General features: G+C 58.5%; 59 protein-coding genes (2 of these 59 running past the window's edge). 26 read left to right on the forward strand and 33 right to left on the reverse strand.

Features of this window, described 5'->3' with window-relative positions; translation table 11 throughout:
* On the forward strand, positions 1–336 hold the 3' portion of the coding sequence (locus ACR0MV_RS05760) for a hypothetical protein (RefSeq protein WP_480701294.1). It extends 21 nt beyond the left edge of the window; only the last 336 of its 357 coding nucleotides appear in the window; the start codon falls outside the window, past its left edge; it ends in the stop codon at positions 334–336.
* Positions 337–366: 30 nt separating this feature from the next.
* On the opposite strand, the gene ACR0MV_RS05765 is transcribed toward ACR0MV_RS05760, so the two are convergent.
* From ACR0MV_RS05765 to ACR0MV_RS05805, 9 genes are read right to left on the reverse strand one after another with little or no spacing between them, the layout of a single operon-like run.
* The gene (locus ACR0MV_RS05765) at positions 367–894 is read right to left on the reverse strand and encodes a flagellar basal body-associated FliL family protein (protein ID WP_480701296.1); all 528 of its coding nucleotides are present in this window, start codon (positions 892–894) and stop codon (positions 367–369) included.
* Positions 895–906: 12 nt separating this feature from the next.
* Complete coding sequence (gene flgH / locus ACR0MV_RS05770) at positions 907–1638, reverse strand: flagellar basal body L-ring protein FlgH (RefSeq protein WP_480701298.1); 732 nt, start codon at positions 1636–1638, stop codon at positions 907–909.
* A complete protein-coding gene (flgA, locus tag ACR0MV_RS05775; protein ID WP_480701300.1) occupies positions 1638–2054 on the reverse strand; it encodes a flagellar basal body P-ring formation chaperone FlgA in 417 nt (138 codons plus the stop codon). The genes flgH and flgA overlap by 1 nt, the downstream gene beginning before the upstream one ends.
* On the reverse strand, positions 2054–2839 hold the full coding sequence (gene flgG / locus ACR0MV_RS05780) for a flagellar basal-body rod protein FlgG (RefSeq protein ID WP_480701301.1): 786 nt from the start codon (positions 2837–2839) through the stop codon (positions 2054–2056). The genes flgA and flgG overlap by 1 nt, the downstream gene beginning before the upstream one ends.
* 21 nt (positions 2840–2860) lie before the next feature.
* Positions 2861–3571, reverse strand: coding sequence for a flagellar hook-basal body complex protein (locus ACR0MV_RS05785; protein WP_480701303.1), 711 nt, complete (start codon positions 3569–3571; stop codon positions 2861–2863).
* A complete protein-coding gene (locus ACR0MV_RS05790) occupies positions 3571–3843 on the reverse strand; it encodes a flagellar biosynthetic protein FliQ (protein WP_170418319.1) in 273 nt (90 codons plus the stop codon). The genes ACR0MV_RS05785 and ACR0MV_RS05790 overlap by 1 nt, the downstream gene beginning before the upstream one ends.
* Positions 3844–3846: 3 nt before the next feature.
* Entirely contained in the window at positions 3847–4137 is a 291-nt protein-coding gene (fliE, locus tag ACR0MV_RS05795; protein ID WP_480701305.1) for a flagellar hook-basal body complex protein FliE, read from the reverse strand.
* Between the two features lie 11 nt (positions 4138–4148).
* A complete protein-coding gene (flgC, locus tag ACR0MV_RS05800; RefSeq protein WP_480701307.1) occupies positions 4149–4535 on the reverse strand; it encodes a flagellar basal body rod protein FlgC in 387 nt (128 codons plus the stop codon).
* Between the two features lie 11 nt (positions 4536–4546).
* Positions 4547–4933, reverse strand: a complete 387-nt coding sequence (locus tag ACR0MV_RS05805) for a FlgB family protein (RefSeq protein ID WP_480701309.1) — start codon at positions 4931–4933, stop codon at positions 4547–4549.
* Between the two features lie 87 nt (positions 4934–5020).
* Between ACR0MV_RS05805 and ACR0MV_RS05810 the strand changes: the two genes are divergently transcribed.
* The 6 genes from ACR0MV_RS05810 (at position 5021) to ACR0MV_RS05835 (ending at position 12258) form a co-directional block, all read left to right on the forward strand.
* The gene (locus ACR0MV_RS05810) at positions 5021–6358 is read left to right on the forward strand and encodes a FliI/YscN family ATPase (RefSeq protein WP_170428514.1); all 1338 of its coding nucleotides are present in this window, start codon (positions 5021–5023) and stop codon (positions 6356–6358) included.
* Positions 6359–6441: 83 nt separating this feature from the next.
* Positions 6442–7278 carry a flagellar motor protein MotB gene (locus ACR0MV_RS05815; RefSeq protein ID WP_480701311.1) on the forward strand — a complete coding sequence of 279 codons (837 nt, stop codon included), beginning with the start codon at positions 6442–6444 and terminating at the stop codon, positions 7276–7278.
* 98 nt (positions 7279–7376) lie between these two features.
* Positions 7377–8672, forward strand: coding sequence for a flagellar hook protein FlgE (locus ACR0MV_RS05820; RefSeq protein WP_480701313.1), 1296 nt, complete (start codon positions 7377–7379; stop codon positions 8670–8672).
* Positions 8673–8705: 33 nt separating this feature from the next.
* Positions 8706–10157 (forward strand): flagellar hook-associated protein FlgK, encoded by a 1452-nt coding sequence (gene flgK / locus ACR0MV_RS05825; RefSeq protein WP_480701315.1) that lies wholly within the window; start codon positions 8706–8708, stop codon positions 10155–10157.
* A 2-nt stretch (positions 10158–10159) separates the two neighbouring features.
* Entirely contained in the window at positions 10160–11167 is a 1008-nt protein-coding gene (locus ACR0MV_RS05830) for a flagellin (RefSeq protein ID WP_170428527.1), read from the forward strand.
* On the forward strand, positions 11164–12258 hold the full coding sequence (locus ACR0MV_RS05835) for a flagellar basal body P-ring protein FlgI (RefSeq protein WP_170428530.1): 1095 nt from the start codon (positions 11164–11166) through the stop codon (positions 12256–12258). Before ACR0MV_RS05830 ends, ACR0MV_RS05835 begins: the two co-directional genes overlap by 4 nt.
* Positions 12259–12290: 32 nt before the next feature.
* Here ACR0MV_RS05835 and ACR0MV_RS05840 read toward each other — a convergent pair whose 3' ends face one another.
* The 7 genes from ACR0MV_RS05840 to ACR0MV_RS05870 form a co-directional block, all read right to left on the reverse strand.
* The gene (locus ACR0MV_RS05840; RefSeq protein ID WP_170428533.1) at positions 12291–12935 is read right to left on the reverse strand and encodes a DUF1523 family protein; all 645 of its coding nucleotides are present in this window, start codon (positions 12933–12935) and stop codon (positions 12291–12293) included.
* Positions 12936–12946: 11 nt separating this feature from the next.
* On the reverse strand, positions 12947–13213 hold the full coding sequence (locus ACR0MV_RS05845; protein WP_170428537.1) for a hypothetical protein: 267 nt from the start codon (positions 13211–13213) through the stop codon (positions 12947–12949).
* Positions 13214–14551, reverse strand: coding sequence for a DUF6638 family protein (locus tag ACR0MV_RS05850; RefSeq protein WP_480701317.1), 1338 nt, complete (start codon positions 14549–14551; stop codon positions 13214–13216). It lies immediately after the preceding gene.
* 420 nt (positions 14552–14971) lie between these two features.
* The gene (locus ACR0MV_RS05855; protein ID WP_480701319.1) at positions 14972–16903 is read right to left on the reverse strand and encodes an AAA family ATPase; all 1932 of its coding nucleotides are present in this window, start codon (positions 16901–16903) and stop codon (positions 14972–14974) included.
* A 22-nt stretch (positions 16904–16925) separates the two neighbouring features.
* Positions 16926–18047: a hypothetical protein gene (locus tag ACR0MV_RS05860; protein ID WP_480701321.1), complete on the reverse strand. Its 1122-nt coding sequence runs from the start codon at positions 18045–18047 to the stop codon at positions 16926–16928.
* A complete protein-coding gene (locus ACR0MV_RS05865) occupies positions 18047–18352 on the reverse strand; it encodes a hypothetical protein (RefSeq protein ID WP_170428553.1) in 306 nt (101 codons plus the stop codon). Before ACR0MV_RS05865 ends, ACR0MV_RS05860 begins: the two co-directional genes overlap by 1 nt.
* Before the next feature lie 11 nt (positions 18353–18363).
* The gene (locus ACR0MV_RS05870) at positions 18364–19446 is read right to left on the reverse strand and encodes a coiled-coil domain-containing protein (protein WP_170428556.1); all 1083 of its coding nucleotides are present in this window, start codon (positions 19444–19446) and stop codon (positions 18364–18366) included.
* A 284-nt stretch (positions 19447–19730) separates the two neighbouring features.
* Here ACR0MV_RS05870 and ACR0MV_RS05875 point away from each other — a divergent pair, with 284 nt between their 5' ends.
* From ACR0MV_RS05875 to ACR0MV_RS05885, 3 genes are all read left to right on the forward strand, one after another.
* Positions 19731–21206, forward strand: coding sequence for an NAD-dependent succinate-semialdehyde dehydrogenase (locus ACR0MV_RS05875; protein ID WP_480701323.1), 1476 nt, complete (start codon positions 19731–19733; stop codon positions 21204–21206).
* A gap of 129 nt (positions 21207–21335) precedes the next feature.
* On the forward strand, positions 21336–23519 hold the full coding sequence (locus tag ACR0MV_RS05880; protein WP_480701325.1) for an esterase-like activity of phytase family protein: 2184 nt from the start codon (positions 21336–21338) through the stop codon (positions 23517–23519).
* A gap of 106 nt (positions 23520–23625) precedes the next feature.
* Positions 23626–24258 (forward strand): hypothetical protein, encoded by a 633-nt coding sequence (locus ACR0MV_RS05885; RefSeq protein WP_480701326.1) that lies wholly within the window; start codon positions 23626–23628, stop codon positions 24256–24258.
* A 92-nt stretch (positions 24259–24350) separates the two neighbouring features.
* Here the strand turns inward: ACR0MV_RS05885 and ACR0MV_RS05890 are convergent, their stop codons facing one another.
* The 6 genes from ACR0MV_RS05890 to ACR0MV_RS05915 form a co-directional block, all read right to left on the reverse strand.
* Positions 24351–24818 (reverse strand): Hsp20 family protein, encoded by a 468-nt coding sequence (locus ACR0MV_RS05890; RefSeq protein ID WP_170428569.1) that lies wholly within the window; start codon positions 24816–24818, stop codon positions 24351–24353.
* Positions 24819–24940: 122 nt separating this feature from the next.
* Positions 24941–25756: a trypsin-like serine peptidase gene (locus ACR0MV_RS05895; protein WP_480701328.1), complete on the reverse strand. Its 816-nt coding sequence runs from the start codon at positions 25754–25756 to the stop codon at positions 24941–24943.
* Positions 25753–26547, reverse strand: a complete 795-nt coding sequence (locus ACR0MV_RS05900; RefSeq protein WP_480701330.1) for a trypsin-like serine peptidase — start codon at positions 26545–26547, stop codon at positions 25753–25755. The genes ACR0MV_RS05895 and ACR0MV_RS05900 overlap by 4 nt, the downstream gene beginning before the upstream one ends.
* A gap of 113 nt (positions 26548–26660) precedes the next feature.
* Positions 26661–27980, reverse strand: coding sequence for a glycolate oxidase subunit GlcF (glcF, locus tag ACR0MV_RS05905; protein WP_480701332.1), 1320 nt, complete (start codon positions 27978–27980; stop codon positions 26661–26663).
* Positions 27981–27984: 4 nt separating this feature from the next.
* Complete coding sequence (locus ACR0MV_RS05910) at positions 27985–29085, reverse strand: FAD-binding protein (protein ID WP_480701334.1); 1101 nt, start codon at positions 29083–29085, stop codon at positions 27985–27987.
* Positions 29086–29110: 25 nt separating this feature from the next.
* Complete coding sequence (locus tag ACR0MV_RS05915) at positions 29111–30559, reverse strand: FAD-linked oxidase C-terminal domain-containing protein (protein WP_480701335.1); 1449 nt, start codon at positions 30557–30559, stop codon at positions 29111–29113.
* 81 nt (positions 30560–30640) lie between these two features.
* On the opposite strand from ACR0MV_RS05915, the gene ACR0MV_RS05920 reads away from it, so the two are divergent.
* Together ACR0MV_RS05920 and ACR0MV_RS05925 are read left to right on the forward strand one after the other, a co-directional pair.
* The gene (locus ACR0MV_RS05920) at positions 30641–31351 is read left to right on the forward strand and encodes a DUF599 domain-containing protein (RefSeq protein WP_170469833.1); all 711 of its coding nucleotides are present in this window, start codon (positions 30641–30643) and stop codon (positions 31349–31351) included.
* 35 nt (positions 31352–31386) lie between these two features.
* The gene (locus ACR0MV_RS05925) at positions 31387–31734 is read left to right on the forward strand and encodes a hypothetical protein (protein ID WP_480701337.1); all 348 of its coding nucleotides are present in this window, start codon (positions 31387–31389) and stop codon (positions 31732–31734) included.
* A 3-nt stretch (positions 31735–31737) separates the two neighbouring features.
* Here ACR0MV_RS05925 and ACR0MV_RS05930 read toward each other — a convergent pair whose 3' ends face one another.
* The 4 genes from ACR0MV_RS05930 to ACR0MV_RS05945 all read right to left on the reverse strand — a co-directional run bounded on the left by ACR0MV_RS05930 (position 31738) and on the right by ACR0MV_RS05945 (position 34616).
* On the reverse strand, positions 31738–32223 hold the full coding sequence (locus ACR0MV_RS05930; RefSeq protein ID WP_480701339.1) for a flavodoxin family protein: 486 nt from the start codon (positions 32221–32223) through the stop codon (positions 31738–31740).
* Between the two features lies 1 nt (position 32224).
* Entirely contained in the window at positions 32225–32695 is a 471-nt protein-coding gene (gene rlmH / locus ACR0MV_RS05935) for a 23S rRNA (pseudouridine(1915)-N(3))-methyltransferase RlmH (RefSeq protein ID WP_480431331.1), read from the reverse strand.
* A gap of 44 nt (positions 32696–32739) precedes the next feature.
* Positions 32740–33099 carry a ribosome silencing factor gene (gene rsfS / locus ACR0MV_RS05940; protein ID WP_170327847.1) on the reverse strand — a complete coding sequence of 120 codons (360 nt, stop codon included), beginning with the start codon at positions 33097–33099 and terminating at the stop codon, positions 32740–32742.
* 164 nt (positions 33100–33263) lie between these two features.
* Positions 33264–34616 carry a mechanosensitive ion channel family protein gene (locus tag ACR0MV_RS05945; RefSeq protein WP_480701340.1) on the reverse strand — a complete coding sequence of 451 codons (1353 nt, stop codon included), beginning with the start codon at positions 34614–34616 and terminating at the stop codon, positions 33264–33266.
* Between the two features lie 241 nt (positions 34617–34857).
* Between ACR0MV_RS05945 and leuC the strand changes: the two genes are divergently transcribed.
* The 3 genes from leuC to leuD are packed head-to-tail and all read left to right on the forward strand — an operon-like array spanning position 34858 to position 37501.
* A complete protein-coding gene (gene leuC / locus ACR0MV_RS05950) occupies positions 34858–36261 on the forward strand; it encodes a 3-isopropylmalate dehydratase large subunit (protein ID WP_480701341.1) in 1404 nt (467 codons plus the stop codon).
* A gap of 37 nt (positions 36262–36298) precedes the next feature.
* The gene (locus ACR0MV_RS05955; protein ID WP_170428604.1) at positions 36299–36853 is read left to right on the forward strand and encodes an HdeD family acid-resistance protein; all 555 of its coding nucleotides are present in this window, start codon (positions 36299–36301) and stop codon (positions 36851–36853) included.
* Positions 36854–36895: 42 nt separating this feature from the next.
* Complete coding sequence (gene leuD / locus ACR0MV_RS05960) at positions 36896–37501, forward strand: 3-isopropylmalate dehydratase small subunit (protein ID WP_170428607.1); 606 nt, start codon at positions 36896–36898, stop codon at positions 37499–37501.
* 112 nt (positions 37502–37613) lie between these two features.
* Here leuD and ACR0MV_RS05965 read toward each other — a convergent pair whose 3' ends face one another.
* On the reverse strand, positions 37614–37886 hold the full coding sequence (locus tag ACR0MV_RS05965; protein WP_170428303.1) for a hypothetical protein: 273 nt from the start codon (positions 37884–37886) through the stop codon (positions 37614–37616).
* Between ACR0MV_RS05965 and ACR0MV_RS05970 the strand changes: the two genes are divergently transcribed.
* The 3 genes from ACR0MV_RS05970 (at position 37885) to leuB (ending at position 40961) form a co-directional block, all read left to right on the forward strand.
* Positions 37885–38664 carry a hypothetical protein gene (locus tag ACR0MV_RS05970; protein WP_174823514.1) on the forward strand — a complete coding sequence of 260 codons (780 nt, stop codon included), beginning with the start codon at positions 37885–37887 and terminating at the stop codon, positions 38662–38664. The genes ACR0MV_RS05965 and ACR0MV_RS05970 overlap by 2 nt on opposite strands.
* A complete protein-coding gene (locus ACR0MV_RS05975) occupies positions 38661–39692 on the forward strand; it encodes an endonuclease/exonuclease/phosphatase family protein (protein ID WP_170428613.1) in 1032 nt (343 codons plus the stop codon). The genes ACR0MV_RS05970 and ACR0MV_RS05975 overlap by 4 nt, the downstream gene beginning before the upstream one ends.
* A 165-nt stretch (positions 39693–39857) precedes the next feature.
* Positions 39858–40961 carry a 3-isopropylmalate dehydrogenase gene (leuB, locus tag ACR0MV_RS05980; RefSeq protein WP_170428616.1) on the forward strand — a complete coding sequence of 368 codons (1104 nt, stop codon included), beginning with the start codon at positions 39858–39860 and terminating at the stop codon, positions 40959–40961.
* A 59-nt stretch (positions 40962–41020) separates the two neighbouring features.
* Here the strand turns inward: leuB and ACR0MV_RS05985 are convergent, their stop codons facing one another.
* Positions 41021–43210, reverse strand: a complete 2190-nt coding sequence (locus tag ACR0MV_RS05985) for a transglycosylase domain-containing protein (RefSeq protein WP_480701344.1) — start codon at positions 43208–43210, stop codon at positions 41021–41023.
* Positions 43211–43468: 258 nt separating this feature from the next.
* Here ACR0MV_RS05985 and ACR0MV_RS05990 point away from each other — a divergent pair, with 258 nt between their 5' ends.
* The 3 genes from ACR0MV_RS05990 to ACR0MV_RS06000 all read left to right on the forward strand — a co-directional run bounded on the left by ACR0MV_RS05990 (position 43469) and on the right by ACR0MV_RS06000 (position 46001).
* Positions 43469–43807, forward strand: coding sequence for a P-II family nitrogen regulator (locus ACR0MV_RS05990; RefSeq protein ID WP_058273036.1), 339 nt, complete (start codon positions 43469–43471; stop codon positions 43805–43807).
* A 33-nt stretch (positions 43808–43840) separates the two neighbouring features.
* On the forward strand, positions 43841–45166 hold the full coding sequence (locus ACR0MV_RS05995) for an ammonium transporter (RefSeq protein WP_170428622.1): 1326 nt from the start codon (positions 43841–43843) through the stop codon (positions 45164–45166).
* A gap of 145 nt (positions 45167–45311) precedes the next feature.
* Positions 45312–46001 carry an aspartate/glutamate racemase family protein gene (locus tag ACR0MV_RS06000; RefSeq protein ID WP_170428625.1) on the forward strand — a complete coding sequence of 230 codons (690 nt, stop codon included), beginning with the start codon at positions 45312–45314 and terminating at the stop codon, positions 45999–46001.
* Between the two features lie 79 nt (positions 46002–46080).
* Here the strand turns inward: ACR0MV_RS06000 and ACR0MV_RS06005 are convergent, their stop codons facing one another.
* Together ACR0MV_RS06005 and sseA are read right to left on the reverse strand one after the other, a co-directional pair.
* The gene (locus ACR0MV_RS06005) at positions 46081–47265 is read right to left on the reverse strand and encodes an amino acid aminotransferase (protein WP_480701346.1); all 1185 of its coding nucleotides are present in this window, start codon (positions 47263–47265) and stop codon (positions 46081–46083) included.
* Positions 47265–48119, reverse strand: a complete 855-nt coding sequence (gene sseA / locus ACR0MV_RS06010; protein WP_480701348.1) for a 3-mercaptopyruvate sulfurtransferase — start codon at positions 48117–48119, stop codon at positions 47265–47267. The genes ACR0MV_RS06005 and sseA overlap by 1 nt, the downstream gene beginning before the upstream one ends.
* A gap of 233 nt (positions 48120–48352) precedes the next feature.
* Here sseA and ACR0MV_RS06015 point away from each other — a divergent pair, with 233 nt between their 5' ends.
* The gene (locus ACR0MV_RS06015) at positions 48353–48715 is read left to right on the forward strand and encodes a LysM peptidoglycan-binding domain-containing protein (protein ID WP_170428635.1); all 363 of its coding nucleotides are present in this window, start codon (positions 48353–48355) and stop codon (positions 48713–48715) included.
* Positions 48716–48970: 255 nt separating this feature from the next.
* Positions 48971–49429 (forward strand): type 2 periplasmic-binding domain-containing protein, encoded by a 459-nt coding sequence (locus tag ACR0MV_RS06020; protein WP_170428638.1) that lies wholly within the window; start codon positions 48971–48973, stop codon positions 49427–49429.
* Positions 49430–49505: 76 nt separating this feature from the next.
* Here ACR0MV_RS06020 and ACR0MV_RS06025 read toward each other — a convergent pair whose 3' ends face one another.
* Positions 49506–50069 carry a helix-turn-helix domain-containing protein gene (locus tag ACR0MV_RS06025; protein ID WP_170428641.1) on the reverse strand — a complete coding sequence of 188 codons (564 nt, stop codon included), beginning with the start codon at positions 50067–50069 and terminating at the stop codon, positions 49506–49508.
* Between the two features lie 106 nt (positions 50070–50175).
* Here ACR0MV_RS06025 and ilvD point away from each other — a divergent pair, with 106 nt between their 5' ends.
* Entirely contained in the window at positions 50176–52008 is a 1833-nt protein-coding gene (gene ilvD, locus ACR0MV_RS06030) for a dihydroxy-acid dehydratase (protein WP_170428644.1), read from the forward strand.
* A gap of 103 nt (positions 52009–52111) precedes the next feature.
* Positions 52112–52363, forward strand: coding sequence for an NUDIX domain-containing protein (locus ACR0MV_RS06035; RefSeq protein WP_480701350.1), 252 nt, complete (start codon positions 52112–52114; stop codon positions 52361–52363).
* A 369-nt stretch (positions 52364–52732) separates the two neighbouring features.
* Here the strand turns inward: ACR0MV_RS06035 and ACR0MV_RS06040 are convergent, their stop codons facing one another.
* On the reverse strand, positions 52733–53551 hold the full coding sequence (locus ACR0MV_RS06040) for a sulfotransferase family protein (RefSeq protein ID WP_480701352.1): 819 nt from the start codon (positions 53549–53551) through the stop codon (positions 52733–52735).
* A 144-nt stretch (positions 53552–53695) separates the two neighbouring features.
* Between ACR0MV_RS06040 and ACR0MV_RS06045 the strand changes: the two genes are divergently transcribed.
* Positions 53696–55273, forward strand: a complete 1578-nt coding sequence (locus ACR0MV_RS06045; protein ID WP_170428654.1) for a DUF5928 domain-containing protein — start codon at positions 53696–53698, stop codon at positions 55271–55273.
* Between the two features lie 24 nt (positions 55274–55297).
* On the opposite strand, the gene amaB is transcribed toward ACR0MV_RS06045, so the two are convergent.
* Positions 55298–55680: the final stretch of an L-piperidine-6-carboxylate dehydrogenase gene (amaB, locus tag ACR0MV_RS06050; protein ID WP_480701354.1), read on the reverse strand. Its footprint extends 1114 nt past the window's final position; only the last 383 of its 1497 coding nucleotides appear in the window; its start codon lies off the right edge, out of view; it ends in the stop codon at positions 55298–55300.

Below are 55680 nucleotides of genomic sequence, written 5' to 3' on the forward strand. Positions count from 1 at the left end.
GGTTTGGAAAAAGTGACCGAGGCTGCGTTTCAGCGTGAGTACCAGTCCCTGCGCCCCGTTCTTGAAGCCGAAGCGCGGCTTCAAAGTCAACTCGCCCATCTGGATGCTCAGCTCCAGCAAGCCCGACAAGTGGCCGCATCGACCGAGGGCTACCGCGTCACCGGCACAGATGTTTTGTGGCATGGCTGGGAGTCTGCGACGCGTAGACAATTGAACATGCAGCTCGCTGGTCTCAGGGCTCAGAAGCTCGCCGCACTGGATGAGCTGCGCGTGGCGTTCGGGCGCAAGCAGGCTGTTGCCAAACTGTCCGATACATCTGAGGCCAAGCGCAGGTAACCACGCGCCCGGCATTGCACCGCGTACCCGTCAGGTATCCTTCCGGTTAACGCTCATGATAAGGATCTGCGAGACGTCTTCACCCAGATCCTTGCGCGCCTCGTTCAACAGGGCTTTCCGCAAAACCGAAAGGTTGTCTGATTGGGTAAAGTTGCCGTTGAAACCACCTGTATTGGCATGATCGAACAGAACCTGCAGAAACCGGTCTCGCAACTTGGGTTCCACGGCATAGACCGTCTCGGTCATGCCGGGGGTGACCTCAAGGCTCAGCGACATGGTGACAAGCGCCGCAATGCGATCTGCCTCGACGATTGGAACCACGAATTGCTTGGTCAGCTTGAGGTATTCATGGGTACCTGTGCCTTCTTTTTTGTCCGACTTGGCGGCTTTTTTGGTCTTGGCTTTTTCGTCCGTAACCTTCGCCTTCTCGGTTTTGGCCGTTGCGGACTCATCCTCAGCACTCTCGGTCCCTTTACCGGACGGTGCCAGGAAGAGCCCCGCTGCGATACCACCGCCCGTGCCGACCAACAAAAGAAGAACCGGGATCAGCTTCTTCATCTCAGTTTCTCCTTAAAATGGCAGGACGGAATCGAGGATCTGTTGCCCATAGCGCGGCTGTTGAACGTCGGTGATCTGACCGCGACCGCCGTAAGAAACACGCGCTGACGCAATCTTGTCATATGTGATCTCATTCTGGCGCGAGATATCCTGCGGGCGCACGTAGCCGGCGACCAATAGTTCGCGTAGTTCAAAGTTGACGCGCAATTCCTGCGAGCCCGAGATTGACAACACCCCGTTTGGCAAAACGTCGATCACGGTTGCGGCCACACGAAGGGTCAGCTTTTCCTTGCGCTTCACCGATCCCTTGCCCTTGCTGGACGATGCGGAATCAATCGACACGGCCTCTTCCAACGACGCCCCGGCAGGCAATTGCTCTGCTGCGCGCTGGGGAAGACCGAACAGCCCCGGAACCTCCAGGCTTTCTGAACCGCTGCGGGATCGGTTTGTGTCGTTCGATATCTCGGCCTTTTCGTCCAGTTCGATCACAACGGTCAGGATATCCCCTTTCTTGATCGCCCGCTGATCACCCAGCAAGGATTGCTGGCCGCCACTCCAAAGTGAGGCTTTGTCAACGCTCCGCTGAGGCTGTGTGTGCAGCGGTAACCCCGGCCAAAGCATCGCCACATGCTCTGGAGATTCATCATTTGGGGTAAAGCTTGGCGGCTTGCCCAGGTGGTCCACACGACCGCAAGCCGCCACAACCACAGTGGCAATCAACAGAGTTTTGGAAAGAGCTGACATCATTTTACCTCGATCTGACCATCGGGCCGGATGAACCCGGTGATGGTTGTGCGTGACGACAGGTTCATGACCCGGATGCGATCTCCGACTGCGCCGCGACCCAAGGCACGCCCTTCGGCGGTGATGGACAGGGGACGGCGATCAAAGACCAGAACGACCAGATCGTTGCGATCCACGATCGCCGGAGGACCAACATCGCCTTCACGAATGGGACGTCCTGGGTAAAGCGCGACGCGCGCCTCTTGCCCAATCAATGTCTCAGGCGTTGTAACGGCGTTGGGCACCACTTGGTCCTTGATCTCAAGGTCGGCGGCCGAAATGATCTCTTTGGCGCGGATGGTGCGTTTCGACACAACAATGTCCGCCATCGCTGGCAGCGCAGTCATCAGAGTCAGAACAATGCTCAAAGTTCGCATCACCGCACCTGCGTCGTTGCGCCCATCATCTGATCAACGGCAGAGATGACCTTGGCGTTCATTTCATACCCGCGCTGGGCTTCGATCAGTTCGGTAACCTCGCGCACAGCGTCGACCGAGCTGTCCTCAAGGTACCCTTGCCGCAACGTGCCCAGCCCGTCCTCGCCCGGTGCCTCAACCACAGGTGCGCCCGAAGCTTCGGTCTCTTTGAACACATTGCCGCCTATCGCCTCGAGCCCTTTGGCATTCGAGAAACTCGCCAGCGTGAACTCACCCAGCAACTGCCCTTCGGGCGCATCGTCGAAATAGGCATAGACCTCGCCCGCAGCGTTGATCGAGATCGACCGTGCATCGTCGGGGATGGTGATCTCGGGTGCGACGGCAAAGCCATCCGAGGTCACGATCAAACCCTCGGCAGATCGTTTCAGACTGCCATCGCGGGTATAGCCGGACTGGCCATTGGGCAATGTCACCTCCAAATAGCCGCGCCCTTCGATCGCGACATCCAGATCGCTTCCGGTCGCTGACAAGGCACCCTGAGACAGCTGCACCGTCACCGCGGACGGGCGCACGCCAAGACCTAGCTGAATGCCGGTCGGCAGAACCGTGCCGTCATTGGCGTTGACCGCCCCTGCGCGCGCCACCTGCTGATAATGCAGATCCGCAAACTCGGCCCGACGGGCGTTGTAGCCCGTGGTGTTCATGTTCGCGAGGTTGTTCGAGATCGTCTCGACCCGCATCTGTTGCGCCGTCATGCCGGTCGCCGCGATTTTCAATGCCCGCATATCAAACCCTCCTTGTTCACATCAGCGCATGAGCGCCTTGAGCGCACCGCGCAGCCGGTCATCTTCGGTATCGAGAAAGCTCTGCCCCAGCTCATAGGCGCGCTGGATTTCCACCAGGCGCGAGACCTGCGCGATGGCGTTCACGTTCGACCCTTCGAGAAATCGGTGGATGACCAAAGGGTCCTCGACCGGCTCTATCTCACCTTCGGCCCGAAACTGGGTGCTGCCTTCGCGCACCAGTGTTTTGGGATCAGCGACCCGGTAGACCCCGATCTGACCCAACAATTGGCCATTGACGCTCATCGTTCCGTCATTGCCCACGTCAATCGAGGCCGCGTCCGGGGGTATGAAAAGGGGTGCACCATTGCTGTCCAGCACCCGGCGCCCATCCGTTGTGACCAGATCCCCGTCCGCACTGGGCGAGAAGGCACCGGCGCGGGTCAGTCTGTTTCCCGCAGGCGTCTCGACCATGAAAAACCCGTCGCCCTCGATTGCAAAGTCGAACTGACCACCCGTTTCAGTCAGGACGCCCTGTTGCAAAGAGGTGTTCCGGACCTCGGCGCGGCTCATGGACAGGGACGGGTTGCCTGGCATGTCACGCACGAATTCCGAGAATACCAGGCCTTGCGCGCGGTAGCCTGTCGTGTTGGCATTAGCGATATTGTTCGCCACCAGCCGCATTTCGTTCATCAGACCCGATTGCCGGGACAGGGTGACATAGGCGGTATCCATCAGCGACCTCCTGCGATCAAAGGGATAAGTGTTCCGGTGAAAAAGGTGACCAGCGTCTGGGTCATGAACCCCATCGAAATCCAGAACACGATGACGATGGCAATCAGTTTGGGCACGAAGGTCAGCGTCATCTCCTGCACCGAGGTCAGCGCCTGGAACAGGCCCACAATCAGGCCCGATACCAGCGCCACGGCAAGGATCGGAACCGAGGTGATGACCGCGACCCACAGCGCCTGACGCACGATGTCATAGAAGAGACCTTCGCTAAGCATGCGTCAGACCGGCATCCGCAGGATTTCCTGATAGGCCTCGACCACCTTGTTGCGTACGATCACCGCCGTTTCCACGGCCAACTCGGTTTGTGCCAGCGCTTGCACCAGCGCATGCGGATCAGCCTGTCCGGTCATCGCGGCCTGCGACACCTGCTCGGAGTGTTTCAGCGTCGCGGCAAAGTCCTGAAAACCTGCGCGAAACCCCTGCGCCATTCCGGCGTGATCGGGATTGGCCTGGGTTGCGGGGCGCGCGCCTGCATAGCTCTGGGCGGCGTTGAGAGCTCGGATATCCATTCTGGTGTCCTTTATTTTCTGAGGAGTTCCATCAGGCTCGACGACATCTGGCGTGTCTGGTCGAACATCTTGAGGTTGGCTTCGTAACTGCGCTGCGCCTCACGGGCGTCGGCGATCTCGATCATCAGGTCGACATTCGAGCCGCGGTAGTGGCCGGTGTCATCAGCCATCGGGTGACTTGGGTCATAGATGCGCGACCCGTCCCGGCGATCCAGTTTGACGCGTCCGGCCTGCACCATGTCGCGCCCATCTTTCTGCACGGTTTCGAACGGCACTGTCTTGCGACGGTACCCGGGCGTGTCGGCGTTCGAGATGTTCTCGGACACATGCCTCAGACGCGCAGACTGCGCACGCAGGGCGCTGGTCGAGGCGGCGAGGGAATGGGAAAAATCACTCATCACTCTGCCCCTTACGCCCGGCCCAGACTGCTGCGCAGAATGTTCATCGAGGATTTGTAGATGGTCAGCGCGCGGTCGTGCTGACGCTTGACCTCAATCGCTTTGAACATCTCCTCTTCGATCGACACGCCGTTGCCGTTGGGGTCGCCCGAGGGCGCAACCTCGAATTCGGCCCAAGGCTGCAGACCGGTCACGCCGTTCAGATGCCCGGCACGCGTGGCGGACATCGCTTCCATCTTGCCTGTGTTTTCGAATGCTTTCTGAAAGGCCTCGATATCGCGGGGCTGGTAGCCCGGCGTATCCGCATTGGCCATGTTGCGCGCAATGACAGACTGCCTTTGCCCGGCATGAGTTGCCATTGCGTACGCGGTCTTAAAGACGTTCAGGTCATAGAACATCGGGGCTTCTCCCTCGATCAATTTCAATCAAGGCTTAACCCCGATTCCTTTAGAAACCGTTTTCAGAAACCCGTTGGAGAACCCACGATGTCCGATCTCGACCCGATGCTTCTGAAATGCGAAATCGACCGTTTGTCGGTGGTACGCCATATGGGCCGTGTGTCCGGCGTGGCGCGCGGAATCATTGAAATACAGGGACTTGAGGGGCAGGCCCGGATCGGCGACCACCTGGCATTGCGCCGCCGCAATGGGCCGGATCTTGAAGGTGAGGTTCTTCATGTCGAATCCGATCTGATCCACATGATGCCCGCTGCTGCCCCGGATGGCGTTAGCCTGGGTGACCGGGTGATTCTGAATCAAACCCGCGCCTTTGCGCCGGGAATGCACTGGCTGGGGCGGGTTGTTGATCCGTTTGGCAAACCGTTGGATGGAAAACCCCTGCTGTCTGGCACGCAGGAACAGGACATCATGCGTGCACCACCCCAGGCCGTGACACGCAAACCACTGGGCCTGCGGATGGAGACCGGACTGGCCATGCTCAACACCATGCTGCCCGTGGTGCAGGGGCAGCGGATTGGCCTGTTCGCAGGGTCGGGCGTGGGCAAATCCACCCTCTTGGCCACGTTGGCAAAGTCAATGCAGGCGGATGCCGTGGTGGTCGCCTTGGTTGGCGAGCGCGGGCGCGAGGTGAATGAGTTTGTCGATCATGCGCTTGGGGCCGAGGGTATGAAGCGTTCGGTCGTGGTGGCCGCGACCTCGGACCAGTCGGCGCTGGCGCGGCGTCGCTGTGCATGGTCGGCCATGTCGGTCGCTGAATACCTGCGTGATCAGGGCATGAACGTCCTGTTTCTTGCCGATTCTGTCACCCGTTTTGCCGAAGCGCATCGCGAAATTGCCGTGGCCATGGGCGAGCAGCCTTCGCTGCGCGGCTTCCCCCCGTCGGTCACGCCCTTGATCGCCGGACTGTGCGAGCGCGCCGGGCCGGGCACTGTGGAACAAGGCGATATTACTGCCGTATTCAGCGTTCTGGTCGCCGGGTCAGACATGGATGAACCCATAGCGGACATCCTGCGCGGCGTTCTGGACGGCCATATCGTGCTGAGCCGTGAAATTGCCGAGCGCGGGCGGTTTCCGGCCATTGATCTCAGCCGCTCAGTCTCGCGCAGCTTGCCTGGTGCGGCCTCGGCTGAGGAAAACCAGCTGATCGCTCAGACCCGCCGTTTGGTCGGCAGCTATGAAGAGTCCGAGGTGATGATCAAGGCCGGGCTTTACTCTGAGGGCGCCGATCCGTTGTTGGATCAGGCCGTGCGGGTCCACGGCGAGCTCGATGCCTTCTTTGCCAAGGCAGAGCCAGATGGGATCAAGAACAGTTTTGACCATCTTCAATTGATCCTGCGTCGGGCCGGGGCAATACCGCCACAATAGAAAACCCGGACAGTTTTACGCGTTAAGGCCGCCTTAAGACCTGCGCTGCTACCCCGGTAGCGGGTGATAAAAAGGTGGTGGAGATGGGTGCGCAATCCAATGCGGCGCCAATCATCATCAAGAAGAAGCGTGTGTCAGGTGGCGATGGTCACCACGGTGGCGCGTGGAAGGTCGCGTATGCGGACTTTGTCACGGCCATGATGGCGTTCTTCATGTTGATGTGGCTGCTGAATGCAACGACGGAAAAACAACGCAAGGGGTTGGCCGATTACTTTTCGCCAACGATTCCCGTGAATCCGGTGTCGGGCGGGGGCGACGGTGCGTTCGGCGGCAACAACATGTTCTCTGAAAAGACCATGGTGATGGACGGCTCGGGGGCCAGTCAGAAAAGCCCGACCGTAGCGCGACAGGCGCGCGGATCGGTCGGCGTGGACGCGGATGGCGGGAAGAAAAGCGCCGAGGATTTTTCGACCCTCGAATCCGAGCTTTTGGGGCGCTCGGGCGAAAGCATGTTCTCGGATAAGGTTCTGAAACATATCGTCACGCGGGTCACCGACGAAGGATTGGTGGTCGAACTGTTTGATACCGAGGATCAGCCACTGTTCGAATCAGGTACCGACACACCAACCGCCATGATGCGCGCGCTTGCGGTTCTGGTCGCACGGTCCTCGGACCTGGTGCAGAACGCCATTGCAATCGAAGGTCACGTCCGCGCATCCCCTGTGGTTCTGGTGCACAACCCGGCCTGGGATTTGTCGACGGCACGTGCGCAGAAAGCACGCCAGATGCTGCAGGACGTGGGTTTAAAAGCCCAAAGGGTGGATCGGGTGACCGGTCACGCGGATCGCGAGTTGATGGCCAAAAACCCGATGGCCGCGCGCAACAACCGGATCGAGGTCATCTTTCTGCGGACGCCCTGAGGAGAAAAGGATAGAGCGTATTTTACCTGTTAGCGTGCTGTTAAGGCCCTGCACGTTAGCTGTTGCATCAAGTTTTGACGCAACAGAAGGGCGTTCCAATGACAATTTCCTCTTCGCTGAATGCCGGTGTGGCCGCTTTGAAGGCCAACGCCAACAGGCTGGCAACCATCTCGGACAACATCGCCAATTCGTCGACCTTTGGCTATAAGCGGGTCGAGACGGATTTTCACTCGATGGTCACATCCGGTCAGGGGGGCAGCTATTCAGCGGGGGGCGTCAGAACCACAAGTCAGCGCATGATCGATCAGCGCGGCTCGCTGGTCACAACGAACAACTCAACTGATCTTGCCGTACGCGGGCGTGGTTTGCTGCCGGTGCGGCCCAGCTCTCAGGTTGGTGCAAATTCGAATGAGATGCTGCTGACCACCACCGGATCATTCCGCACCAATGCGCAGGGGCATCTGGTCACCCAATCCGGTCTGGTTTTGTTGGGGTGGCCCGCGAATCCGGATGGGTCGATCCCCAGCGTACCCCGCGATACGCCCGCGGCGCTTGAACCGGTCAAACTCAGCGTCAATCAACTGAGCGGGGCGCCGACCACCAGTATGAACCTGCGCATGAACCTGCCAGCGACCGCAACGGATGCCGGCGCACCGGGCGACACGCAGCCCCTGTCGGTTGAGTACTTCGACAACCTCGGCAAATCTGAGACCGTTAACATCGAACTTGTGCCAACCGTCCCCGCCACCGGCTCCAGCAACGAATGGACCATGACCCTGCGAGATTCTGCTTCGGGCGGTACGGTGATTGGCGAATACCGCCTTACGTTCACCGACAGCCGAACAGCGGGTGGCACTCTGGCCAGCGTTACCGCCGTTTCCGGCGGGGCCTACGATCCGGCCAATGGCAGCTTTGTGGTGAACGTGGATGGGGGACCGATGGAGATCAATATCGGTCGCATCGGCGACAAGAACGGGATTACCCAGCTCTCGGATACGTTCGCACCGGTCTCGATCACGCGCGATGGGGCTCCGGTGGCGACGATGACCGGCGTCAAGGTGGATGAAAAGGGCTATGTCTTTGCCCAGTACGACAGCGGCGTCAGCCGCCGCGTGTACCAGATCCCTCTTGTGGACGTGCCCAACCCGAACGGGTTGAAGGCGTTGGACAACCAGACCTACGCCCCCTCGCGCGATAGTGGCACATTCTTCCTCTGGAACGCCGGCGAGGGACCGACAGGTGACCTGGTGGCCTTCGCACGCGAGGAGTCGACGACCGACGTAGCCACCGAACTGACCTCGATGATCCAAACGCAACGCGCGTTTTCTTCGAGCGCGAAGGTGATTCAGACAGTCGACGAGATGCTGCAGGAAACGACAAACATCAAACGCTGATGCGGGCTTTGAACTAGCGAAAGGACCTGTCCGATGAACGTGACGACAGCATTGAACAATGCGCTGGGCGGCTTGACTGCCGCCAGTCGCGGGGCCGCAGTTGTCTCGGGCAATATCGCAAACGCCCTGACACCGGGATATGCGCGCCGATCGCTTGAACTGGCCACCAGTCCGATCTCGGGCAATGGAGTGCGAACAGTTGGTGTAACGCGGCATCAGGACTCGGTCCTGACCGCTAACCGGCGTGACTCGGATGCCAGTCTGGCTGGTGCAAGTGCGTTATCGGATTTCTATACGCGGGTCGAAAAAGCCGTTGGTTCGGTCGATGACCCCAAATCCTTTGCCTCGCGGCTGACTGCGTTTGAGAATAGCCTGACCACCGCTGCCAGCCTGCCGGACTCAAAAGTTCGGCTGGACCAGGCCGCCCGCGCCGCTCGCGATCTTGCTGACAGCCTGAACACGGCGTCCGAAGGGCTGCGGCAGGCGCGGTCGGATGCAGACAGGACAATTGGCAGGCAAGTCGACAAACTGAACCAGACCTTGCAAGACATCGAAGAGCTGAACAACAAGATCCCCAGCATCAAAAACTCTGGCGGAGACATCAATGCTTTGCTGGATCAGCGGCAGGTGTTGATCGACCAGGTGAATGAACTGATCCCGGTCAATGTCGTTGCGCGCGAAAACGACAGGGTGTCGTTGTATTCTGACGGTGGCCTGATCCTGTTGGAAGGCCAGGCAGCAAGGTTCGAGTTCACGACCACGGGCGAAACCAAACCGCATATGACGCTCGGCAATAACCTGCTGTCCGGTCTCCAGATGAACGGCCAACCCGTTCGCACCAGCGGTGACTCTGCGCAATTGCGGGGGGGATCACTGGCCGCTCAGTTCAAGATTCGTGATGAACTGGCCGTCGAGGCGCAGGTGCATCTGGACACGGCAGCGCGAGATCTTATCGAGCGGTTTGAAACCGCGGGTCTTGATACGACCACCGCGGCCACCGATCCCGGCCTTTTCACCGATGATGGCAACCGTTTGAACCCGGCAACGGTAACCGGGCTGGCTGCGCGTATCAGCCTGAATTCGGTCGCGGACCCAGACGATGGCGGCGACAGCTGGAAACTAAGGACCGGTCTTGGCGCGGCCACGCCGGGAGATTCGGGCAACGCAGCTCAACTTCGGGCATTTGGAGCGGTTCTGCAGGATGCCCGCCCCGTTCCCGGTGGGCTCTATGGTACCGGAAACATGCGCGCCGCTGAGCTGGCCGAGGCGCTACTGTCCAAAGTCGGTGCAGACACCCACGCCGCTGTAGGTCGCAAAACCTTTGCCAAGAACGCGCAGCTGGAAATGGCAAAGATCGAGGCTGAACGGGGCGTCGATACCGATACCGAACTGCAAAACCTGATGCAGATCGAAAAGACATATACCGCGAACGCGCGACTCATCTCAACCGTGGATGAGATGATGGACACTCTGCTGAGGTTGTGACAATGAATCTTACTTCCATTGGTGATCTGGCACGCGGGTTAACTCTCAGAACCCGATCGACCGAGATTAAAACCCAGATCGAAACCCTGTCATACGAGCTGTCCTCCGGTCGGGTTCAGGACATTTCCGGCCATCTGGACGGGGATTACTCGCACCTTCTGGATCTGGACCGCAGCTTGTCCCGGCTGGATGCATTCAAGGTCTCGACAGCCGAAGCCAGACTGTTCACCGACGCCATGCAACTGAGCCTGAATACCGTTGCCGGGGCAGTTGACGGTATCACTTCATCCCTTCTGTCGTTTGGCACCTCGAACCAGGCGGTCACGCATGAGAATGCATCCACTCAGGCCAGAAACGAGCTGAATGTCATGATCTCGGCACTGAACACGCGGGCGGGTGGACGCAGCTTGTATTCTGGCACCGCAACGGACGTCTCGCCCCTGCCATCTGCAGACGCGCTGATTGCCGCGCTTCAATCTGAACTGACAGGCGCAACCACCGTTGCTGACATCCGGCAACGGGCTAAGGACTGGTTCAATGACCCTGCCGGATTTGACGCCGTGATGTACCGGGGCTCTGATACCAAACTGGCGCCGATGCAGATCTCCGAGAATGAAAGTGTCTCCATCCCGATCACGGCAACAGACCCCGCCATCAAAGCGGCGTTGCGTGATATCGCGGTCGCGGCGGTGGTCTCGGACAGTGGACTGAACGTCCCGACCGAGCAGCGTACAGCTTTGTTCAAACAGCTGGGCGTCGATCTGGTCAACGCAAAGGACCAACTGGTCCGACTTCGGGCCGACGTCGGCGCGACCGAAGCCCGGATCGAGCAGGCTCAGACGCGCAACACTGCGGCGCGAACAAGTCTGCAAAGCAGCCGGAACACTCTGATTGCTGCAGATCCGTACGAAACGGCCACGCGGCTAAAAACCGTCCAGTTCCAATTGGAGAGCCTGTATTCCGTCACCGTTCGCAACGCGAACCTATCGCTGGTGAATTTCCTGAGATGAGAGTTCTAGTTTTTCTTCTGATGCTGCTGCCTGGTCTGGCCTCGGCCGGGGCGATCCGGCTGAAGGATCTGGTGGATTTCGACGGGGTACGGGGTAACGATCTGGTCGGCTACGGTCTGGTCGTGGGCCTGAACGGAACCGGCGATGGCCTCAGGAACTCTCCGTTTACCGAAGAGATCATGTCCAACATTCTTGAACGGCTGGGCGTCAACGTGAATGGCGAAGACTTTCGCCCCAAAAACGTGGCCGCCGTTCTGGTGACCGCAAGTCTGCCTCCGTTTTCGCGCGTGGGCGGGCAGATCGACGTCACGGTTTCAGCCATCGGGGATTCGAAAAGCCTGCTTGGCGGGACGTTGATCATGACCCCGCTCAACGCCGCCGACGGGCAAATCTATGCGGTCGCGCAAGGCACCGTCCTGGCCGGCGGTGCCGTTGCCGAGGGCGACGCCGCTTCGGTCGTGCAGGGTGTTCCGACGTCAGGTGTAATCCCGTCGGGGGCACGCGTCGAACGCGAGATTGATTTTGAACTGTCGACGCTGACACAAATGCGCCTTGCCCTGCGCGAACCGGATTTTACCACCGCAGGTCGGATTGAGGCCGCTATCAATGCCGAATTCAATCGCGGAGTGGCAATCATGCGCGACTCCGGCACAGTTGAGTTGAATATCGCGGCGACACAGGCAATTTCGACCGCTCACGCTCTTGGTCGGATCGAGAACATTCTGGTCGAACCCGAAACCAAGGCCCGCGTTGTGGTCGATCAGCGCTCGGGCACCATTGTCATGGGGCAAGAGGTTCGGATTTCCCGCGTGGCAGTGTCGCAAGGTAATCTGACACTAACGGTCGAAGAGGCTCCGATTGCTGTGCAACCTAACCCGTTTGCACGTGGCGAGACCGTTGTCGTGCCAAGGACCATCGCCGGAATCGAGGAAGAGGAAGGCACCGGGCTGGCCGAAATCCCCGAAGCGACAACCCTGTCCGAAGTCGTCGCTGGCCTGAACGCATTGGGAGTGTCGCCGCGTGATATGATCGATATCCTCAAAACGATCAAAGCGGCGGGTGCTCTACACGCCGAGTTTGTCGTTCGCTAAGAAAATCTGGGGCCAAGCGGCCCCAGATTTGACTACTTTGACTTCCAGCTGTTCAGCCATCTCTTGAACTTGCCGCCTTGTTCTTCAATGGCATCCCCGGCAGCGTACAGGCCATCTTCCATGTTCTCGATCACGGGGTCGACCCGCGCTTCGCGAAACCGACGCCAGCGGACCCACAGGGCCCAAACGATCGCGAAGAAAACAGTCAGGAAGATAATGTTGAACCACGGGATGATCCGCACATCCGGGTTGTCGACCGCCCATATCTTCACCGCATTCGGGAAAATCGACAGGAACTCACTGCGCCAACCATAGTGGCGCACGACCACCCAACGAGGTGCTTCGGTCGTTGATTTCAAATCCGCTGCTTCGGCCTGCAAATTCGAGGAGTTCAGTTTGAAATAGGGCGGCCAGCCCCAGCCGGTGTCTTCATTGCGATAGACCATGACTTTGCCATTGGTTTTACGTGTCTGGATAAAAAACACGTCGCGGTTTGGTGTTGTCGCATCACTGCCGACATCATGAACCGACCAGAAGATGCTATTTTCCCCGGGGTCGATCCGTTTTTCATAGGTATCCGAGATCCGCACCACATCGTGCTGCGGCAAGGTGTAGTTCAACACCGCCGCAATCGTGCCCCAGAACAGGATGATAAAGCCCCATTTGATGTAACGCATCTGCGAAACCCTCACATGAAATTCGAAACGTAAATCAGGATCGCGATCAGACCCAGCGGTACGACGTAGATCCCAAGGATCAGTTTTCGGCGAAACGATCCATCGTATTTCTGCAGACCACGCTGGACAAACGCGTCCCGATCGCCAGTCAAACCCTTTTTCTCCCAATGTGCGATCAGCTTACCCCGCCTGACCCAGCGGGAATAAATCGACACGCCCACATAGAGGATCGTAAGGAAAATCAGCAAAGGGATCAAAAAGCGTAGCGCGACAAACATTCAACTTCTCCCAACAGCACCCCAGGGACCGACCCTTGCGATGACCTCATCGCTGACCCGGTCGCTGCCGCTCATGTCCGGTTCATGGCCGAACAGCGCAGCCCGAGCACCCGCTTTGTCCACCTGATACTCGCGCGCAAGAAAGTCGGCAACATAAGCTTTTTTGGCTTCCGGCCAGGTTGCGTAAGTCCGGTAGAACAGTTCCTTGTGGCAAATGAACATCTGGCGTGGGTCCAGCGGCGCCATTTCGGCCAACAGCATGTTCACCAGATCACGGTTCGGTGTATCGGTCGCCCGCAAGGTGTAGAAGTAAGCCGGATGATCCGAGGTGATGCGCGGCCATGGTCCGCCATCCTTTGCCCAGCGCAGCAATTGCGCGAGGCCGTGATAGGCCTCGGGCAGGCGATCGGCATGGTTGCGCGCCAACCGGCGCATATCGCTGCGATCCAGCCCCGCCATATCCACGCCCGCATCCGCAGCAGCGGAAACCGTCAGAAAATCCATCTTCTGTTGCAGGATCGCGCTCGAGTCCACGCCCCGCGCTTCGATGATCGTTTCGACAAGGTTGTTCAGCCCAAGAAACTTGGCGATCTGATTACGCTGCGCCTTTTGAAAGACGTGTTTCAGCGGAAGGTCGTCTGGTACGTCTGCCATACAAATTGCGGCCGGGTGATCCAGATCCGGGAACAGGTACAGCCCGCCAAAATGTGCCGTCCAGAAGTTGCGCTGTTCGAATGCGGTGTGGCGCAGGCGGACCGGGTTACGGGTGACGTCGCCGGTTTCCCTAGCCGTTTCGATCATCTTGGCGATCAGTACATCGTCGAACCAGGCGTCTTCTTCAGTTTTGAACCGCTCTACCATGCCCGCAAGTTGCTCGGCCTTGCGTAGGGTGCCGCCAGCGGTGTCGGCCTCAATCTCAATCTTGCGCAGGTTCAGCAGATCGCGCGGGGTGGTGAGTTTGATGACCGAATTCACCAACTCTCCGGCCACCGCATCGGTGGCGGTCAGGGCAAACAGTTGCGCCTCGTTCATCTCGATGAATTCGCGCAGGATATCGCGTGAGGTCGAGAATTTGACGTTCAGCAAAGGCGCGCGCTTCTGCTCGGTCGTTAACAGAATGAACTGCCGATTGACCCCGTTGGGGTTAAGGTAGAGCTCATCCTCCAGCTCAATCCCCACCTCCGGCGAATAGCCCGAGATATCGACATGGAAATCCGTCAGTGCCGTGCTCTTGCCCGCCAGATGCTGCAACGCGCGTTTGTACCGCTCGACCAGAGCCGGGCTGGAGATGTGGACGAGGTTGCCGAACATCAGGCCTTTTTTGATGAGGCGGATCATGAAGCGAGCCTTTATTCAGTTGGCAGCCATTCGATTGATGACAGATACCTATCCATCATGATGCAGCTCTGTTCTCGACGAAAGCCACTTTGCGCCTTCGTACCAAACCATAAAAAGTCACTGGAATCCAAATAAGTATCGCCCAAACGGACCAACCGAATTTTTCCATAATCGGACAAGGTAAGCCGCTTGTGAGGGGGTCGCCACAAGTCTCCGAGACAGCGAAACCCGTTGCATAAAGAAGAGCGATGACCGTCAATACAGACATTAGCGAGATCGTAATCACGGCATCGATTACCAATGCCAAAAGAATATGTAGCCTTTCGAGCGGCTTGAGCCAAAAGAGAGACACGCAAATATAGCTCAATAGAGAAAGTACTAATAAAGCAACGAAGTAGGGTAAGAAAAAGCTCCAAAAGCTCACCCCTTCCCCTCCAGATACCGCCGCTTGGCCTCTTCCATCCTCGCCATCTCGCGGACGGCGTTTTCGATGGCGACCTCATCGCTCTTGTCGGCATAGCGGAATTCACTGTCGGCGTAGCGGTTGATCTCTTGGATCACCATCTCAACGGTGATCGGCTGGCGCATGTCTTCGATCATGGCCTTCTTGGTGTCGTAGTCGCGGAACAGGAACAGGTCGGGGTTTTCCATCCACTCGTCGGGCAGTTCGAAATCCATCGCGCGGACTTTGACCGCGTCGGTGATGTTCTTGATCGCGCGGCCGGTTAATCGCTCATCGGCGGCTTGGATCGCCTTGAGGTAGGTGCCTAGCTTAGCGATCGTGTCCATCTGGCCGATATCGCCGGACACCCGGTCAAAAACCTGCAGCAGAGCGTCTTCATGCGGGCGGGAATGGCTTTCGAAACTGGCGGCGACGGCCTTTTTGATTTCCTGCGCGGCATAGGCTTCGTGCTCGCCCAGCGGGATGTCGTGGTTGCGGCCCATCAGCAGGTGCAGGATGTCGATGTAATCCTCGCGCGTTTGCGGCCCGTCCACCAGGAACCGCGCGCCCGCCCGCTGGCGCAGGGCGTCGTCCACATTCTCGGGGTAGTTCGAGAACATGCCAAAGGTGCAGTTGCCGCGCACAACGGTGTTGGCGCCTGCAAAGCTCTCCATCAGCACGGCGGTGATTTCCAGTTGCCCGGCTGAGGACTGCCGGTCGCCGCGCTTACCCGCCAGCTGGTCGATATCGTCGATGGTGCCGAACCCGATGACCGAAGGGTCAATGATCGTGTTGATAAACGCCTTTGCGTTCTGGCCGGATTTGCCCTGATAACTGTCGATATTGTCGGTGCTCAGGTTCTGATAGCGGAACGGATAGCCCGCATTCTGGCAGTAGTCGTTGATCAGACCGGCCATCATCTGGATCAGAGTGGTCTTGCCCGTACCCGGCTTGCCGTCGCCCATGAAGGTAAAGATGAAACCGCCGAGCTCCGCAAACGGGTTCAGGCGGCGGTCGAAATCATAGGCCATCAGCATCTTGGCCAGCTTCATCGCCTGATATTTGGCGATATGGTTACCGACCACCTCGTTCGGTTTCTTGAACGTCATGGTCAGGGTGGTGGATTTGGCTTTTGATGCGGGTTCAAAGCCCCGGATCGTCAGGTCATCCGCCTCGATATGCCAAGCGGCGTTCTGGAATGGCGCGAGGTGACCTGCGGGCTGCGCACGCAGGGCGGCTTTCTCCATCAACTGCTCGGCATAGGCGCTGGTGGCCGCAATCAGATGCGCATCGTCGGGGGCGTGTTTCGCAATAGTCTGGTCCAGCTCCCACAAAGCGCCATGCAGGGCGAGTTGGCCATTGTCGGTCAGAACCTCTTCGATTTCACCCAGATCAACCGTGGTCTCGCCCAGATGCGAAGACAACAGATAAGCCAGCGCATTGCCGAATGTGTGCAGCGTGATGAGCGCTTCGGCGGTCAGTAGCTCCGAAAACTCGGTCTTACGAGCAGCCGGTAGGTCACCCGCCAAATTCGCTCGTTTCAGATCGGCCAGTGGCGTTTGTTCCGCATAGGTTTCGGCCACGGCCAGAGAAATTGCGATGGCCCGCCGAATGGCCTGCTGTGTGGTGGCCTGCGGCGGTGAGACCAGCGCATCGCCATCATCCGACGCCTCGATCCGTTCAACCAGATGCACCCCATCCGCGCGCACGGTGCGCCGTGTCACCAGCCCCGGCGTCGTGGACCGAAACCTGCGCCCTGTGGATACCCCCGGAGACCGCTCAACTGGGGCTTCAACGGCTTTCGCAATCCGCGGCGCGTGTTCAAATCCGTTCAGCAAGGCGGTCGCCGCCGGATAATGCTTGCGAATATCGTCTTCTCGCAATTCCATCTGATCTGACGTCAAACTCATCTCAAAATCGCCTTTGCTGTCTTCAATATCTCAAGACCTGTCCGGCCTTGCTGACCACGAACTTGCGCACGTCTGCAAAACCGGGTGGGTTGCGTTCGGCAAGCACCTGAAATGGTCTCTGGGGCAGGATGATCGACCGCTGCGTCCGTGTCGCGCCGGTCTCGGCCCCCTGCCCACCGAAAGGATCGAGGGCGAATACCTCACGCTCGACGGTGGAAAACCATCCTGCGCGTTCTTCGATTACCTGTTCGCTTTCCAGTTCTTCCGTGGTCCAGGCCAAAGCCCAGTCCTGACCTTGCGGAGATTGCGCGTCCTCCAGCACTTGTCGCAGCGGTCCAGATTGCTCGGTATAAGCCGAGGAATACATCGGCCCCACATGAATGCGGCGCAGGTGTTTGGGGTGCAGGTCGTCGAAATCCTGATCGAAGCCTTTGGCGATGGTCACCAGTTTCAGCCCGCCCAAAGACTGCGCCATCAGATGGGCCTGCACCTCGGGCCAGCGGCGCTGGTCCTTGGGCAGGGCCGTCTTGCCGCTGTCCTCAAGCTGCATCAGATAGATGACCGGCAGGTTGATCTGGCTGTCATAAACCGCCCAGTGGATCATGAACTTGCGCCGGTCACCCTCATTTCCGATCCAGTGGCATTCGGGATCGTTGCGGGCCCAGAACAGCTGACCTTTCAGCAATTCCTCGTAATAGAGCCTTTGGGACAGTGCGAATTGCAGTTTGGTGGGGATTTCCTGATCGCCAATGATTGCCCGCACCATGTCGGTCTTCAGGTCATCCTCGGACGGCATGTTCTCCAGATGCACCTGCGCCTGCTGCGCGTCATTAGCCATGGTCAGCAGCTCGGCCGCTACCGGAAACCCGCTGTCGCGTTTGTCCATGGCGAGGCTGCCAAAGAACCGCCCTGTGTCGCGCCCGACTAGCAGGTATTTCATGCTGAGCGCGCGGAAGGTGTAGAGCAGCCCCGAGAGGTAACGCGACACAATCCGCACTTCTTGTTTGCTGATCGCGCCCTCGGCCTCCATCGTCGCAGCCACGCGGAGGAGGTGAACAGTGATCACCTCAAACTTGCGGAAATAGCGGCGCGAGGCGAAGGTGTCGGTCAGGCCAACATGGTCTTGGGTTGGGTTAGTCTCCATTAGTCTCCACCATCTCCGTCCCCATCCGCGTCTCCCGAGTGATACCCATCAGTGTCGTTGTGGAACGCGATTTCGGCCGAAACCGGGTCTTCCTTTTTGTAAACAAAATAAACCAAGTGCCCGACCCCAGCGAACACTGCTATCCCAATAGCCGGAGCCCAAAGGGACTCTGTGATCCAATAGAAAATTACGCCAAGACCAATAGCGAACCAGCGCAGGATCATCGCATTCTCGACCCAAGCGGGAAGCTGAATGTCCCTGCGCGTGAGACCCGATGAATAACGGTTATTGGTCTGTTTAGTCACAATTGTGACCCTCAAGAACCCCCGTACATATTCTTATCATGCTTCTCGACAATCGAGGCGAACCTGCGGGCAAAGCGTTCGTCTGCCTTGGCCTTTTTTTCAAGCACGTCGCGGGCAAAGACCATGTGGTCCTCATGCGCCTCAAGCATGTCGGCCATTTTCTGGTTGGTCGCGGTGCCGATGGCGGCCATGGCGGTTTGCGCCTCTTGGTCAGTCTGCACGCCGATCTCGTTGATGCGGTGGGCCACGTCCTGTTGCTGCGCGGTTTTCAGCGATTTGGTCAGGGCGTCATATAGCACCACACGCTGCTGGGTGTCTGTCTGCAGCTTGTTGATCAGCACCATCTGTGTCGCCGCCTGGTTCTGTAGTGAATCGACCCAGGTCTTGCCCTTTTCGATATAGCGCTCGAGCGTCTGTGACTTGGCTAGCTTGACCTGCTCCTCCTGAACCTTGGCGTTGTATTGCTTGTTCAGCTCGGCCAGTTCAGTCTCCAGCTGAGTGCGCGCAGCGGCGTCCTGTTCGACGCTTATCTTGTTCTCCAAGGTGATGATCGTCGGGTCCATATCCTGAATTTCAGCGCGCAAGGCTTCCAGTTCAGCCACGGTCGCCTCGCGGTCGTCCAGCGTGCCGGTCAGGTTGTCCTCGACCTTCACGCGCTGTTCTTCCAGCACTGATAGCTGACCTTCCAGCAGCTTCACGATCACATCCGACTTGGCGATCAGGTCCTGCAGCTTGTCGTCGATATTGGCGGTCCGCATCCGCTCTTGCCGCATCGACTCGGATTTGGCCTTGGCGAAGATGCCCACAAACGACTCCCACCCGGTTTTCGAGCGCATCTCGTCGAAATCCTTGGAAAACGCGTTGGTGACGTCGTCCAAACCCATGATCAGCTCGGCGATATTGGCATTCATCACCTCAGTGTGGGCGTGCACATCCTCAAGCGTGGCGTTTTCGATGTCGATATCCGCCTCGGCGGTTCCAATCTTGGCGCGCGCGGCCTCGATCCGGGATGTCAGCCCTTCGATCTGCGACTGGCTTTCGCGCACTTTGGCTTGGGTTTCCTGAATCAACGCGTCAAACTGCTGGTTCGACATCTGTCCTATCCCTTTTTTTACTTATGCACCCAATAAGATAGGGAATGTTACGATGATTTACATCCCCCTGGGCATCAAATACAGAAAGACTTTGGCAAACTCCGCTCAAAAAAGATAGGCGGCTTGACACTTACGCGGCAGATCGCGTGAATGCGCGCGGTAGGCAAAAAAACGTCACGTTTACCATACGAAAACTGGATTGATTTGACCGCACGGGTGGACATAGACAATCCGGAGGGCACCTGTTTGAGTGCTAACAAATTACTACTGCCGGAGGCTGACCCATGCTGGACGCGACAACCGACCTGAAATCAATCCTGAATAACCCCGATCTGCTGGTGACCAAAGCCTATATCGGCGGTCAGTGGGTTGACGGAGACAATGGCACTTTTGCCGTAACCAACCCGGCGCGCGGTGACGTTGTCGCTGAAGTCGCGGACCTGAGCCGCGCGCAGGTGGCAGGTGCAATCGCGCAGGCCGAAGCGGCGCAAAAAGAATGGGCCAAGCTGACCGGCAAGGAGCGGGCTGTAATCCTGCGCCGCTGGTATGACTTGATGATGGAAAACGCCGAAGATCTGGGCAAAATCCTGACGGCCGAGCAAGGCAAGCCACTTGCCGAAGCGGTCGGAGAGATCGGCTATGGCGCGTCGTTCATCGAATTCTTCGGTGAAGAAGCCAAGCGTGTTTATGGTGAAACCATCCCCGGCCACCAGCGCGACAAGCGGATCATGGTGCTGAAACAGCCGATCGGCGTTGCGGCCTCGATCACGCCCTGGAACTTCCCCAACGCGATGATCACCCGCAAGGCGGCTCCGGCGCTGGCCGCAGGCTGTGCCTTTGTTGCGCGCCCTGCCAAGGAAACGCCTCTTTCGGCTCTGGTTATGGGTGTTCTGGCGGAGCAGGCCGGTATCCCGGCCGGTGTGTTCAACGTCCTTCCATCCTCCAGTGCGAGCGAAATCGGCAAGGAGTTCTGCGAAAACCCGGGCGTCCGCAAGCTGACCTTCACCGGTTCGACCGAAGTGGGCCGCATCCTTCTGAAGCAAGCCGCCGATCAGGTGATGAAGTGCTCGATGGAACTGGGCGGCAATGCGCCGTTCATCGTGTTTGACGATGCCGATCTGGACGCCGCCGTCGAAGGCGCGATGATGTGCAAGTTCCGCAACAACGGTCAGACCTGCGTCTGCGCCAACCGCATCTATGTGCAGGCCGGTGTGTATAACGAATTCGCCGCCAAGCTGAAGGCAGCCGTTGAGGCGCTGAATGTTGGTGATGGTCTGGCCGAGGGCGTCACGACCGGACCGCTGATCAACGAAGAAGCCGTCGCCAAGGTTGAAGAACACATCAAAGACGTGACCGACAAGGGCGGTGCGGTTCTGACTGGTGGTCTGCCCCATGATCTGGGTGGTACCTTCTTCCAGCCGACCATCGTAACCGGCGTCACGCAGGACATGATGGTTGCGCAGGACGAAACCTTTGGCCCACTGGCCCCGCTGTTCAAGTTCGAAGACGAGGACGATGTTATCGCGATGGCCAACGACACGATTTTTGGTCTGGCGTCGTATTTCTACGCCAAGGATTTGAGCCGCGTCTACAAAGTGGCCGAAGCGCTGGAATACGGTATCGTCGGCGTGAACACCGGCATCATCTCGACCGAGCTTGGCCCGTTTGGCGGCGTCAAACAGTCCGGTCTTGGCCGCGAAGGCAGCCACCACGGCATGGAAGACTATCTTGAGATGAAATACGTCTGCCTGTCGGTCTGATCCAACAAGGCCCTGGCGCAAGCGCGCCGGGGCCATCCAGTTTGTCACAAAACTGCAAACAAACCGTCACATCCCTGCAATGACCCGCGTCCATCCCCCTTGCAGCCAAGCAAGAGAGGATACCAACCGATGTCATTGCGCTTTGTCTGCCTGACATCTGCCGTTGCCCTGACCGCTGGTCAGGCCATGGCAGAAATGAATTTCAACCGAATTGCGTCTTTCCCCGTCGTCAAGAACATGGCCGAGGGGGCGGATACCACCCGTGAAACCTCGCCCGAGATCATCGCGGCGACGGCAGATGGCATGACGCTGGTCTATACCGACAGCCCGCTGGGCGTGATCGGCATGGTCGATATCACCGACCCCGCAAACCCGGCCCCGCTGGGCGCAATGGAAGTGGGTGGCGAACCAACATCCGTGGGAATCGTGGGCAAGACAGCCTTTGTCGGCGTGAACACCTCGGAAAGTTATACAGCCCCTTCGGGAAAGCTGATCTCGGTCGATATCGCTGGCAAGGCCGAAACCGGTTCTTGTGATCTGGGCGGTCAGCCTGACAGCGTCGCCATTGCGCCGGATGGTAGCTTTGTCGTCGTGGCGATCGAGAACGAGCGTGACGAAGACCTGAATAACGGCATTATCCCGCAGCTGCCCGCCGGGTCGCTGGCTCTGGTGCCGCTGAAAGATGGCGCGCCGGATTGCGCGGCCATGAAAATGGCGTCGCTGACCGGTCTGGCCGAGGTTGCGCCCACCGATCCCGAGCCCGAGTTTGTCGATATCAACTCACTGGGCGAAACCGTCGTCACTCTGCAGGAGAACAACCACATCGCGGTGGTCGACAAGGACGGCAACGTCGTCAGCCATTTCTCAGCGGGTAGCGTGGATCTGGAAGGCATCGACGCCACCGACGAGCGCGGCGCTTTGATCTTTACCGAAAGCCAAAAGGGCCGCCTGCGTGAGCCGGATGCGGTGAAATGGATCGACGATAACCACTTCGCCACCGCCAACGAAGGCGATTACGAAGGCGGGTCGCGCGGCTGGACGATCTTCCACAAGGACGGCACCGTTGTTTACGAAAACGGCACCGATTTCGAGAAAGCCATCATCCAGATCGGCCACTACCCCGACAAACGCTCGGACGCCAAAGGCGTAGAGCCGGAAAGCGTGACCGCTGCCACTTTCGGCGGCACGCCGATGATCTTTGTCGGGGCCGAGCGCGCCTCGGTCGTAGGTGTCTATGACGCCACCGATCCGGCCAACCCGGTGCTGAAACAACTGCTGCCGTCCGGCGTTGGACCCGAAGGCTATGTCGCGATCCCTGATCGTAATCTGCTGATCTCGGCCAATGAAAAGGACCTGATCGAAGATGGCGGCCCGCGGGCGCATGTCTCGATCTTTGAATATCAGGACGCCCCTGCCAACTATCCGCATCTGACCTCCGCAGGCGCGGATGAGTTGATCGGCTGGGGTGCCCTGTCCGGTCTGGTCGCGGATGAGGACGGCATGATCTATGCGGTCAATGACAGCTTCTACGGCTTCCAGCCCTCGATCTTCAAGATCGACCCCAGCCAGCAACCGGCCCGCATCGTGGACGTGATCCGCATCCATCGTCAGGATGGCAACCCGGCGCAGAAACTGGACCTTGAGGGCATTACGCTGGACGGCAAGGGCGGCTTCTACGTCGCGTCCGAAGGCCGCACCGATCGTGTCATCCCGCACGCGATCTACCACGTCTCTGCCGAGGGCAAGATCAAGGATCGCAAGGGCGAGATTGGCCTGCCGCCGGAATTGATGGCGGTCGAGAAACGCTTTGGTTTCGAAGGCATCACTAAGGTCGGTGACACTCTGTGGATGGCCGTTCAGCGCGAATGGAAAGACGACCCAGAGAACCACGTGAAACTGGTCGCCTACAATCTGGACACCAAGGAATGGGGTGCCGTGCACTATCCCAAAGCCGACCCGGAAAAAGGATGGGTTGGGCTGTCTGAAATCGTGGCCTTCGGCGACCATGTGTATGTCATCGAACGCGACAACCAGCACGACCACCGCGCCGTGACCAAAAAGATCTACCGCATCCCGCTGTCCGACATGACCCCGGCACCGCTGGGTGGAGACCTGCCTGTCGTCAGCAAAGAAGAGGTTCGTGACCTTCTGCCAGACCTGACATCAACCGGCGGCTACGTTCTGGACAAGATCGAAGGTCTGGCCATCCTGCCCTCGGGCGAGGCGTTTGTGATGACCGATAATGACGGTGTTGACGATGCCTCGGGCGAGACGATGTTCTGGTCAATTGGATCGGTTTCGGCTGGGAATTAATTCAGGGACCCGAAAGCCCCGATCACAACGATCGGGGCTTTCGAATGACGTTGAAATTGGGTTTGCGATCACAAATACTGGGGGTTGAAGCAAACGTATTGAATTGATGTACAACCCAAAAATTGAAGTCTTTGATCGGCCGAACCTTAACGCAATTGTTGCTCCTGATGAGCGCTTGATCTGGTCGGGGCATCCCGAATACGGCCAGAACTTCTTTGAACCCGTCGGCAGTGAGCGTGTGATCCATATCGGATTACTATTAGGCACGATCGCTATGTGGAGTTCACTTTTTATTATCGAACCCAATGATACATTCAGCCGCTCTGACGCGATTATTACGTTTGCGGTCATAACCATTATGTTCTTGGCCGGCTCATTTGGCGTCGCTGCCCACCGACAGTATGTGCTTCAAAATCTGGTTTACTTTGTCGCCGACAAGCGCGCCATTGTCTGCCGCTATGGGCGCAATTGGCGGTTGAGCAGTCGGATATACGTCATTTCATGCCCACACGCTGCCACTTTCCCTTACGAAGTTATCCAGAGCCGCCCTTACCCGTCCCTTCTGATCGGCACAGTGCTGTCCGAGAACCAATTGCAGCCGTTTGGATTGGGGCTTACCCACCCTGGGCACCCCTTACTGTGGGGAGACATCACCATACCAATCGTGTTTGAATACATCGCAGACGCGCAAGAACTACTCCAAACGATAAAACGCTGCTCTAACGACTCTCAGCCTTAACCAGAAAAAACAACGCCCCGCGTCTGGAGGAACGCGGGGCGTATGGTGCGATAATCCAGAGAGGAACGATTATCGCGGCGTATTAGGTCGCCTTAGTTCACGGCTTTGGCGTCGACCACATCCTTTTCGATGGCCTTGGCCGACGTGATCTCGATCCGGCGCGGTTTCAGGGCCTCGGGCACCTCGCGCTTGAGGTCGATGTTCAGCATGCCGTTCTCATGGCTGGCGCCGGTGACGCGCACGTGATCGGCCAGCGCAAAGCGGCGTTCGAACGCGCGGGTGGCGATGCCACGGTGCAGATAGCTGCGCTCTTTGTCTTCGGCAGCTTTCTTGCCGGCCACGATCAGAGCGTTTTCCTTCACTTCGACCGACAGGTCATTTTCCGAAAAACCGGCGACAGCAACCGAGATGCGATAGGTGTCGGCATCGGTTTTTTCGATGTTATAGGGCGGGTAGCTCGGCTGAGCCACGTCATTGGTCAGCACGCGGTCCATCATGTCAGCAATCTGGTCGAAACCAACGGTGGCGCGGTGCAGGGGTGCAAAATCAAAACTACGCATGTGTCATATCCTCATATCAGAGCGATCTGTGTTCTGCCCTCCGTACGGACGGGCATCGGGTTGATCCGGGCCCCGTCTTTGGCGACCCGGTACAGTTCACATGGGTAGCGATTTGATTGAGTTCAACCCCCGCCAGAGCTGATGAATTTCGCGCCCGAGCTGGACTTGCCGGAACCGACCTGCAGCCGGCGGATATTTGCCTTTGGGCGGGGCGCATCCCGTCGCAGATCGGCCTTTAAATCCGCCACGATTCCCGACAGCTCCATGCCGAACCCCACCTTCTGGCGCCCGTTCGTACCCACCGCGGACACGACCGAAAGAATCTGCCAGCGCGACCCGTTTCGTGCCAGCAGGGCCGAGCCGGACGAGCCAAAGGTGATATCGCAATTGAAAGTGATCAGACCGTCACTGCGATTCAGAATGCGGCAGGACCTTTCGCGGGTAATTGCCTCGGCCCGCCCGCGCCCATAGGACGCGAGGCTAACCTCGTTTCCAGCGACGTTCCCCTGATGCAGGGCAAAGGGGTCTGCGATCGAATAGGGAATCGGCGATTCCAGCCGCATCAGAGCCACATCCATGCGCACGCGGGGGGCAGACACCGCCCCGTTGGCCTTGAAATCGGGGTGCGCCGCGATTTGAACTACCTTGCGATCGGCGAGGGCGTCATTACCGCTCAGACCGGCGCGGAAGGTGACTTTGCCCGGCGGGTATGGCTTGCCGGTGGCCTTGTCCAGCGCGCAATGCGCAGCGGTCAGAACCAGATCCTGCGCAATCAAGGTACCGGTGCAAAACCCCTGAGTTCCGATATCCAGTCGCCCGACCGCCTCCCAGCCGTACAGGTCGTCACGGTCAGTCAGTTTGCGTTTGGCGGCTTGGGCGTAGGATGCGGTGGTAGAAATGGACAGAAGAAGAAAAAAAATCAGAACGCGTTGAATCATGGTTTGATGAACCTTGCACCAATATTGCGGTTTGCGCCCGCTTGCGGTGATGAAGCCCTGAAACCGCGCCCCGCCGAAAGTTCGGCCTGCAACAGCTCAAGCGAGTCTTCGACCGCGGTGCCGACGGACACGCGCTGACCGTTGAACTCGGCCTTGGCCGCAACCACAGACACGATGCGAGGCTGGTCCCCTTCGAATGAAAACACCGGCGCACCGGACGATCCGAATTCCACGTCGCAAGACATGATCAGAACATTCGAACGGCGGGTCATGACCGAGCATACCTCTTGCAGCGACGGGGCCTCGGACCGGTCCTGAGCATAAGACACGACGCCAACCTCTGCCCCGCGCGCGGGGCGTTTTCCTGTCTCAAACGGGATGACGGTTGTGTTTCGGATAGGCTGCCACAGCTCGATCAGCGCGATATCGTTGTAGATGCGCTCGGCGGTGCCTTCGACGCTGTATTCGTAATTCGGGTGAATGACCGCCCGCCGCGCCGCGCGGTAAGCTGACGCGCGCCCTAGTCGCCAGGCAGCCAGAAACTCGACATCAGCCAGATCGATCCGCTGACCAGTCACCTTGTCAAACAGGCAATGTGCGGCCGTCAGAACCAGCGTCGGCGCGATCAGTGTCCCGGTACAAAACCCGGCACCGTCTTTTATATCAAGGCGTCCCACGGCCATCCACGCGCGGCCAGCATCAGTTGTATCCAGACTTTTCAGTCCGGTATCCTGTGCTGCGGCGGTCATCGGCATCAAAGCCATCGCCAATGCTGTGATCCAGTTTCGCAAATGGCTCTCCGGCTTTGCTGTTGGCATATCTTGCTACGCCGCCGGTTGGGCAAAAATAGGGCGGGACCGCCCCATTCGCATTCGCAGGGAAAGTGATGCGCGTGTGCATCAGCCTATATCAGGATCGGAACTTTAGGCGTTTGTGGCTGCGCATCAAAGGCTCTGGGCTTCGGTCCACCCGTTGCCCAATCCAAGAGCTCCACCGTATGCACCACTGGCACCTCTGTGCCCGAGCCGATCTGCACCATGCAACCGATGTTCCCCGCCGCGATCACATCAGGGTTTTTCGCCTCAAGCGTTTTGACCTTGCGCTGTTTCAACTTCCCGGAAATCTCGGGCTGCATCAGGTTATATGTCCCGGCACTACCGCAGCACAGATGACTGTCAGCAGGCTCTAACACGGTGAAACCAGCCCGTTTCAACAGGGTTTTAGGGTGAGTCTTGATCTGTTGACCGTGTTGCAGAGAGCAGGCTGCGTGATAGGCGACGATCATCTCCTGGCTCTCGCCTTCCGGCAAATCGAGTTGCATCAGCAGCTCACTGATATCCATGGCCATCGCAGAAACCTTCGCGGCGTCTTCTGCCAGAGGGGTATTGCGGAACATATGGCCGTAATCCTTGACCGTCGTGCCGCAGCCCGAGGTGTTTATGACGATGGCATCCAACCCATCCCCGGCCATTTCGTCAATCCAGGCTCTAATATTGGCTTCTGCGGCCTTATGGCTGTCATCGGTTTTGCCCATGTGATGGGTCAAGGCGCCGCAACACCCCGCCCCTTCGGCCACAACGACCTCGCATCCTAGTCGGGTCAACAGGCGAATTGTTGCATCATTGATGTCCGTATTCAAAGCTTTCTGCGCACAGCCGGTCATCAGAGCAACGCGCTTGCGCCGCGCGTCTTTGGCAGGGAAAGTCTGCGGATCGTCGTTGCGACTGACCGGCGGGATATGTTTCGGCGCCATGTCCAGCATCGCGCGCAACCGGGCATCCGGCATTAAGAACCGGAATGGACGTCCCAGTTTTGCTCCGATCAGCGCCCATCGGAACCGCATGGGATAGGGTAGGATCTGCGCCAACACCCAGCGCAGAACACGGTCAGAGAGTGGACGTTTGTAATTCTCTTCAATGTATTCCCGCGCGTGATCGACCAGATGCATGTAATGAACACCCGAGGGGCACGTAGACATACAGGCCAGGCAGGAAAGGCACCGGTCGATGTGTTTGACCGTTTTCTCATCGGGCACGCGCTCGTTTTCCAGCATATCCTTGATCAGATAGATGCGGCCGCGCGGGCTGTCCAATTCGTCCCCCAGCACCTGATAAGTGGGGCAGGTGGCTGTGCAAAACCCGCAATGGACACAATTGCGCAGAATCTCGTTCGAGCGCTGGATCGCCGGATCTTGGAGTTGTTTTTCAGTGAATGTTGTCTGCATTGCTCTAGCCCATAAGCCCCGAGTTAAAGACGCCACGAGGGTCGAATCTCTGCCGTATTCCCTTTGTTAGAGCCGCAACTCCGGCGCTTTCAGGATGGAACCGCCCCAACCGGGTCACTGTGTCGGCTTGCGCGCGCACCAGCGTTGCGTGACCTTCAAAGGCCCCCAGACGGGCGCGCAGATCGGTCCCTTCGGGCACCAGGGCCCAAATCAGCCCGCCGCCCCAATCAAACAGCAACCGGTCGGCACCAGCGCGCGCGGCAATGTCGGGCGCGTCGGTCGGTTTAACCGAAATCCGCCATACATCGCCATCCTGGTTATGAAAGGCGGTCACATCGCGCAATCCGGCCCAAAGGTTGGCCGAGCCCGCGACTTCCGCGACATCTCCGTATCCCGACAACACCGATTTCAGTTGATCCGACCTGTAAGCGACCGATTCCTCAAACCCCTCGAGACGCAACAAGGCTTGACCCGCGTCAGAATCATAGGCCGCACCGCTGACTTCAAACGGGGATTTCAGCGCTTCGGACAAAGCCTGGATTCCCGCCCCCGCCTCTGGGACCTGAACGGACAGAGTCACGGACGACTCAGGTTTGGGAAGCACCTTCAAAGACACCTCGGTCAGAACGCCCAATGTCCCCCAGGATCCTGCCATCAGCTTGACCAGATCGTAACCGGTCACGTTCTTCATGACACGGCCGCCATTCTTGACGATCTGCCCCATGCCGTCGACATAACGCACGCCCAGCAGGAAATCGCGGCACGCCCCCGCCTGTATCCGACGTGGCCCCGAGATATTGGCCGCGACGACGCCTCCGATGGTGGGCGTGCCGCTACTTCCAAGCAGGCCCCGGTGATCCATGGGCTCAAAGGCCAGTTGCTGACCTTCAGCGTCCAGCGCGGCCTCAATTTCGGCGACCGATGTTCCGGCTTGCGCAACCAGTGTCAGAGCGCCGGGTTCGTACAGCGTGATCCCGCTGAGCCCGCTTGTTTCGATTGCCCGACCCGGACCTACAACGCCCCGCGTATCGCCGCCTTGGATATGCACCGGTTCATTAAGCCCGGCTATCATCTGGGCCAGTTCGGCTTCTGTCTGTGGTTTCATGACATTTCTTCTGTGTTAGAGCCGATTATTCAGCGGCCATCTGTGCATCACGACGGTCTGCAGAGGCATCCAGCGGGAACACCTTCGCCGGATTCAGCAACCAGTTCGGGTCGAATACATCCTTAACGGCCATCTGCGCCTCAAGATCGGCGGGCGTGTATTGATGGGACATCAAATCGCGCTTTTCGATCCCGACACCGTGCTCGCCCGTCAAACAACCACCGACATCCACGCAGAGTTTCAGGATTTCGGCCCCGAAGGCTTCGCATTTCTCAAGATCGCCGGGTTTGTTGGCATCGAACAGGATCAGAGGGTGCATGTTGCCATCACCCGCATGGAACACATTGCCCACGGGCAAGCCGTAGTCTTGGCTCAGCTCACCGATCCGGCGCAGAACTTCGGGCAGAGACGACACCGGGATCGTCCCATCCAGACACATGTAATCGTTCAACTGCCCCATCGCACCAAAGGCAGATTTCCGCCCCAGCCAGATTTTGGCGCTTTCCTCAGCCGACTGGCTTTCGCGCAGTTCAACTGGGTTACGGCGTTTCGCGATCTCGATGATCTTGCTCAGCTGATAGTCGATTTCAGCCTCGGACCCTTCGACCTCCACAATCAAAAGGGCGGTGCAGTCGGGGTAGCCTGCATGAGCAAAATTCTCGCAGGCCTTGATGCACAGCGTATCCATGAATTCGATCGCGACCGGCAGAATGCCGGACTTAATGATGTCCGAGACGCATTGCCCGGCGACCTCGTTGTCGTCAAATCCCATCAACACGGGCCGCGCGCCTTCGGGCTTGCGAAGAATACGCAAGGTGGCTTCGGTCACGACGCCTAGTTGACCTTCGGAACCGCAGATGACGCCCAGCAGGTCTATGCCACCTGAATCCAGATGCGCACCGCCGATTTCGACCACGCTACCATCCATCAGGACCATCTTCACGCCCAACAAGTTATTGGTGGTCACACCGTATTTCAGGCAATGCGCACCGCCCGAATTCATCGCGATATTGCCAGCGATGGCACAGGCCAGTTGCGACGAAGGGTCAGGAGCATAGAAGAAATCATCCTCTTCCACCGCACCTGTCACGCTCAGGTTGGTGCGACCGGTCTGAACGCGAATGAACCGGTTGTCATAGTCGGTCTCGAGCACGTCATTCATTCGGGCAACGCCCAGAATGACGCAATCCGCGGTAGGCAATGCCCCGCCCGCCAAAGAGGTGCCCGAGCCACGCGGGACCACCGGCACACCTTCTTCATTGCAGATGCGCAACACGTCCGAGACCTCTTGGGTCGTGGACGGCAGCACCGCCAGCATCGGCGGGCACTTATACGCCGTCAGCGCATCGCATTCGTAGACGCGCGTCTCGGACGGGTCGTGAATCACCGCATCCTCCGGCAAGACCTGCAGCAACCGCTGCAAAACAACGGCCTTGCGGCGCAGTACATCGGGATTTGGCGTCGGCATTTCCATGGCTGATCCTCCGTTTGGTAAAATAATATTACCAATTTCCCCATCTGGCAAGTTCCCACCTCTGGCCCTAAGGTCGCGGGCATGACCTGGCTCGATCGGACACAGTTGTTTTCTCCCCTAGACTACGCGGCCATCGCAGTGCTGTTGGTGGCCTGGCTGTGGATTGGTTGGAGGATCGAGAACCCCTCGCCCAAGAAAACCTCGGTCACAATGATGATGGATGACTATCGCCGCGATTGGATGCGCGAGATGGTGACCCGGCAGCCCCGGATGTTTGACGCGCAGGTCGTGGCCGCGATGCGGCAGGGCAGCACGTTCTTCGCCTCAACCACGATGATCGCCATCGGGGGTGGGCTGGCCCTGCTAGGCAATACCGAACGCTTGGCCGGTGTCGCCAATGATCTGGCTATCGGCAGCGCCCCCGCCATGGTGTGGGAGATCAAGATCCTGATCATCATTCTTCTGCTGGCCAACGCCTTCCTGAAATATGTCTGGGCACACCGTTTGTTTGGTTACTGCGCGGTCTTGATGGCCGCGGTGCCCAACGATCCGTCGGATGCGCAAGCCTATCCTCGGGCAGCTCAGGCGGCCGAAATCTGCGTTACCGCAGCCCGCAGTTTCAACCGCGGCCTGCGCGCGACCTATTTCGCACTGGCATCTGTCGCCTGGATTCTGGGGCCAGTGGCCCTGATACTGGGTACGGCGATCACCTTTGGCGTTCTGTACCGGCGCGAGTTTGCATCGCATTCCCGATTGGTCCTGCTGTCGCAACCACACGACACGGATTCGTGATCGCTTTGCCCCAAATCAGAGCCTAATCTTCGTTCATGCGATATTTGATTCTCAGCCTTTTGCTTGCAGGTCCGGTGCTTGCCGACCCCCCAACGATTGAAAAAGTGATCGCCAGCCAAAGCGGCGACACATGGCGCTTTGACGTGACTATCCGACACCCCGACACCGGCTGGGATGATTACGCCGATGGTTGGCGCGTACTGGACATGGACGGAAATGAGCTGGGATTGCGCGTCCTGCATCACCCACATTTGGATGAGCAGCCCTTTACCCGTTCGCTTGGTGGCGTCGCCATTCCCGCCGGCACGACTCAGGTGCAGATTCAGGCACGTGACAATGTCGGCGGCTGGAGCGAAGGCACCACTGTGGTTGACCTGAACTGAGGCTTAGAACACGCCCAGGCTCAGACCTGCAGCCATGGCCGTTCCAATCTCATGACACTGATCAAGCTGTTCTGCCGGGATGGTCTTTTCGGCCAGAATCGCTTCGGGTGTCTGGGCGTGAGTGCAGATAATCAGAGGCGGCTGGACTTCTTTCAATCGCCAGCCAGTGGCAATCCGCGCGGTTTGGCGGGCGGCGTTTTCTCCGTCTGACCCGGCACAGACCATCTGCGCATAGGGACGTCCTTCGATCTTACCCAAGACAGGGTAATAGCAACGATCGAAAAACTCTTTCATCAGACCCGAAATCGCGGCCAGATTCTCAGGCGCGCAGAAGAGATAGCCATCGGCGGCCAGCAGATCCTCGGGCGCGGTCTGATCTGCGGATTTTAGAACCGTTTCCGCCTCATCCCGTGCTCCTGCAGCCGCAGCCTCGGCCATTTGCCGAGCACCGCCGGTGCGCGAGTGGTAGACGATCAAAAGCTGCGCCATGTCAGACCCGGTGATAAGGACCGCCAGACAGGATTGTTGCGGCCCGATAAAGTTGCTCGGCCAGCATCACACGGACCAGCATATGGGGCCAGACCATCGACCCGAATGAGATGGAAAAATCTGCCTCAGCCCGCAGATTAGGGTCTATTCCGTCGGCACCGCCGATGATTAGCGCCAAATCCTGCCGCCCTGCATCGCGCCACCCCCCCAGCTTTTTTGCAAAATCCGGCGAGGACATCACCCGTCCGCGTTCATCCAAAGTGCAGATCACCGCGCCCTTGGGCAGCGCCTTGCGCAGCAATGCCGCCTCGGCACCCATGCCTGCATTTTTCTTGTCTTCAACCTCGATCACACGTGCGGGACCAAGGCCCAGCGCGCGGCCGGTCCGGTCAAATCGGGTCAGATAATCGTCAAGCAGGGTCTTCTCCGGTCCGGCACGCAATCGCCCGACCGCACAAATGCTTATACGCATATTTCTCTCGCCGCCGGCCTGTTAATGCAGGCCGGGATGGCGCCTCAGTTCGCCGAGGCGCTGCCGCCCTGAGGCAGCCACATCTTTTCCAGCTGATAGAATTCACGCACTTCGGGGCGGAAGATATGGACGATCACGTCGCCCGTATCGATCAGCACCCAGTCGCCGGCATCCTTGCCTTCGACCTTCGAGGTGAATCCGAATTCCTGCTTGATGCGATCCGTCAGCTTTTCCGCCATGGCAGCGACCTGACGGGTCGAGCGACCCGAGGCAATCACCATGTGATCCGCAACAGAAGACTTACCTTGCAGGTTGATCTGCACGACGTCTTCGGCCTTGTCATCGGAAAGTGAGGAAAGGATACGTTCAAGCAGCTTGTCGCTGATTGACTGAGAGTGGGCCATTACACCGGCCCCGTCATCGGCGGGCAAACCCGCCTGGGTATGTAGAGACAGGACATAGTCCTCCTTTGCTGCGCGCCGTGAAACCCCGGCGCCGGGGTACTAATAAGGTAACAAGCAGATTGCAACATTTCAATGAAAGGGCGCTGGCAGGCCCGCACAAGCGCTCACTCTTTGGCGATCTGTTGCTGCTCTGCGCCGTCCGACAGCAACCGAACCTCGCGCTGCGGGAAGGGGATCGAGATGCCTTCGTCCTTAAATGCGTCCCAGAGCGCCAGGTAGACATTCCCGCGGATGTTGGTCAGCCCCTTGGTCGGATCGCTGATCCAGAAACGCAGAACATAATCCACGCTGCTGTCGCCAAAACCGGTGATATGGCAGACCGGTTCATGCGACCCGCCGCTGAGGACCCGCGTGACGGCCTTTACCGCCCGAATGGCCGTTGCGCGCACCAGATGGGGGTCATCATCGTAACTGGTGCCAAAATCCAGATCCAGCCGCACGAACTTGTCCGAATGCGACCAGTTCACCACTTGGTTGGTGATAAGGTCTTCGTTCGGGATCAGGTACTCTCGCCCATCCCGCGTCACGACCGAGACATAACGTGCGCCCAGCGCGTTAATCCACCCGAACGTATCCCCCAGCGAGATAACGTCACCCGGTTTGATCGAGCGGTCCATCAGGATGATGATCCCCGAGATCAGGTTCGACACCACTTTTTGCAGGCCAAAACCGATGCCAACGCCGATGGCCCCGGACAGCAATGCAATGCCGGTCAGGTCAAACCCAAGCGTGCGAATGGCGACCAGAAAGACGGCACCGTACAGCAGAACCTGAATCCCCTTGGCAAGCAGCACCTGCATCGACGGGGTGATATCGTCATTGTTCATCAATCCCCGCTCGGCGGCGCGGGTACCCAGACGGGCCAGCGTCAGCAGGATGCCGATCAGCAGAATGGCCTTGAGTATCCCCAGCGCCGAGATGTGCAGATCACCAATGGAAATGGCGACGCCATCCAGAAACTCGGCCACATCATCCGTCAGATTCAGCGCAACAAGCGTTGCATAGACCCACATTGCCCATTTGAAGATCCGCCGTAGCGTGCGATTGCGCACCAACCGGGCGACCAGGGCAATCGCCAGCCAGGCCAGCGCCAATGTGGCGACGACTCCGATGATGTAACTGCGGGATGGCCAGGTGATCTGCTGCATCAGCAGATACAACGCCCAGGACATCAGCACGAAATAGACCAGCGTCAGGCGCTGCAAAAGCTGCACAAGGACCCGCAGCCGCCACTTTGGCCAACCCGTGCGTGCGCGGGCCCAGGCCTCCCACCGGCCTTGGGTGACCAGCTTCAGGCCAAATGCCAGTGCCCACAGAACCAGAATGATGACCAGCTGATGCTGGCGCCAACCGGGAGTTACAACCAGTTCGACAAGGTTTTCGAATTGCACGGAAAAGCCCGCGACCATGTTGTCATAGAGGTCCGACAGCGAACCGGGGATCAGGTCTTGGTTCATGGTCACAGCTTGAACAGCGTTGACCTATGATGCAAGTCCGACGCCGGATTGAACCTTGATTGACGGCAAAGCCCGATATATCTGAGGCGCATGAGACTCAACCTGGCCCCAGCACCAAAGTTGCAAGACCGCACGCGCCTGCGTGAACGGTTCTTTGGGGCCGCCCGCACGGTTCTGGCCCGCCTATAAGGCGCGACCAGCCACTCGCCAGCTATTTCTCATTACATACGGGAGAGGACCAATGTCCCCCAAAACACTCTATGACAAGATCTGGGATGCCCATGTCGCGCACGAAGCCGATGATGGAACCTGCCTGCTGTATATCGACCGCCATCTGGTTCACGAAGTGACCAGCCCGCAGGCGTTCGAAGGCCTGCGCATGGCCGGCCGCAAAGTCCGCGCGCCGGAAAAAACCATCGCCGTTCCGGATCACAACGTTCCAACCACGCCGGACCGCGTAAACGGGATCGAAAACCCCGAATCGCGCATTCAGGTCGAAGCGCTGGACAAAAACGCCAAGGATTTCGGCATTCACTACTACCCGGTGAATGACGTCCGTCAGGGCATCGTACATATCGTCGGCCCCGAGCAAGGCTGGACCCTGCCCGGCATGACCGTGGTTTGTGGCGACAGCCACACCGCCACCCACGGCGCATTTGGCGCTTTGGCCCACGGCATTGGTACGTCAGAAGTTGAGCATGTTCTGGCCACGCAGACCCTGATCCAGAAGAAGTCGAAGAACATGAAGGTGGAGATCACCGGCAAACTGCAGCCGGGCGTGACCGCCAAGGATATCACTCTGGCCGTAATCGGTGAGACCGGCACAGCTGGCGGTACAGGTTATGTCATCGAATATTGCGGCGAGGCGATCCGCGATTTGTCGATGGAAGGCCGCATGACTGTCTGCAACATGGCAATTGAGGGCGGCGCTCGCGCCGGTCTGATTGCGCCGGACGAAACCACCTTTGAATATGTCAAAGGCCGCCCGCACGCCCCGAAAGGCGCACAATGGGAAGCCGCGATGGACTGGTGGAAAACGCTCTTTACCGATGAGGGCGCGCATTTCGACAAGGTCATCACTCTGCGCGGCGAAGACATTGCGCCGGTTGTTACCTGGGGCACCAGCCCCGAAGACGTGCTGCCGATCACCGCGACTGTACCGAACCCCGAAGATTTCGAAGGCGGCAAGGTCGACGCGGCCCGCCGGTCCATCGAATACATGGGTCTGGAAGCCGGCCAAAAGCTGAGCGATGTCGAGATCGACACGGTATTCATTGGGTCCTGCACCAATGGCCGTATCGAAGACTTGCGCGCTGCCGCCGAGATTCTGAAGGGCAAAAAGATCAAGGACGGGATGCGCGCCATGGTCGTGCCCGGCTCGGGTCTCGTCCGTGCGCAGGCCGAAGAAGAAGGTCTGGCCGAGATTTTCAAGGACGCCGGGTTCGAATGGCGTCTGGCTGGGTGTTCCATGTGTCTGGCGATGAACCCAGACCAGTTGCAACCGGGCGAGCGCTGTGCCGCAACCTCGAACCGCAACTTCGAAGGCCGTCAAGGCCGGGGCGGACGCACCCACCTGCTGAGCCCTGCGATGGCTGCCGCAGCGGCAATCACAGGACGGCTGACAGACGTTCGTGAATTGATGTAAGGTGCCCTCATATCTAGATATTTGAGGGATTGAAAACATGAGTGACTGGGTCAAATGGCTCCTGCTGGGGCTTCTGTCCATAGCGTTTGGTATCTTCGTACTGGGCGCGCCAGTTGTGGCGTCTGTCGCGGTGACCGTGGTAACCGGTGTGTTGCTGCTGGTCTCGGGCGTGCTGCAAGTTGTTGGTGGCTTCACGGTTGAAGGCACCGGCAACAAGATTCTGTCACTCATCATGGGTGCGGTGATGCTGTTTCTGGGCTGGAACTTCATGTCCCAGCCACTCGAAGGAACCGTCACTCTGGCGATCGTCATGCTGATCCTGTTCATGGCAGGCGGTATCGCGCGGGTCATTCTGTCGTTCCAGATGCGTGGAACGCAGTTTTTCTGGCCCACGATGATCTCGGGCATCTTGTCGATCATCCTCGCCGGTATCATCTGGACTTATGTAGGAAGCGAACCTCAGGTGCTGCTGAGCATTCTGGGCATCTTCCTGGGCATTGAGATGCTGTTCAACGGGTTCGGATTGGTCTTCATGGCGTTCTTCGTCAAGAACGCACCCGACGACGCAACAACGGAAGCGAAACAAGCTTAAACGCGGAGCACGGGCGCGGCCCTCTCCCGCAGGAGTGTGAACATGGAAAAGTTTGAAAAAGTCCACGGGGTGGCCGCCCCAATGCCGTTGATCAATATCGACACAGATATGATCATCCCGAAAGTGCACCTGAAGACCATCAAACGGTCCGGCCTTGGCGTCGTGCTGTTTGACGAGATGCGCTATCACGATGACGGGCAGGAAAACGAAGAGTTCGTTCTGAACAAGCCCGCCTATCGCCAGACCGAGATTCTGGTCGCGGGCGACAATTTCGGCTGCGGCTCGTCGCGCGAACACGCGCCTTGGGCCATCAAGGATTTCGGCATCAAGGTTGTGATCTCGACCAGCTTTGCCGACATCTTCTTCAACAACTGCTTCAAGAACGGCATCCTGCCCATCGTGGTAGAAGAAGAACATCACGCCGTGCTGATGGAAGATGCACATAAAGGCGAGAACGCCCGCATGACCGTGCATTTGGAAGATCAAAAGATCACCACATCGGACGGCATCGAGATCGCGTTCGATATCGACCCCCATCGCAAACACTGCCTGCTGAACGGTTTGGACGATATTGGCCTGACGATGGAGAAAGATCACCACATCGATAAATTCGAAGATCACGCCAGTCAGGCACGCCCCTGGGTGTAACGCCTGGGGACGAATCTGTGGACACTCAACCTATCGGGGTCGCTTCGGCGGCCCCGTTCGCATTCTTGGGGTCTAAATCTAAACAACCACAATATGTGGTGGGTGGTCGCGTTTACACGTCGAATTTGCGACACGAATGATGCAAAGGCGCACCAGTTTCGCCATCTTTTTGCCCGAAATCACGTGTTTTCTGCAGGCTGACTTGAGCGGATTGCCGCTTATCGTCAGTGTTGGCGATATCAGAGGCACCCGTCGAATAAAAATATTGTCGGGCACAAGTTGGGACGAAGCCGTCACAGAAGCGGCCAATCCGGTTTGAAAGGGTTTGGATAGTGATTGCGCGCACAACAGGGGCGGCGATACGGGGATTGCTTGTTGCACTCATGGTGCTGACTCCCGCGTTGTACCTGCCTGTAACGTCTACGAATGGGACCGAGATTGTCGTCTTTCTCGCCATTCTGGCGTTCTTCCTGACGTTCGCAGAATACAACTCGGCCTTCCCCAGCTTTATCGAATTCCGCGATGCCCCGCCGGTGAACCGGTTACGCTTTGTTGGTCTGATGACGATGATCACGTTCATGACGCTGATCTGCAAAAACGTCTATGCCCCGACGGGCCTGACCACGCTGACCTATTCCATCGGCCTTGGTGTCGCGAATGTGGTCGATTTCCCCTATTCGCCGGTGCGCCTGATCATCCTGATGCTGCCCGCAGATACGAGCGCCCCGCTAACGGAACTGGTTCGTATCTGTGCCAGCGTTGCCAATGTTGCGGCCCTCGTGACCATCGGCAGCTTCGCTTATGCAGTCCGGGTACGCGGTTGGCCCACCGGCAACGGTGCGTTTAATGTCTGGACCAACCTTCCGCTGTTTGACCCGACCAAGGGTGGCGATGTGGTGACACGACTGCAGCGGGACGGGCGTCTGAACATTTGCATCGGCATTCTGCTGCCGTTCCTGATCCCGGCCCTGATCAAACTGCTGACGGATTATGCCGAGCCGATTTCGCTCAGCAATCCCCAAACCATGATCTGGACGCTTAGCGCTTGGGCCTTTCTGCCAGCCAGCATGATTATGCGTGGACTGGCGACATTGCGCATTGCCAGCCTGATCGTCGAAAAACGACGCGCCTATTCCACTGCCGAGTCCACTCAGACCGCATGACCCGCATCCTGATCCTGCTGCTGCTGCCGTTTATGGCACAGGCAGAGACGGTTCGCATCGCCACCTACAACACAGAACTCAGCCGCGATGGTCCGGGACTGCTGTTGCGTGACATTCGCCGCGGGGATGCACAAGTCAGCGCGGTTGTCGGCGTTCTGACCGAGACCCGACCAGACATCCTCGCGCTGCAGGGCATCGACTGGGATTTCGAAGGACAAGCAGTCTCGGCGCTGGTAGGGCAATTGAAAGACGCCGGATTGGACTATCCCTTTGTCTTTGCGGCCCAGCCCAATTCCGGCATTGTAACCGATCTGGACTTGGATGGTGACGGGCGCACCAGCGGACCAGGTGATGCGCAGGGTTGGGGGCGGTTTACCGGTCAAGGCGGACTGGCCGTGCTGTCGCGCTATCCCATTGCTACAGATCAGGTTCAGGACTTCTCGACACTGCTTTGGCGAGACCTTCCGGGCGCCGAATTGCCGAGCCTAGACGGCGCGCCATACCCATCGGAACACGCACAGCGCATTCAGCGACTGTCTGCCGTCGCTCATTGGATAGTCCCCATAGAAACACCGACCGGGCAGTTGGACCTTATGACCTTCCATGCCGCGCCACCTGTGTTCGACGGCCCCGAGGATCGCAATGGCCTGCGCAACCGGGACGAAATTCGGCTTTGGTCAGCTGTGCTGGACGGCAAAGTGGGACGTGAACCAGACGGTCCTTTTGTGATCGCTGGAGATGCCAATCTGGATCCGGCACGCGGGGACGGGCGCAAAGAGGCAATCCGCGGCCTGCTGAACGATCCCCGGCTAAACGACCCGTTGCCCGGTGACCCCAATGGGGATCAAACCACTGTGGTTTGGAAGGCAGTTGGCCCGATGCGCGTAGATTACGTACTGCCATCCTCACATTGGACCGTGACGGATGCAGGCGTTCACTGGCCAGCAGCCGGCACCGAGGCCCGTGATATTGCCGAAAAAGCCAGCCGCCACCGGCTGGTATGGGTCGATTTGACCCTGCCGCGCTGACGGCCAATTCTGGCCCGAAAATCGGGTCTGACGCAATTTTCAGACACTCAAGGGCGCACACGGGAAACAAACCTGTGTTTTCCTTGCTTTCAGGCAGGATCGTCTCATTGACCCGGTGCGGTACAGGCGCTAGGGCCTTTGCTGTAAAACGCAAGGAGATCCTTCATGTCCAACCCCTCGCTCCTCATCCTGCCCGGAGACGGAATTGGCCCCGAAGTCATGGCCGAAGTGCGCAGAGTCATCGACTGGTTCGGTGCAAAACGTGGCCTGGAATTCGACGTGAGCGAGGATCTGGTCGGCGGTGCCGCCTATGACGCCCACGGCAAGCCGTTGTCGGACGAGACCATGGCCAAAGCGCAAGAGGTCGACGCGGTTCTTCTGGGCGCGGTTGGCGGCCCGAAATACGACGATCTGGAATTTTCTCTGAAGCCCGAGCGCGGATTGCTGCGCCTGCGCAAGGAAATGGACCTGTATTCCAACCTGCGCCCTGCACAGTGCTTTGACGCGCTGGCCGATTTCTCGTCGCTGAAGAAAGACATCGTTGCGGGCCTCGACATCATGATCGTGCGCGAGCTGACCTCGGGCGTCTATTTCGGCGAGCCACGCGGTATCTTCGAAGAAGGCAACGAACGCGTCGGCATCAACACCCAGCGCTACACCGAGTCCGAGATTGAACGCGCCGCGCGTTCGGCTTTTGAGCTGGCAATGCGCCGGAACAAAAAGGTCTGCTCGATGGAGAAGGCCAACGTGATGGAATCCGGTATCCTGTGGCGCGAGGTCGTGGATCGCGTGTCCAAGGACTACCCCGAAGTCGAGCTGTCCCACATGTACGCCGACAACGGCGCGATGCAGCTGGTGCGCGCGCCCAAGCAGTTCGATGTCATCCTGACCGACAACCTGTTCGGTGACATCCTGTCAGACTGTGCTGCAATGCTGACCGGCTCGCTGGGTATGCTGCCTTCGGCGTCTCTGGGGGCCCCTATGGCCAATGGCCGCCCCAAGGCGATGTACGAGCCCGTACACGGCTCGGCCCCGGACATCACCGGACAAGGCAAGGCCAACCCGATCGCCTGTATCCTCAGCTTTGCCATGGCGCTGCGCTATAGCTTCGATCAGGGCGAAGAAGCGGATCGTCTGGAAGCCGCGATCGAGAAGGTTCTGGCTGACGGCGTTCGCACCGGCGATCTGCTGGCCGATGAAGGCGTCACACCGGTCTCGACCACGGAAATGGGCGATGCCATTCTGGCAGCTCTCGACGAAAGCCTCTGATCAGGCACTCATTCAAATGAAAAGGCGGTGCCCGGTGCACCGCCTTTTTCTTTGCCCGCTCAATTCCCGAAGATGTTGTTCAGCAGGTTGTTGATGGCCCGGTCCAACCCGGTTTCTTTGTTGCGTCGTTGCTGCCGCTGCGGCTGAGCGGTTCTGGCCGGTGGGTCCGGGGCCAGCATCGGCAGCGGGGTCGGCGTCATGCCTTCGGTCACCCGCAGCATCGTTTCTCGCCAGATTTCGGCGGGCAGCCCCCCGCCTGTGACACCAGACAAGGGCGTGTTGTCGTCATACCCCATCCAGATACCCGTCACGTAGTCTGCGGTGAACCCGATGAACCAGGCATCGCGCGCGGCCTGAGTCGTCCCAGTCTTACCCGCGACCTGCCATCCGGGCAGTTGAGCCCGCGCACCAGTGCCTTCTGACACCACGCGCTCCATCATCCAGGTCAGCTGCTTTGCCGCCTTGTCATTGATGACCCGCTCACCGATCCCGGTGGTTGTCACCATAACCGGCGTGTCATCACCCAGCAGTTTCAATTCGGTCAGCCCATAGGGTTCCACGGCCGAGCCGCCGTTCAGGATACCTGCATAGGCACCCGTCATCTCGATAAGCGTGCTTTCCGACGCGCCCAGCGCCAGGGCCGGGCCCTGTGCCAGATCGCTGTCGATGCCAAACTCGCTGGCCACGGTGCGGACATTGTCCAGCCCTGCGACCTCGGCCACTTTCACAGCCGGAATGTTCAGCGAATTCTTGAGCGCATCCGCCAGGGTGACCCGCCCATAGAACTTGTTGGTGTAGTTCTTGGGGCACCACTGGCCCGAACCCGGGATGTTCACGCAATAGGGTTCATCCACCACCGTATCCAAAGGCGAATACCCAAGCTCTAGCGCTGTAGCATAAACGAACGGCTTGAACGACGACCCCGTCTGCCGCAGGGCCTGCGTGGCGCGGTTGAACGCACCAGACACCCGCGTCTTTCGTCCACCCACCATTCCGCGCACGGCTCCATCCGCTGACATCACAACGATTGCGGCCTGGGCTTTGGATCCTTCGCGGACCTTTTCCTGAAAGATATATTGCAGAGCCTCTTCGGCCGATTTCTGAATGCGCTGATCCAGCGTGGTGCGGATCACGACGTCTTCGGTGGTGTTGCGCGTAAAGAACTCGGGCCCGCTGGCCATAACCCAATCGGCAAAATAGCCCCCAGCCCTTGCGGCCGCGGCCTCGGACAGTTGGGCGGGGTTGCTGCGGGCGCTGCTGGCCTGTGCTGAGGTCAGGTAGCCCTGCGCCTCCATCAGACCAACAACCAGCTGCGCCCTATCTTGCGAACGTTTCAGGTTGTTCGTGGGCGCATAGCGTGTGGGCGCAACCAGCAGACCGGCGAGCATCGCCGCCTGAGCCGGGTTCACCTCGGCTGCCGAGATACCGAAATAGCGCTGGCTGGCTGCTTCGAAACCGCGTGCACCTGCGCCCAGAAATGCGCGATTCAGATAGATGGTCAGGATTTCATCTTTGGAGTATTTGACCTCCATCGCGATTGCATAGACCGCCTCTTTGGCCTTGCGCCACAGAGAGCCTTGGCGGCAGTCGGCCTCATAAGCGGCTTCGGATTCCCATTCGCTGGGCTCGTAGGGCACGCCGAGGCACAACAGCTTGGCCGTTTGCTGTGTGATGGTCGAGCCGCCATGGCCCGATAATGGCCCACGCCCTTCGCTCAGGTTGATGCGCACAGCGCTGGCGACGCCGCGGGGGCTGACGCCGAAATGGCGATAGAATCGCTTATCCTCGGTCGCGACGACGGCGTTCTTGAGATGGGGCGAGACGGTATCGGCCGTGATAACGCCACCGAACTGATCGCCGCGCCAGGCAAAAACCTTGCCGTCGCGATCCAGCAGGGTCACCGATCCGCGTGCGCGGCCGTCCAGCAGGGCATCCACATCGGGCAGAGAGGAATAGACTACGCCAACCGCCAGGGCCAACAGCATCGCGGCCACAGCACCCAAGCGCCAGGTAATGCCCCAGATCACACGCCAGATCCAACGGAACATGCGGCGGAAGAACCCGCCACCACCTCCGGATGATGTCTTGCGGGTCTTCTTCCTGGCCGTTTTGCGCGTCGACGTTTTACGCGCCGTCGCCTTTTTGCCAGCGGGCTTGGCCGCGCGCTTCGTGGTCGCGGGTTTTCGCCCCTTGGATGGGTATCTTTTGTCCGCAACAAGCGGTGTCTTGCGGCGCCTGGACTCAGTCATGCTCAAACTCTGCCCGGTTATCATTTTGAGGCACCATACCCTGCCCATGGCTTGAAGTAGAGGTGTGAATTTCCCCTAAGCACCCTCCATAGTATGCCCTCTTTTTAGGCAAAAGTGTTTTTTTGTGCAAAAATTGTGCACCTAGCCTCAATTTTCCCCTGCGTTCTGATGCCTTGACCGTTCCTTACTGCGGTCAGTCGCGCTCTTTTTCTGCAGGTGCAAACAACCGGTCCCGCCGGACAGGAAGAGGGGAAAGACGTGAAACTGATCATTGCGACAATCAAGCCGTTCAAGCTGGAGGAGGTGCGTGAGGCACTGACCGAGGCCGGCGTGCGCGGCATGATGGTGACCGAGATCAAGGGCTTCGGCTCGCAATCGGGTCACACCGAAATCTATCGTGGGGCCGAATATGCGGTGAACTTCGTGCCCAAGATCAAACTGGAAATCGTGGTGCCCGCGACGATGGCCGACCAGATCGTCGAAACAATCACCAAGACCGCCAAAACCGGCAAGATCGGTGACGGCAAGATTTTCGTCCTTGATGTCGAGCAGGCCCTGCGCGTGCGGACCGGGGAAACGAACGAAGAGGCGCTCTAAGCGTCGCCACTCACACATATTCGAGGAAGTCACATGAACCTGATGAAATCTCTCATCCCTGCCGCTGCGCTTGTCGCACTGCCGCAGATGGGCCTTGCGCAAGAGGCCGCCGCCGGCGAAACCGCGCAGCACACGCAATATATCCTGACCACCCTGCTGTTCCTGATGGGCGGCTTTCTGGTGTTTTGGATGGCTGCGGGCTTTGCAATGCTCGAGGCTGGCTTGGTCCGTTCAAAGAACGTTGCCATGCAGCTGGTCAAGAACATGGGCCTGTTTTCCTTTGCGGCCATCATGTACTGGCTGGTTGGCTTCAACCTGATGTACCCCGGCGACGGCTGGATGATCCCCGGCGTTCTGGGCGCTATCGCACCCACGTCGCTTGAACCGGTTGGCCTTGCAGGCGTTGAAACCGACCTGTCCTATGCCTCTGTCGGTTCGGACTTCTTCTTCCAGCTGATGTTCTGCGCCACAACCGCGTCGATCGTTTCTGGCACCGTGGCCGAGCGTATCAAACTGTGGCCCTTCTTCATCTTCGTGATCGTCCTGACCGGCATCATCTACCCGATCGAGGCGTCCTGGCAGTGGGGTGGCGGCTGGCTGTCCGAGATGGGCTTCAGCGACTTCGCAGGCTCGACCCTGGTACACGCCGCAGGTGGTTTCGCAGCGTTGGCCGGTGCCATCGTGCTGGGTCCGCGTATCGGCAAGTACAACAAAGACGGCAAAGTGGTTCCGATCCCCGGTTCGAACCTGGCGCTTGCGACCTTGGGTACATTCATCCTGTGGCTGGGTTGGTTCGGCTTTAACGGCGGTTCGCAGCTGGCTATGGGCACCATCGGTGACGTTGCCGACGTCAGCCGCATCTTCGCCAACACCAACATGGCTGCTGCTGCCGGTGCCGTTGCTGCGCTGATCCTGACACAGGTGATGTACGGCAAAGTCGACCTGACCATGGTGCTGAACGGTGCACTGGCCGGTCTGGTATCGATCACTGCTGAACCTCTGGCTCCGTCGCTGTTCCAGGCGCTGATCATTGGTGCCGTGGGTGGTGTGATTGTTGTCTTCACCGTCCCGATGCTGGACCGCATGAAAATCGACGACGTTGTCGGTGCAATCCCGGTTCACCTGATCGCAGGCTTCTGGGGTACCTTCATCGTGGCATGGACCAACGGTGACGCGAACTTTGTGACCCAGATCATCGGCTTCGCTGCCATCGGTATCTTCGTCTTCGTGGTCAGCTTCATCCTCTTCTCGATCCTCAAGGCGACTGTTGGCCTGCGGGTTGGCGAGGAAGAAGAGATCAACGGCCTGGATATGGGCGAGCTGGGTATGGAAGCCTACCCTGAGTTCTCGAAGGGCTAAAACCTGAGTTAACCACTCGAAAGGCCGGGCGTTCGCGCCCGGCTTCTTTTGTTTGCCCGATTGTTCCCGATACAATCCCAATTCTTGACCCGGCAGTCGCCGCAAGCCATCCCATATCGGGAACCGCACAGTTTCGGAGGGCCCCATGAAAACCATTGGTATTCTCGGCGGGATGTCAGCCGCATCGACACAAATCTATTATCGCGAACTTTGTGACCTGACCCGGCAGCGTCTTGGTGGGCTTCACTCACCCGAACTCCTGATCCGCTCGCTGGATTTTGCCGAGATCGAAGCCCTGCAAGTCAAAGGCGAATGGTCCGAGGCCGGTGAGATTCTGAACCGAGAAGCCAAAGCGCTTGAGAGCGGTGGTGCAGATATCCTCGTTCTCGCGACCAACACAATGCACAAACTGGCCGAACAGATGATGGACGGAGTATCCATCCTGCTGCTGCACATCGCAGACGCCACAGCAGAGGCAATCCGCGCGGCTGGCCTAAAGTCGCCGGGCTTGATGGCAACCGCATTTACGATGCAGCAGAGCTTTTACACCGATCGCCTTCGCGCTGCGGGTTTAACACCGATCCTGCCGTCAGAGGCGGATCAGAACACGACCCACCGGATCATCTATGATGAGCTGTGCAAGGATGTCGTGACACCCAAAAGCCAAGAGGCATATGTCGAGATCGCCCAGCGCTTGGTCGATGCGGGCGCGGATTGCCTGATCCTTGGCTGCACCGAAGTCGGAATGTTGTTGAACGCGGACAATGTGCCTTGTCCGGTGTTTGACACGACCCAAATCCACTGCAGAACGGCTTTGGAAATGGCTTTGTCTTAGCTTTCGTCACCGCCTAGGAGCCGAAAAAGAAAAGGCCGCGAGTGAACCGCGGCCTTTCTGAATAGAATTTCAAAGCGCGTCAGACGCCCACATCGACAATCGCCTTGGCCAGAATCGGCACCGTGTTGGCGTTCAGGCCCGCGATGTTCAATCGGCTGTCACCGACCATATAGATACCGTGATCGGCGCGCAGCTTCTCGACCAGTTCCGGGGCTGCGCCCAGACGCGAGAACATGCCACGGTGTTGGGCGACGAAACCAAAGCGGTCAGACCCGCTGAGGCGTTGCAGTTCGTCGGCCAGTTGCTGACGCAGGCCCAGCATGGACAGGCGAATCTCTTCCAGTTCAGCTTTCCAATCGGCGCGCAGGGCGTCGTCGTTCAGGATCGTGGTCACCACGCGGGCACCGTGATCGGGCGGGAAAGAATAGTTCTGGCGATTCAGAAACGCCAAAGTCGCCTGATTCAGAGCCGTTTGCGCGGCATCGTCACTGATCGCCATCAGCAAACCGGTACGCTCGCGATAGACGCCGAAATTCTTCGAACAAGACGCCGCGATCAAGCAGCGCTTGACGGACGAGGCCACAAGGCGGGTCGCCTGCGCGTCTTCTTCCAGACCGTCGCCAAAGCCCTGATAGGCAATGTCGATCATCGCCACGAGGCCCTGCGCGTTGATCAGGTTCACGACCTCTTGCCATTGCACCATGTTCAGGTTCGCGCCGGTCGGGTTGTGGCAGCATCCATGCAGCAGCACGACATCGCCCGCCTTGGCGGTTTTCAGGTCTTCGATCATTCCATCGAAATCAACACCGCGGGTTTCACCGTCGAAATAACGGTACTGGACGGTCTCCATCCCCAGATAGCTCAGGATCGACAGGTGGTTCGGCCAGGTCGGGTTCGACACGAAGACGCGGGCCGAAGGGTTAGCCATGCGGATCATCTCGAACGCTTGCCGACACGCACCAGTGCCGCCCGGAGTCGCGACAGCGGCGATGTTGGCGCGCGGTACAGAGGTGCCAAGGATCAGGCCGATCATCGCGTCAGCATAGGCCGGGTCGCCAGCCAGCCCGGTATAGGCCTTGGATTCCTGTTCTTCCAGAATACGCTTTTCGGCCGCTTTCACGGCACGCATAACGGGGGTCACGCCCTCGGCATTCTTGTAGACGCCCACGCCCAGATCGATCTTCTGATCGCGCGGGTCTTCGCGGTACGCTTGCATTAGCGCCAGAATCTTGTCGGCGGGCTGCGGTTTGAGGTTCTCGAACATCAGTTCTCTCCGGTTGCGACGGGCAGGGTCGGGAAAGCACCCCATTCAGCCCAGGAGCCGTCATAAAGCGAATGATCTTTCTTGCCCAAGCGCTCGAGCGCCAGGCTGAGGATCGCGGCAGTTACACCCGACCCGCATGACGTGATGGCCGGTTTGGACAAGTCGACGCCAGCAGCCTCGAACACGGAGCGGCACTCTTCGGGCGTCTTCATCGTGCCGTTTGCGTTCAGCAGGTTTCCGAAAGGCACGTTGCGAGATCCCGGAATGTGACCCGAACGCAGACCTTCGCGCGGCTCGGTCCCGGTTCCTGCAAAACGGTCGGCCGGGCGCGCGTCGATGATTTCGTGATCGGCCAGCTTTGCTGCGGCTGAGACTTGCGTCACATCACGGACCAGGTGGTTTTGAACCCGAACGGTCATGTGGCGGTCGCGGATCACCGGCGGCAGATCTTCAATCTCGCGCCCCTCGGCTTGCCATTTTGGAAGACCACCATCCAGAACGGCGATGTTTTCCTGCCCCATCAGGCGGAACAACCACCAGACCCGCGCCGCTGACATCAGACCCGCCCCGTCATAGACCACGACCTGATGGCCATCGCCCACGCCCATCGCCCGCAGGCGCGACATGAACTTCTCGACCGGAGGCGCCATATGCGGCAGGTCCGAGCGGTGGTCCGAAATCTCGTCGATATCAAAGAATCGCGCACCGGGGATGTGGGCGGCGTCATATTCAGCCTTGGCGTCGCGCCGTTGCTGCGGCAAATACCACGACCCGTCCAGCACCCGCAGGTCTGGATCTTTCAGATGGGCGGCAAGCCATTCGGTAGAAACGAGGGTTTTCGGATCGTCCTGCATCAAAGCCTCCCCTAAACGCGCTTGGTTTGTCCCTATACGCGCGCGCATGCGGGTTCAAGGCTGGATGGGCCAATGTAACCCGCAGATACGTGCGGCTTTGGTACAGCAAATGGAAGCGCACGCGAAAAGTGCGACGCAATCAAGGTGTTCCGAGAAAAGCCCCGAAGGCCTGCTGAACAGAACTCACTCAACAGGAGAACAATACGAACATCACTGGAACCAAGCTGGGTCTTATGGCTCTGGGCTTTGCCGCGCTGGTCCCGCCAATTGCAGCTTCGGCTCAGATCGCGTGCGAGTCTTACACGGTCAAGGCAGGCGATACGCTGGCCGGAATCTCGGAAACGGCCTATGGATCACGGGACTACCAGATCATATTCAACGCGAACCGCAACGTTATTGCCGGTAACCCAAACAACCTGGCGCCTGGTATCGTTCTCAACCTGCCTTGCGCAGATGGTCGTTTGAATGCGTCCCCGCAGTTCGACGACATTGTTCAGCGCGAAGAAGAGAAAGCAGCCAAAATCACCCCCAGAAATGATTATGAACCGCCAATCCGGCTGCTGGCGGGCAACGATTGGGCACCCTGTACCGGTTAAGGCCTGTCCGGCGGTGGTTTTTTGATGCGTTTGACGACGACGGCTCTGCATCGCGCCGGAAACCGACGCGAATTCAATTAAGGTTGGGTCAACGACTTCAACTCGCACCCGTACGCGCTGCTGCCAGCTGGCGCTTATGACATTGCTGTTGCCTGGGTTGTGCCGGATTGCACCAAGAACCCGGACGCTATGGGTGAAGACAGCCTGTATCGCTGCAACGGGTTTTACGCTTCATAGCCCGTTTACGAGTCCGTTGTGGGATACTTCACTTTGCCGGACAGCAAATACGCAACTGCCACTTCGATCGAAGGGCTGGAAGGCGTGATCGTCTGTCGGAAGGAAGGGCTCTTCACCAACGATCTGGAAGAAACTGGTCTGGTCCACCCCAAGATCACTCTGGTCCAGCCCCGAACCACAGAAGAGTGCATCGAAGCCGTTATGAACGGTACCGCTGACGCGACAGGGACGGCGATTCAGCAAGCCAATGGCGTCATTGCAAGCCTGGACCTCGAAAACTCGGTGGTTCAGAATGAAAACTTCACCCACCTGTCCACCATCCGCTTGTTGGCTCACAAGTCGAACCCTTTCGGGCTGCAATACATCTTGATGCTGAACAACGGCCTGAACGAGATACGAAAGTCGGGTGAATGGTACGATATCGTCTCTAGCTCGCTGACCGAGTGCAGCGCTCAGAATCTGGCTGCTTCGAACTAAGCGAGCCAATCTGACAGCGCACCTGCGGGCCGTCTTTCTTCAATGGATCAGGCCCAAATCGGCCTGGTCTTTTTGTTCACCCCGTCGGAGATGAATCACTGGGTGGCGCATAGTGGTGCATGTTCAAGAATGCGGCCCCCTGGGCCCCTGCGCGGTAACCATGTGGCAGGTCGGCGGCAAATCGCAGGCCCTGCCCGGCCGCCAACGGTACCCATTCACCGTCGCGCAGAATTTCAAGCGATCCGTGCAGAACAAACACCTCTTCGGTCACTCCCGTCGCGTGAGGGGGCGACTCATGGCTCTGGTTCGGGGCAAGGTCCACGTGGAACGTTTCGGCGCGCAGGGCGGGATCGAAAGGAAACACGATCTTGACCTCGATGCTGCCGGGAAAGGTCACGGTGCGGAATACGTCGGGGGCGGCGGTATCGCGGAGGGTGTCGGACCCGATCAAGGCGCTTAGCGGCAACTGAAACCCTTTTGCAATTTTCCACAGGGTCGCGATGGTCGGGCTCGATTCGCCCCGCTCGATCTGGCCCAGCATCGCTTTGCTGACACCAGTCATCTCAGCTACTTTGGACAGGCTCAGCCCTGCGGCCGCGCGCACATCGCGTAGTTTCAGCGTAATTTCGTCCGGTGCCATCTTGTAATCTCTCGAATCGTCTTGTGCGTTATAGCGCACATGTGGTACGTGCGCTATAACGTACACATCCCGAATATCGCAACCGGGGAAAAAGGGAAACAGCATCATGCCAATGTACCGATCCAGAACCTCTACCCATGGCCGTAACATGGCCGGTGCGCGTGGCCTGTGGCGCGCCACCGGTATGCAAGATGATGATTTCGGCAAGCCGATCATCGCCATCGTCAACTCGTTCACCCAATTCGTCCCCGGCCACGTCCACCTGAAAGACCTGGGCCAGATGGTTGCGCGCGAGGTCGAAGCCGCAGGTGGTGTTGCGAAAGAATTCAACACAATCGCGGTAGATGACGGCATCGCCATGGGCCATGACGGAATGCTGTATTCGCTGCCCTCGCGCGAGGTCATCGCGGATTCGGTCGAGTATATGGTCAACGCCCACTGTGCGGACGCGATGGTCTGTATCTCGAACTGTGACAAGATCACTCCGGGTATGCTGATGGCCGCCATGCGCCTGAACATCCCAGCGATCTTTGTCTCGGGCGGCCCGATGGAGGCCGGTAAAATCGACATCGCTGATCTGGACGTGAAAAAAGTCGATCTGGTCGATGCGATGGTTGCTGCAGCGGATGATAAATACACCGACGAGCAAGTCAAACACATTGAGGAAAACGCCTGTCCGACCTGCGGGTCGTGCTCGGGCATGTTCACCGCGAACTCGATGAACTGTCTGGCCGAGGCATTGGGTCTGGCGCTACCGGGCAACGGCTCAACGCTCGCCACGCATGCTGACCGTAAGAACCTGTTCCTTGAAGCCGGTCGTCGTATCGTCGAGATCACCAAGCGCCACTACGATCTGGACGAAAAAGGCTTCCTGCCGCGCGAGATCGCCACGTTCGATGCGTTTGAGAACGCAATGAGCCTGGATATTGCCATGGGTGGGTCCACCAACACTGTTTTGCACCTGCTGGCCATCGCGCACGAGGGTGAGGTGCATTTCACCATGTCCGACATGGACCGCCTCAGCCGCAAGGTGCCGTGCCTGTGTAAGGTCGCGCCCAATACCGAGAATGTACATATGGAGGACGTCCACCGCGCCGGTGGCATCTTCTCGATCCTCGGTGAGCTCAGCCGCGCTGGACTGCTGCACGAACACTGCAACACCGTTCACTCGGCCACGATGGGTGAGGCGATTGCTAACTGGGACATCAAAGTCGCCAATAACCCCGCCGCGCAAGAGTTGTTCAAGGCAGCCCCAGGCGGCGTGCGCACGACGCAGGCCTTCAGCCAGTCCAACCGGTACAAGGATCTGGACACTGATCGCGAGGGCGGCGTGATCCGGTCCAAGGAACACGCCTTTAGCCAGGACGGTGGTCTGGCGGTTCTGTTCGGGAACATCGCGCGCGACGGCTGCATCGTCAAAACGGCCGGTGTGGATGAGAACATCCTGAAGTTCACCGGCTCGGCCTATGTGTGCGAAAGCCAGGATCAGGCGGTCAACGACATCCTGACGGGCAAGGTCAAGGAAGGCGACGTGGTGGTGATCCGCTACGAAGGCCCGCGTGGCGGTCCGGGGATGCAGGAAATGCTATACCCGACCTCGTATCTGAAATCCAAAGGTCTGGGCAAAGCCTGCGCCCTGCTGACTGACGGCCGATTCTCGGGCGGGACCTCGGGCCTGTCGATCGGCCACGTCTCTCCTGAGGCTGCCGAGGGTGGCGAAATCGGACTGGTCAAAAATGGCGACAAGATCGAGATCGACATCCCCAACCGGACCATCCATCTGGCCGTTTCCGATGAAGAACTGGCCGCGCGCCGGGAAGAGCAGGACGAAAAGGGTTGGGTGCCAGTAGCACCACGGAAGCGCAAGGTGTCCACCGCGCTCAAGGCCTACGCCAAGCTGACGACCAGCGCGGCCAAAGGGGCTGTGCGCCAGCTCTGATACAGCAGTTTCCAAGCTGTGAAACCTGACATAGGTTCAAAGGCCTCGCTATATGCAATAGCGAGGCCTTGTTTCGTTCGAGCGGCTGTTTTGGTGATATAAAATGACAATCTGGCGCCCACATAACGGGATCCGCGTCAAAGCCATCGGCCTGCTTTGGCAAGGGCACCGACTGCTCGTGGCCGATGTTCACGATGATTCCAATATTTTGAAAGGTGTGCGCCCGCTGGGCGGAAGCGTCGAGTTTGGCGAGACTTGGCAAGGCGCGCTAAAACGCGAATTTCTCGAAGAACTTGGTATAGAAATCGAAATCTCAGGCGCGCCGCTCGTGCTCGAAAATATCTACACCCACTAAGGCGCGCCGGGTCATGAGATCATTTTCGCAGTAGACGTAACCCTTGCACATTCGGCGGAATTGCCCGATGCGCCCATCACCTTTCGCGAAGACAACGGGATCGTCTGCACGGCCCATTGGCGAGACATCCATACGTTGGATACGAGCGACGGACCGCAGCTTTTTCCCAACGGTCTCAAGCAACTCCTGATCTCGGACTGAAGCACAAAGGGGACCCTCCCGCGCCCGATCCGCGCCATCGGCTGCGCCGCTGCCACGTTCGGCCTTGGGCCCGGCGCCGCGCAATGCGCGGCGCCGGGCCCAACCAGAGGAGATGTCTCGTCAGAGACATTGACGATGGGCGGGAGCCACTGACTGCCTGTTGAAGGGTTAATCGCCGAGCTTGGCGTGGACTTCGTCGAGGTCGATTTCACCAATCGGCATTTTGTTAGCCGGATTTTCGAAATCATATTTGAACAGTTCGAAATCCTGTTTGTAGATTTCGTAGACAAGATGCATCGAAAGATCGTCGAAGTAGTCCTCGACCGGATGGGCACGTTTCGGTCCGTGTCCTTCGGATTCATTGAAACGCGGAATCTCGGCAAGGTTCACCGCGTGGGGCGTCTGCAATGCGTCCAGCACAGTCTGCATGCCGTCATTGAATTTCTCGGTCCAGAAAATCTGATCGTAACGCCCGCCATTCACAATGAAGGTCGAAACGTGGCCGGACATTGCCGACCAGTGAATGTCGGGATCCATCGGACGCCGCCAGCGGATCGTGTCGCGCGCAAACAGCAGGAAACGGCGAAAGCTGGCGATCTGATCGAACTCTCCCTTGCCGTCATCGCCACCAACCTCGATCCCGTAGTTGTAGATCAAAGTGGGGACCAGATTGCCCCGATACCGTCTGCCGTTGCGCTGGATGCCGCAGATCTTGTCAAAAAAAGAACTTAGAATCCGGGTGTAGGGATTGCGCACACAGGTAAAGGCCAGGGACTTGTGATCCCGCACATTGCCCGAAATCTGCGCCTGACTGGGGCCGAACGCCCATTTGTGCATCCCGTCTTTGGCGTCGTGAATGTCGCCATCAAAGAACCGCCCATGATCCGAGTAGTACATGATCTGACCAATGGTCGAGCACGCGCATTTAGGCACAACACGGTAAACCATGCTTTCGCTCTCGGTCATCCATGTACCGGGAAAACCCATCCGCTGCGCCTCCTTTGCTGGTCTGGTCACATAATCGACATGCCAGCATTTGACACCAAAAAACCAAAAATATTCTGTTTATTCAATCGCTCATCCTCAGTATCACGGTTGGAAACGGGCAGAAACGGAAAACAATAGGCCAAAATGGCTAGGATTGCGTATATATTGCTGTGCCACAAAGACCCTGACGCAATCATTGCGCAGGCCAACCAGTTGACGGCAGCCGGGGATTGCATGGCCATCCATTTCGATGCGCGGGCGAGCTCGGCGGCCTATGCGCGCATTCGTGAGGCCTTGAAAAACAATCCAAATGTCACCTTTGCCGCCAAACGCATCAAATGCGGCTGGGGCGCGTGGTCTCTGGTTCAGGCCACGCTGAACGCCGTAGAGGCGGCCGTTGATGCCTTTCCTCGCGCCACCCATTTCTACATGGTGTCCGGGGATTGCATGCCAATCAAATCGGCTGAGTACATCCACGAGTTTCTGGATCATCGCGACCACGATTTCATCGAAAGCCATGACTTCCTGGAAAGCAACTGGATCAAGACCGGCATGGTCGAGGATCGGCTGATCTATCGGCACTATTTCAATGAACGCACTCAGGCCAAGTTGTTTTATGGGTCTTACAACCTGCAAAAAAGGTTCGGTCTGACGCGCGAAATTCCGTCGGACATTCAGGTCATGATCGGCAGCCAATGGTGGTGCCTGCGTCGCCGTACGATTGAGATGATCCTGGATTTTCTAAAAAAGCGCCCGGACGTGAAACGGTTCTTCTCGACCACCTGGATTCCGGACGAGACCTTTTTTCAGACACTGGTGCGCCACCTGATCCCCAAGACCGAGATCGAAAACCGCACCCCGACTTTCCTAATGTTCTCGGACTATGGGATGCCGGTGACGTTCTACAACGATCACTACGATCTGCTACTGGGACAAGACTATCTGTTCGCCCGCAAGATCAGCCCCGAAGCCCATGAGCTGAAAGACAGGCTGGGCGATCTTTACGCCGCCGAAGGCGAGACTTTTCACATCTCGAACGAAGGGCGCAATCTTTACGGCTTTTTGACCGGGCGCGGCCGGGTCGGGCGGCGGTATGCTCAACGGTTTTGGGAAGCGGGCAATACACTGGGTCCTGAGCGCGAAGTGTTTCTGGTCGTGTGCAAGAAATGGCACGTGGCCAAGCGGCTGGTGGATCAGATTGTCTCGGAGACGAATATCCCCTGCGTCGAATATCTGTTCAACGAAGAAGACACTGCCCTGCCCGACCTGGGCGGGATTGAAACTACGCTGGCCAAGCGAACACGCCACAGGCGCGCGGTGGTCCGGATGCTGTTCGAAAGCTTCGACTCGAACAGGCTGGTCTTTTGCGTGGACCCTGCAGATCTAGACATCATTCAGGATTTCTGCGCGGTGCAAGCTCGCAGCCATGTTTTGGATATCGAGTGTGCGTATTCCGATGACTATCTGATCGGTCACGCCCGCCGCGTGGGTCTGGCCGGAGAAAGCAGCCCGCGGGACGCCGTAGCCCGGCTTGTCCCAGCGCTGCGAAACTCACTGGCGCACGAATCCGAACTGATCCGAGAGGCCGAGTTCGACGGCTATGTCCGCCTGAGAGAGAGTAACTCGCGAACTGAAAACGAAGCCGCAATTATCGAGTTTCTGGGGGTTTCAAAGGACAAGGCGCACGCCATCATGCGCCTTGATTACCTGTTTGCAGATTGATCCCGCCGCTCCGGCGGGACCAGTTCAGATGTCGAACTTTACGCCTTGGGCCAGTGGCAGTTCGGCCGAGTAGTTCACCGTGTTGGTCTGCCGCCGCATATAGGCTTTCCAAGCGTCCGAGCCGCTTTCGCGCCCGCCGCCTGTTTCTTTCTCGCCCCCAAAGGCACCGCCGATTTCCGCACCCGAGGGGCCGATGTTGACGTTTGCGATCCCGCAATCCGAACCAGCTGCCGTCAGGAATTGTTCCGCCTCGCGCATGTTCAAGGTAAACACGCAGGACGACAGACCTTGCGGTACGTCATTCTGCAGATCGATTGCGTCATCAAAATTTTCATAGCCCATGACATAGAGGATCGGCGCGAAGGTTTCGGTTTTCACCACTGCTGTCTGGCCCGGCATTTCGACAA

It is taken from the genome of Ruegeria sp. BC3, from assembly GCF_056539265.1.

Excerpts from the sequence above, each read along its gene's own strand:
- ACR0MV_RS05890 (WP_170428569.1), bottom strand. The coding sequence starts at position 24,818 with ATGCGTAGTTTTGATTTTGCACCCCTGCACCGCGCCACCGTTGGTTTC.
- ACR0MV_RS05860 (WP_480701321.1), bottom strand. The coding sequence starts at position 18,047 with ATGGAGACTAACCCAACCCAAGACCATGTTGGCCTGACCGACACCTTC.
- ACR0MV_RS05955 (WP_170428604.1), top strand. The coding sequence starts at position 36,299 with ATGAGTGACTGGGTCAAATGGCTCCTGCTGGGGCTTCTGTCCATAGCG.
- ACR0MV_RS06025 (WP_170428641.1), bottom strand. The coding sequence starts at position 50,069 with ATGGCACCGGACGAAATTACGCTGAAACTACGCGATGTGCGCGCGGCC.
- flgA (WP_480701300.1), bottom strand. The coding sequence starts at position 2,054 with ATGCGAACTTTGAGCATTGTTCTGACTCTGATGACTGCGCTGCCAGCG.
- fliE (WP_480701305.1), bottom strand. The coding sequence starts at position 4,137 with ATGGATATCCGAGCTCTCAACGCCGCCCAGAGCTATGCAGGCGCGCGC.
- ACR0MV_RS05885 (WP_480701326.1), top strand. The coding sequence starts at position 23,626 with ATGTACAACCCAAAAATTGAAGTCTTTGATCGGCCGAACCTTAACGCA.
- ACR0MV_RS06000 (WP_170428625.1), top strand. The coding sequence starts at position 45,312 with ATGAAAACCATTGGTATTCTCGGCGGGATGTCAGCCGCATCGACACAA.
- flgH (WP_480701298.1), bottom strand. The coding sequence starts at position 1,638 with ATGTCAGCTCTTTCCAAAACTCTGTTGATTGCCACTGTGGTTGTGGCG.
- ACR0MV_RS05910 (WP_480701334.1), bottom strand. The coding sequence starts at position 29,085 with ATGAAACCACAGACAGAAGCCGAACTGGCCCAGATGATAGCCGGGCTT.
- ACR0MV_RS05925 (WP_480701337.1), top strand. The coding sequence starts at position 31,387 with ATGCGATATTTGATTCTCAGCCTTTTGCTTGCAGGTCCGGTGCTTGCC.
- ACR0MV_RS05765 (WP_480701296.1), bottom strand. The coding sequence starts at position 894 with ATGAAGAAGCTGATCCCGGTTCTTCTTTTGTTGGTCGGCACGGGCGGT.
- flgK (WP_480701315.1), top strand. The coding sequence starts at position 8,706 with ATGAACGTGACGACAGCATTGAACAATGCGCTGGGCGGCTTGACTGCC.
- rsfS (WP_170327847.1), bottom strand. The coding sequence starts at position 33,099 with ATGGCCCACTCTCAGTCAATCAGCGACAAGCTGCTTGAACGTATCCTT.
- flgG (WP_480701301.1), bottom strand. The coding sequence starts at position 2,839 with ATGCGGGCATTGAAAATCGCGGCGACCGGCATGACGGCGCAACAGATG.
- ACR0MV_RS05820 (WP_480701313.1), top strand. The coding sequence starts at position 7,377 with ATGACAATTTCCTCTTCGCTGAATGCCGGTGTGGCCGCTTTGAAGGCC.
- ACR0MV_RS06045 (WP_170428654.1), top strand. The coding sequence starts at position 53,696 with ATGGCTAGGATTGCGTATATATTGCTGTGCCACAAAGACCCTGACGCA.
- ACR0MV_RS05945 (WP_480701340.1), bottom strand. The coding sequence starts at position 34,616 with ATGAACCAAGACCTGATCCCCGGTTCGCTGTCGGACCTCTATGACAAC.
- ACR0MV_RS05815 (WP_480701311.1), top strand. The coding sequence starts at position 6,442 with ATGGGTGCGCAATCCAATGCGGCGCCAATCATCATCAAGAAGAAGCGT.
- ACR0MV_RS05985 (WP_480701344.1), bottom strand. The coding sequence starts at position 43,210 with ATGACTGAGTCCAGGCGCCGCAAGACACCGCTTGTTGCGGACAAAAGA.
- rlmH (WP_480431331.1), bottom strand. The coding sequence starts at position 32,695 with ATGCGTATAAGCATTTGTGCGGTCGGGCGATTGCGTGCCGGACCGGAG.
- leuB (WP_170428616.1), top strand. The coding sequence starts at position 39,858 with ATGTCCAACCCCTCGCTCCTCATCCTGCCCGGAGACGGAATTGGCCCC.
- ACR0MV_RS05880 (WP_480701325.1), top strand. The coding sequence starts at position 21,336 with ATGTCATTGCGCTTTGTCTGCCTGACATCTGCCGTTGCCCTGACCGCT.
- ACR0MV_RS05970 (WP_174823514.1), top strand. The coding sequence starts at position 37,885 with ATGGTGCTGACTCCCGCGTTGTACCTGCCTGTAACGTCTACGAATGGG.
- sseA (WP_480701348.1), bottom strand. The coding sequence starts at position 48,119 with ATGCAGGACGATCCGAAAACCCTCGTTTCTACCGAATGGCTTGCCGCC.
- ACR0MV_RS05840 (WP_170428533.1), bottom strand. The coding sequence starts at position 12,935 with ATGCGTTACATCAAATGGGGCTTTATCATCCTGTTCTGGGGCACGATT.
- glcF (WP_480701332.1), bottom strand. The coding sequence starts at position 27,980 with ATGCAGACAACATTCACTGAAAAACAACTCCAAGATCCGGCGATCCAG.
- ACR0MV_RS06015 (WP_170428635.1), top strand. The coding sequence starts at position 48,353 with ATGGCTCTGGGCTTTGCCGCGCTGGTCCCGCCAATTGCAGCTTCGGCT.
- ACR0MV_RS06005 (WP_480701346.1), bottom strand. The coding sequence starts at position 47,265 with ATGTTCGAGAACCTCAAACCGCAGCCCGCCGACAAGATTCTGGCGCTA.
- ACR0MV_RS05875 (WP_480701323.1), top strand. The coding sequence starts at position 19,731 with ATGCTGGACGCGACAACCGACCTGAAATCAATCCTGAATAACCCCGAT.
- ACR0MV_RS05855 (WP_480701319.1), bottom strand. The coding sequence starts at position 16,903 with ATGAGTTTGACGTCAGATCAGATGGAATTGCGAGAAGACGATATTCGC.
- leuD (WP_170428607.1), top strand. The coding sequence starts at position 36,896 with ATGGAAAAGTTTGAAAAAGTCCACGGGGTGGCCGCCCCAATGCCGTTG.
- ACR0MV_RS05835 (WP_170428530.1), top strand. The coding sequence starts at position 11,164 with ATGAGAGTTCTAGTTTTTCTTCTGATGCTGCTGCCTGGTCTGGCCTCG.
- leuC (WP_480701341.1), top strand. The coding sequence starts at position 34,858 with ATGTCCCCCAAAACACTCTATGACAAGATCTGGGATGCCCATGTCGCG.
- ACR0MV_RS05915 (WP_480701335.1), bottom strand. The coding sequence starts at position 30,559 with ATGGAAATGCCGACGCCAAATCCCGATGTACTGCGCCGCAAGGCCGTT.
- ACR0MV_RS05895 (WP_480701328.1), bottom strand. The coding sequence starts at position 25,756 with ATGATTCAACGCGTTCTGATTTTTTTTCTTCTTCTGTCCATTTCTACC.
- ACR0MV_RS05805 (WP_480701309.1), bottom strand. The coding sequence starts at position 4,933 with ATGTTCTATGACCTGAACGTCTTTAAGACCGCGTACGCAATGGCAACT.
- ACR0MV_RS05975 (WP_170428613.1), top strand. The coding sequence starts at position 38,661 with ATGACCCGCATCCTGATCCTGCTGCTGCTGCCGTTTATGGCACAGGCA.
- ACR0MV_RS05790 (WP_170418319.1), bottom strand. The coding sequence starts at position 3,843 with ATGCTTAGCGAAGGTCTCTTCTATGACATCGTGCGTCAGGCGCTGTGG.
- ACR0MV_RS05920 (WP_170469833.1), top strand. The coding sequence starts at position 30,641 with ATGACCTGGCTCGATCGGACACAGTTGTTTTCTCCCCTAGACTACGCG.
- ACR0MV_RS05870 (WP_170428556.1), bottom strand. The coding sequence starts at position 19,446 with ATGTCGAACCAGCAGTTTGACGCGTTGATTCAGGAAACCCAAGCCAAA.
- ACR0MV_RS05995 (WP_170428622.1), top strand. The coding sequence starts at position 43,841 with ATGAACCTGATGAAATCTCTCATCCCTGCCGCTGCGCTTGTCGCACTG.
- ACR0MV_RS06035 (WP_480701350.1), top strand. The coding sequence starts at position 52,112 with ATGACAATCTGGCGCCCACATAACGGGATCCGCGTCAAAGCCATCGGC.
- ilvD (WP_170428644.1), top strand. The coding sequence starts at position 50,176 with ATGCCAATGTACCGATCCAGAACCTCTACCCATGGCCGTAACATGGCC.
- flgC (WP_480701307.1), bottom strand. The coding sequence starts at position 4,535 with ATGAGTGATTTTTCCCATTCCCTCGCCGCCTCGACCAGCGCCCTGCGT.
- ACR0MV_RS05785 (WP_480701303.1), bottom strand. The coding sequence starts at position 3,571 with ATGGATACCGCCTATGTCACCCTGTCCCGGCAATCGGGTCTGATGAAC.
- ACR0MV_RS05930 (WP_480701339.1), bottom strand. The coding sequence starts at position 32,223 with ATGGCGCAGCTTTTGATCGTCTACCACTCGCGCACCGGCGGTGCTCGG.
- ACR0MV_RS05850 (WP_480701317.1), bottom strand. The coding sequence starts at position 14,551 with ATGATCCGCCTCATCAAAAAAGGCCTGATGTTCGGCAACCTCGTCCAC.
- ACR0MV_RS05830 (WP_170428527.1), top strand. The coding sequence starts at position 10,160 with ATGAATCTTACTTCCATTGGTGATCTGGCACGCGGGTTAACTCTCAGA.
- ACR0MV_RS05965 (WP_170428303.1), bottom strand. The coding sequence starts at position 37,886 with ATGAGTGCAACAAGCAATCCCCGTATCGCCGCCCCTGTTGTGCGCGCA.
- ACR0MV_RS06040 (WP_480701352.1), bottom strand. The coding sequence starts at position 53,551 with ATGGGTTTTCCCGGTACATGGATGACCGAGAGCGAAAGCATGGTTTAC.
- ACR0MV_RS05810 (WP_170428514.1), top strand. The coding sequence starts at position 5,021 with ATGTCCGATCTCGACCCGATGCTTCTGAAATGCGAAATCGACCGTTTG.
- ACR0MV_RS05845 (WP_170428537.1), bottom strand. The coding sequence starts at position 13,213 with ATGTTTGTCGCGCTACGCTTTTTGATCCCTTTGCTGATTTTCCTTACG.